Consider the following 55,840-nt stretch of genomic DNA (forward strand, 5'->3'; position numbering starts at 1 on the left):
TCAATTGGCAGAGCATTCGACTGTTAATCGAAGGGTTGCTGGTTCAAGTCCAGCAGGAGGAGCAACCCAAAAAATCCCCGTTCCTTCCCTTGGAAGGAGCGGGGATTTTTCTTTCAGACAAAGTCCATCTCCACCTGCAGGAAGCGCTCTGCCTCCGCGATCGCGGCCAGGAACGCCTCCTTTTCGGTGGGTGACTTGCGCGGCTGGCGCGGGTTCCATTCGTGCGGTGCGGAATGGACACGTACGAATCCTGTTTCCGGCGGCGCATAGAAGATGCCGAACCTCTGCACGGGCCATTCCGGAGAGGTTTCGGGGGCCACCAGGAGCGCTGCGTTGAAGGCCGGGTTAAACCACTGGGCGATCGGCCGGCGGCGGTCTTCGGTGAATAGCCCGGCCGCATAGAGGGCCGCCGACTGCTCGCCGCTCTGGGCACACAACCGCTCCCACCACAGTGGCAGTATCCCGGTATCGCACCGTTGCCACGTGGCCGGGAGCTGCGGTTGATCCTGCCAGCTTGGCACAAACAACATTTTATCGCGGCAGGGGCGTCCAGCGGCAGACGGCGCGGTACCGGCACGCAGACGCGAAAGAAGGCCTAGGGACGGTTCCAGGGGCCGGGGTTGACCCGGTAGAGCAACGCGGAGCCAACCAGCATGCCCAGCACAATGCCCATGGCGGGATTGCCCAGGGCGCGCCCCGCGAAATAGCCCACGACGGCGCCCAGCACCGCCCCGAGGAAGAGTCCCCGGCGGTTCCGGTGCGGCTTGCGCCTGGCAGGATTCTTTGGCATCAGGAGGGCATCGGCAGTCAGTGGATGGATGGGACGGTCCGCGGCCGGACCACGAGCCACAAAGCCGCGATGGCCAGCAGGATGCAGGCGGCCTGGACGGCGCCCATCGGGGTGGCGCTGGTGATGCCCAGCCAGCCGACCACCGGCGAGATGAGGCCGGCGGTCAGGAAGGTCGCGGCACCCAGCAGCGAGGCGGCAGTGCCGGCCTGGCCCGCATGGCCGGCCAGGGCGAGGACCTGGACGCAGGGGAACATAAAGCCCGTGCCCATGATGTAGAACCACAGGGGAACCATAACGCCCCACAGTCCCAGCCCGAGCTGGTCGAACACCACGATCAGCAGTGCCATCAGGAAAGTCCAGGCGGTGGCTCCGGCAAGGATCCACTGCGGCGGCACCCGGCGGATGAGGCGGGAGCTGGTCTGGATGCCGGCCACGATGCCCAGTGAATTGATGCCGAAAAGCAGGCCGTACTCCTGTGCTGAGAAGCCAAACACGTCCTGGAACAGGAAGGGGGAGGCCGAAAGGTAAGTGAACAGCCCGCCGAAGTTCAGGCCGGCCACCATCAGCAGGCCAACAAAGATCCTGTCGCTGAACAGGATGCCGTAGCGCTGGCGCATCGTCATGCCGCTCTGCCGGCGTTTTTCCGGGGGCAACGTCTCGCGGACCAGGAACAGGGCGGCGACAATGACCAGGGTGCCGTATGAGGCAAGGAACACAAAGATCCCAGGCCACGCCATCACCAGGAGCAGCTGTGAACCGATCACGGGAGCCAGGATCGGTGCCAGCCCATTGACCAGGGACATACGCGAAAACATCTTGACCATGGCGTAACCGGAGAAGAGGTCCCGCACCATGGCCATGGCCACCACACCTCCGCCGGCTGCTCCCACACCCATCAAAACGCGAAAGATGCCCAGGGTAGTGATGTCGGTGGACAGCGCGGCGCCAAGCGAGGCCGCAATATGCAGTGCCGTCGCCAGGATCAACGGCATCCGCCGGCCCGCCTTGTCGCTGAATGGCCCCACCACGAGCTGGCCGAAGGCAAAACCCACCGTGGTCCCGGCCAGGGTCAGCTGGACCTGGGCTTCGGTGACGCCCAGGCTCGCCTCGAGGGCGGGAAAGGCTGGAAGGTAAAGGTCGATCGTGAACGGACCCAGGGCAGTGAGGGCGCCGAGCAGGACGATGTACAGGAGTTTGCGGCGGCGGCTCAACAGATCGCCCGGATTGCTGGGAGTGGTCACGATGATCAATCCTAGGCCCGGGATAACAGATTTTTGCAGCGTTGTAGGCCGCGCCGTCCGGCAAGCCCCGGAGTCCGCCATTGAACTGAATGATACTTTTGGGGGCGGGGACGGTGCAGCTGCACTCTCCCGCAGCACATGGAAGCCGAATCCACCATGAAACAGTAAGGCGGGACCGATGAGCGGACGTCACAGCGGGCGGACCAGCCAGGGAGTGCGCATCGCCGCGCTGCCCGGGACGCTTAAACTCCTTTTCCGGTTGGCGCCCCGCCAGCTCAACGACGAGATCGCCTTCGCAAAGATTGAGCTGAAGCGTAAAGGTGTCCAGGTTGGAGTTGCTTCCGCTTTCCTCGCTGTGGCCCTGGTCTTTGTCCTCTTCCTCGTGGTGGCACTGATCGTTGCCGCCATCATGGGACTGGCCACCATCATGCCCGCCTGGCTGGCCGCACTGCTGGTTTCCGCGGCGTTCCTGCTGATTGCACTCATTGGCGGACTGATCGGCGTCAGCAGGTTCAAGAAGGCCATGCCGCTGCTGCCGGAGGAGACCATCCGCGGCATCAAGCACGATATTGGCGTTGCCAGGGAGGGATCTGCCTTCAACCCTGCGGTCCTGGACCCCCAGAGTCCCGAGGCAAAAGCTGCCAAGGCAGCCAAGGCGGAAGCCGCTGCGAAGGCCAAGGCTGAAAAGGAAGCCAAGGCCGCAGAGCATAACAAGGAATTCCCGCAGGCCTCCGAGCCGGAAATCGCCCGCCGCCTCGGCCAGCGCCGCCACCACCTCGCCGAAGTCCGCGACGACCTCGGCGATGAACTCGATGTCAAAACCCAGGCCCGGTTCCTTTTGGCTGCTGCGCAGGTCAAGATGCGTGAGGGCCAGGTTCTGGCCGTCCGGGGCAAAGACCTCGCCGCGAGCCGGCTGGCCGGTCTCTCGGAATCCACCGGAGGCCTGGGTGCGCGGTGGAAACCTCTGACTGCCCTTGCGGCCGCCGGGACCGTGTTGGTTGTGCTGGTCCGAAAGCTCCTCCGGACGTACTAGCCCCGGCCACACTCAGGCTGCTCCGGCAGCCCGGCAAGACAAAGGCAGTGGCAGTGAACAGGGACACGAATCGTTAGTACGCGCCGCAGGGCAGCAGGAAGGAAAGGGGACGGGATGAAGTTCATCGGTGCCGGCTCCCGTCCCGGCCGCCCCCAGGTCGACCACGACCGCGTCTTCACCATCCCCAACCTGCTCACCGTTGTGCGGTTTATGGGCGTGCCGCTGTTCATTTGGCTGGTCTTGGCACAAAAGCAATACGCCGCAGGCGTGGTGGTTTTGGCGGTTATGGCCGGAACGGACTGGATCGACGGGTACGTAGCCCGCCGCTTCGACCAGGCCTCGAAGCTCGGACGGGTCCTGGATCCCATCGCCGACCGCCTGGCTCTGATCGCCGTCGCCGTCACGCTGGTGATTGCCGGCGTCGTCCACTGGCTCTACCTTGCCGCGCTGGTAGTCCCGGACGCCATCCTGCTGGCCCTGACGCTGTCCTTCTTCCGCGGCCACCCGGATCTTCCGGTCAGCATTGTGGGAAAGGTCCGCACCGGCCTGCTGCTTCTGGGCACTCCGCTGCTGGTCCTCTCGCGACTGGATACGAAATTCTCTGATGAGCTGTTCGTGGCAGCGTGGATTGTGCTGGGCCTGGGCCTGATCGGCCACTGGATAGCCGCCTACAACTATTTCTGGGCCATTCTGCGCAAGGGCAGAAGGCTGCATCACGACGGCGGGACCGCCTGATGGTCTGGCTCGCCGTGGTACTCGCGGTGCTGGGTGCGTTCTGCCTGGCTTTGGGTGCGCAGCGCCAGGGCAGTGCGGTCAAGGCCGACACCGGGGGATTGGCCCTGAGCTCGAACGGGTTCCTCCGCCTGTTGAGGAACCCGCGCTGGGTGTTCGGCCTCCTCCTGCTGGGTGCCGGAATGGCGATGAACGCTGTTGCCCTTGTCTCGGCCCCGCTGACCGTCGTCCAGCCCATCGGGGCCATCGCGCTCGTCATCACCACCATCATCAATGCCAAGGACCAGGACCTGACGATCAACCGGGCAACGGTGGTTGCCATCTCAGCCTGTGTGACAGGCTCGGCACTCTTTGTCATCCTCGCGGTCAACGTCACCCAGGAAAACCACCACGTAAGCTTCGCCGACGAACTGACGATCGTCCTGCTGCTGGCCCTCGCCGTCGGACTCTTCGGCACTTTGGCAGTCATGTTCAAGCACCGGATCAACGCCTTCGTCTACATCCTGGGGGCCGGGGTGCTCTTTGGATTCGTAGCCGTACTCACCCGGATCATCGGCAAGCACCTGCTCGATCCCAACGGGCTCTTCCTGCTGAACGTGCAGTGGTACTCAGTGGTGGCCCTCATCGCCGCAGGTGGACTGGGGTCATGGTTTGTCCAAAACGCCTACTCCTCAGGGCCGCCGGACCTGGTCATCGCAGGACTCACCGTGATTGATCCCTTAGTGGGAATCGCCATCGGGATTGTCATCCTCGGCGAACTCCGTCCGGATGTGCACGCCGTAATGGCCATTGCCATGGGAACTGCCGCATCCCTTGCTATCGTGGGGGTAATCGCCCTTTCCAGGCACCACCCCGAGGTCACCAAGCGCAAGAAGGACGCGCCGCGGGCCGCGGGCAAGCCAACCCTGTAGTCCTGTCCGCCCTTCCTGTCCATCCAGTCCCTTCCAGCCAGCAAATACACGAGGCCCCGGCGCCAGCCGCGGCCGGCCGTGCTGTCAGTACACGCTGTCCGCACCGTGACCATCAGGAGCCCTCCACGTGACCACGCCCGCAGACCAGCGACCCCTGACCATCCTGATAGCTGCCGACACCTACCCGCCGCACATCAACGGCGCAGCCCAGTTCGGCTACCGCCTGGCGAAGGGAATGTCCGGCCGCGGCCACAACGTGCACGTGCTGGCCTGCCGTGCGGACAACGGCAAGAGCTTCACCGAGTTCCGCTCGGAGGCAACCGTCCACCGGCTCCGCTCGCACGGGGTCCCCACGCACGAGTACTTCCGGATCTGCTTCCCCTGGGAAATCAAGAAGGAAATCAGCCTCCTCTTCGACCGCGTCCAGCCCGATGTGGTGCACATCCAGAGCCACTACATGATCGGCGAGCACGTCCTCTATGAAGCTGTCCGGCGCGGCATCCGCATCGTTGCCACCAACCACTTCATGCCGGAAAACCTCAACCCGTTCCTTCCCTTTCCCCAGTGGTTCAAGAACATTATCGGGCGCATCTCCTGGAAGGACATGGGCAAGGTCATGGGCCAGGCCGATGTGGTGACCACCCCCACCCCGCTGGCGGCCAAAGCCATGCACCAGCATGCCTTCCTGCGCAAAGTCCTTCCGCTGTCCAACGGCATCGACTCCGCCGCCTACGAACTGCAGCCCGGCGAACAGATCGAACCGCACGCCCACCCCACCGTGTTGTTCGTGGGCCGCCTGGCGGAGGAAAAGCATGTGGATGTGCTGATCGAGGCCATCGGCAAGACGCCCGCAGAGCTGAAGGTTCACTTGGAGATCGTGGGCGGCGGCGAGGTGCGGTCCAACCTCGAAAACCTCGTCCAGCGGCTCGGGCTGGGGGACCGGGTGAAGTTCCTGGGCCTGGCCAGTGACGAGGAGCTGCGGAAGGCCTACATCCGGGCGGACCTGTTCTGCATGCCCGGCACAGCAGAGCTTCAGTCGCTGGTCACCCTGGAGGCGATGTCGGCGTCCACCCCGGTGGTATTGGCAGACGCCATGGCCCTGCCGCACCTGGTCCGCGACGGCGAGAACGGATACCTGTTCACCCCCGGTGACAGCGACGACCTGGCCAAAAAGATCACCCTGATCCTGGAGCTGCCCGCGGACCAGCGCGCAGCCATGGGCCAGGTCAGCCGGCAGATGGTGGAACCGCACAGCATCCAGGGAACCCTGCAGACCTTCGAGGACCTCTACCGCGGCGCCGGATTCGAAGACAAGGTGGTCTAAACGCCTTCCGGGGTTTGCTAGAGTGTTTTTGCCCTGCTGCCGACCACTGTTGGTGGAAGGTTCGGGGCATCAAGGGGCTATAGCTCAGCTGGTTAGAGCGCGGGACTCATAATCCTAAGGTCCTCGGTTCAAGTCCGAGTAGCCCTACTTTCAACACCGCGGAAACCGCGGCCGGTGCACATCGCCGGCCGCGGTTTTTCTTTCTTGCGGCCAAAACAGGGACGCCCATCACGTCCCGCACTGTTCCTGGTAACGCCCCATCACCTCCCGCAACATTCCGGCGAACGCCCCATTAGTGTTTCGAGCTTCCCTCGGTCGGTCCGAACACGTGCCTGGCGCAGCCGCCGTTGAGCCCTCTCTCCCAAGTGATAGAGCCATGCTCCAAAACCTGCAGGAGGTGATGGGGCGTTTGGGGGAGGAGGCATGTCCTTATACAGGCCTTTCGAAAGAGCCCCGGATGCGGTATGTTACTGACCAGTAACATACCGTGCTCATTCCGCGAGCCCCGGTCACCGCTGATCACTTGCGAGGTAACCATGTCCACGTCCGATTCCAACCTCAGCCTGCCCTACGCCGACGGCGACTTCTATGCCTTTGAACAGATGCTGAGCGCCAAAGAGCAGGACCGGCTGGCGGAGGTCAGGGACTTCCTGGCCCGCGAGGTCAAGCCCATCGCCGTGGACTGCTGGAACCGTGGCGAATTCCCCATGGAGCTGATTCCGAAGCTCGCCGGAATCGACCTGGTCAGCCCGGTCCGGCGGCAAGGGCACTCCAACCTCTTCGCCGGCCTGATGCACGCCGAGGTGACCCGTGCCGACGCTTCCATCTCCACTTTTATGGGTGTGCACGACGGACTCTTTACCGGTTCCATCGAAGCCCTGGCCTCCCAGGAGCAAAAGGACGCCTGGCTTCCCGACATCTATTCACTTCGGAAAATCGGGGCTTTCGGCCTGACCGAACCGCTGGGCGGATCGGATGTGGCCGGCGGGACCCGCACCACTGCCAAGCGCGAGGGGGACTCCTGGATCCTCAACGGCGCCAAGCGCTGGATTGGTAACGCCACCTTCTCTGACTGGGTGGTCATTTACGCACGCGACGTCGACGACAACCAGGTCAAAGGGTTCCTGGTGGACACCACGCTGGAGGGCTTCAGCGCGGCGAAGATCGAGAACAAGATCGCCCTCCGGACCGTCCAGAACGCCGACATCACCCTGGAAAACGTGGTAGTCCCGGACTTTTACAAGCTGGCGCACGCCAACAGCTTCCGGGACGTCAACAAAGTCCTCAAGGTCACCCGCCTTGGGGTCGCCTGGCAGGCTGTGGGCCAGCAGCTGGCAGCCTTCGACGTGGCGCGCCGCTACGCAGTGGAGCGCCACCAGTTCGGCCGGCCCCTTGCCTCCTTCCAGCTGGTCCAGAGCCAGCTCGTACAGATCCTGGGCAATGCCGTCAGCTCCATGGGCATGATGGTCCGGCTCTCCCAGCTTGAGGATGCCGGCGAGGCGAAGGACGAGCAGTCCGCCTTGGCGAAGGCCTTCACCACGGCCAGGATGCGTGAAAGCGTGGCCATCGGCCGGAACATCCTGGGCGGCAACGGCATCGTGACTGACTTTGAGATGGCAAAGATCTTCGCCGACGCCGAAGCCATCTACTCGTACGAGGGAACCCACGAGATCAACACCCTGGTGACAGGCCGGGCGATCACGGGAATATCCGCCATCGTCTGACCAGGCATGTCACCAGGTGGCTGGCCTCCGGCTGAGGTACGTCGCTGCCTGCTAGCCCAGCGGCAGCAGGATGGACGGCCGCAGGTCCATGACGAACTGCAGCGGATTGACGTAGTCGTCGCCGCGCCGGACGCCCCAGTGCACACAGGACGCGGCGGCGCAGTGGCCTGGCTTGAGCGTCCCGAGCACCTCCCCGGTGGCTACCATGCTGCCGGCGGTCAAGGTACTCTCCACGGGTTCGAAGCTGCTGCGTAATCCGTTGCCGTGGTCTATGGTGATCACCGGCCGGTCCACCACCACGCCCACGAAGCTGACGGTGCCCGCCGCCGGCGAAGTGACCTCTGCGCCGTCGGACACCGCCCCCAGGTCTACACCGCGGTGACCGCTGAGCCAGGGCTTGGGCGGCGGATCAAAATCCCGCAGCACGTTGGGGCGCGGGGCGAGCGGCCACCTCCACGACGGCGCTGCGACGGTGGCGGAAACTTCCGTCTGATGCGCCGCAGTGGAGGGTGCCGGGCCGAACGCCAGTACCTCTTCGGCCGGGGCCAAGGGGGCGGGCAGCAGGAGCAGGGCCGCAAGCAGTGCCGATGGTTTCATGAATCCAGCGTGCGCGGGTTGAAAAGCTGCCGGCAGGGCCAGGTTCCCGTATGTGGAAAAAGCACGTCGACGCCGTCGTCCAAACCTTTCTGCATGTCCTCCGCGTGCGGGGGCCTGTAGTACACTTGATGGAGCAGTTTGCTGCGCCCTCAACGCTTTCCGTCCAGCGTCTATCCCAAAGGTTCTTCCTACGGTATATGCCCCTGTCCGGCCTGCGTCGGCACATCTCATTCAGGAGTGTGGGGGAGCGGCGGCTGACTACGCGCGTCCAGCCCTTTTCGGAGGATCGGACTTCCTGCGGTCAGGACCACGGTCCTGATGGGAAGCACGATGGACGCCAGGAGCACGGCCCGCCCGGGCCACGCTAATCAACCGTCAACTATTGGCAGGGTAAGAAGCCCCAGGGGTTTCTCATGAATGACCTGCCGGAAGGAGCGTCGGCATGCCCGTCGTAACTATGCGCCAGCTGCTTGACAGCGGCGTCCACTTTGGACACCAGACCCGCCGTTGGAACCCGAAGATGAAGCGCTTCATCTTCACCGAGCGCAACGGCATCTACATCATTGACCTGCAGCAGTCGCTGTCCTACATCGACCGCGCCTACGAGTTCGTGAAGGCCACCGTTGCACACGGCGGCACCGTGCTCTTCGTCGGTACCAAGAAGCAGGCCCAGGAAGCAATTGCCGAGCAGGCAACCCGCGTGGGCCAGCCGTACGTGAACCAGCGTTGGCTCGGCGGTATGCTGACCAACTTCCAGACCGTCGCCAAGCGCATCCAGCGCATGAAGGAACTCGAAGAGATCGACTTCGACGACGTCGCCGGCTCCGCTTACACCAAGAAGGAGCTCCTGCTCCTCAAGCGTGAACTCACCAAGCTCGAGTCCAACCTCGGCGGTATCCGCAACCTGACCAAGGCACCCTCCGTGCTCTGGATCGTGGACACCAAGAAGGAACACCTCGCCGTTGATGAGGCCAAGAAGCTGAACATCCCGGTTGTGGCCATCCTGGACACCAACTGCGATCCGGACGAGGTCGACTTCCCGATCCCGGGCAACGACGACGCCATCCGCTCCGTGAACCTCCTGACCCGCGTTGTTGCCGACGCCGTTGCCGAGGGCCTCATCGCCCGCAACAACCGCGGCACCGGCGCCACGGAAGCTCCGGAAGAGCCGCTGGCCGAGTGGGAGCGCGAACTCCTCGAAGGCAGCAAGGCTGAAGAGGCTGCCGCTCCCGCTGCCGAGGAAGCCCCGGCTGCTGCCGAGGCTCCCGCCGCAGAGGCAGCTCCGGTTGCCGAAGCTCCGGCTGAAGACGCCAAGTAACACAAGTACATCCGGATTTCCCGGTGCCGCGTGCGGCGCCGGAGCAGCTGACAGGATGGCGGCCCACTTTCGTGGGCTGCCGTCCTGTCGGTCCGTACACCACAACACATTTCTAGACAGAGGGGTTCACATGGCGAACTACACTGCCGCGGACATCAAGGCCCTGCGCGAGCGCACCGGCGCCGGCATGATGGACGTCAAGAAGGCTCTTGACGAAGCCAACGGTGACGCCGAGAAGGCCATCGAAATCATCCGCATCAAGGGCCTCAAAGGCGCTACCAAGCGCGAAGGCCGCTCCACTGCTGAAGGCCTGGTGGCCGCAAAGGTCAGCAACGGCGTCGGCGTGATGATCGAAGTCAACTGCGAGACCGACTTCGTGGCCAAGGCCGACAAGTTCATCCAGCTGGCCGACAAGGTCCTGGCCGTTGCCGTCGAGTCCGGCGCAGCCGATCTCGAGACCCTGCTGGCCACCGAAGTTGACGGCAAGCCGCTCTCCGAGGTCGTCGTCGAAGAAGGCGCCGTCCTGGGCGAAAAGGTTGTTGTCCGCCGCATCTCCCGCGTTGAGGGTGCAACGGTTGACGCCTACCTGCACAAGACCTCCAAGGACCTCCCGGCCCAGGTTGGCGTGCTGTTCGCCGTCGACGGTGAAGGCGAAGCCGCTGCCACCGCCGCCCACGATGTTGCAGTCCACATCGCTGCCATGGCCCCGAACTACCTGACCCGCGAGGATGTTCCGTCCGACCTGGTTGAGTCCGAGCGCCGCATCGCCGAAGAGACCGCAAAGGCCGAGGGCAAGCCCGAAGCCGCACTCACCAAGATTGTGGAAGGCCGCGTGACCGGCTTCTACAAGGGTGAGGTGCTGGTTGACCAGGCATTCGCCAAGGACGCCAAGAAGTCCGTGGCACAGGTCCTCGAAGAGGCCGGTGTCAAGGGAACCGCGTTCACGCGTTTCCGCGTCGGCTCCTAGCCGGTACTGCAAGGGGGTGGCCACTTCGGTGGCCGCCCCTTTTGCATGCAACGGGCCAGTTCCGAGCATCGGCCCAAGCAGGATAATCTTTTTTCAGACCCCCAACCGGAAGGCATCATGGAAGCCGTCAACACTGTATTGCAGCCAGAGAAAAGTCGACGCCGGGTCCTCCTGAAGCTCTCCGGCGAGGTTTTCGGCGGCGGGAAGCTGGGCGTTGACCCGGAGACCGTCCGCGACGTCGCCAAGCAGATCGCCGCCGCAGTTCCCGAGGTGGAAGTGGCCATCGTGGTGGGCGGCGGCAACTTCTTCCGCGGCGCCGAGCTGTCCCAGAGCGGCATGGACCGTTCCCGGGCCGACTACATGGGCATGCTCGGAACTGTGATGAACTGCCTGGCACTGCAGGACTTCCTGGAGCAGGCCGGCGTCGAAACCCGGGTCCAGAGCGCCATCACCATGGGCCAGGTGGCTGAAGCGTACATTCCCCGCCGCGCCATCCGGCACATGGAAAAAGGCCGTGTGGTCATCTTCGGTGCAGGCGCCGGGCTCCCGTACTTCTCCACGGATACTGTTGCCGCCCAGCGTGCCCTCGAAGTCCATGCCGACGTCGTCCTGATGGCCAAGAGTGGCGTGGACGCCGTTTACACGGCCGATCCAAAGAAGGACCCGTCAGCAGAGCGGCTCGAAACGCTCAGCTACGACGACGCCCTGCGCCGCGACATCCGTGTGATGGACCAGACTGCCATGACCATGTGCAAGGACAACAACCTCTCCATGGTGGTCTTTGGCATGGAGGGTGAGGGCAATGTCACCCGCGCCATCCTGGGTGAAAAGCTCGGCACGCTGGTCACCGCCTAGCTACGGCTAGGATGTTTTCAGGACAGTTCCGCCCCCGTCTTTCGCGACCGGGGGCGGAAAACAGCAACCGAGAACCACGTGCACGGAGCAGGCGCCCCGGACTGCACCAGAACCGTCAGGAGAGACCGTGATAGAAGAAACCTTGCTCGAAGCCGAAGACAAGATGGACAAGGCCGTTGAGGTAGCCAAGGAAGACTTCGCTTCCATCCGCACCGGCCGGGCCAACCCGGGGCTCTACAACAAGGTCCTGGTGGACTACTACGGTTCCCCCACACCGCTGCAGCAGCTCGCATCCTTTGCTATCCCGGATGCACGCACCATCCTCATCACCCCGTTCGATAAGACGGCACTGCGCGACATCGAACGCGCGCTGAGCGACTCCGAGGTGGGCGCCAACCCGTCCAACGACGGCAACGTCATCCGGATCACCATTCCGGAACTGACCAAGGAACGCCGCAAGGAATACGTCAAGATCGTCAAGACCAAGGGCGAGGACGCCAAGATCTCCATCCGCAACATCCGCCGCAAGGCGAAAGAAACCCTGGACCGCCTGGTCAAGGACGGGGAAGCCGGCGAGGACGAGGGCACCCGCGCCGAAAAGGAACTGGACGGCATCACCAAGGCCCACGTGGACGGCATCGACGAGCTGCTCAAGCGCAAGGAAGCAGAGCTGCTCGAAGTCTGATGGGCCAGGCAGAACAGGCCCCGGCACAACGGGCGCGCACACGGGGGAAGCAGCCCAGGAGCAATCCAACACCAAAGGCCGGGCGTAACCTGCCGGCCGCGGTGGTGGTGGGCCTGGCCATGCTGTTCGCGGTGCTGGGCGGCCTGCTTTTCCTTCCGCTTGGGTTTGTGGCGGTGACCACCACGTTTGCCGTCTTCGGTGTCTGGGAAATCTACCGGGCATTGGAAGCGAACGGCACCCGGATGCCGATCGTTCCAGTGATGACGGGCACAGTGGCCATGCCGTTCTGCGCCTACCTCGGCGGCATTGAGAGCCTGCTCTTCGCCATGCTGCTCAGCTCGGTGGCCGTCCTGCTGTGGCGGTCGGTGGAAAGCGCTGCGGGCTCCGCCAACAGCATCTTCGCCGGTGTGTTCACCCTGGGCTGGGTGCCGTTTTTTATCAGTTTCGCCGCCCTTCCGCTGCATGCCGCAGGAGGCGCCACCCCGCTGGGTCTCTGGCCGGGCGGGACCATTCCCGACGGCGCGTGGCAGGTGGCGGTGATGCTGCTGCTGGTGGTATCCAACGACACCTTCGGCTACCTGGTGGGAGCCTCCCTGGGAAAGCATCCCATGGCCCCGAAGATCAGCCCGAAGAAGTCCTGGGAAGGATTCGCCGGTTCCATCGCCGGTGCCATGCTGATCGGCGTCCTTGCCTGCCTCTTCGTGCTGGATAAACCCTGGTGGGTGGGCATCATCCTGGCGGTAGGAACCGTGGCGGCTTCCACCGCCGGCGACCTCGCCGAATCCATGGTCAAGCGCGAACTCGGCGTCAAGGACATGAGCAGCATCCTGCCTGGACACGGCGGCGTGATGGACCGGCTCGACTCCATCGTCTTCGCCTCCCCGGTGGTGTTTATCCTGTACGGGCTGGTTGCCGGAGCCTGACGCGGACTTAGCCTGACACAAACCCTTGCCGGATCCGGCCGCCCCTAGACTGGGCGGAAGCGATACGGCGGAAGAGCATTGAAGGAATCACAGTGGCATTGGACATTCATCGGCAGATCCCTGCGTCCTTTGAGCGCGTGCAGCGCAGCGAATATGGCTACAACGCCAAGCAGGTGGACCAGTTCCTGCAGCGGGCGCGGGTTTCCCTCGAAACCCCGGAGGCCGCGGCGCACCCCGTCAACAGCTCGGATGTCCGGGCGGTCTCTTTTGATCCGGTGAAGGGCGGTTATTCCGCCGCGGTAGTGGACGCGGCCCTGGACCGCCTTGAGGACGCCTTTGCCCGCCGCGAACGGGACGAGCTGATTGCCGCGCAGGGCGAGGAGGCGTGGCTGCGCGAAATCGGAAATCTGTCCGGCATCCTTCGTGGCCGCCTGCACCGCCCTGACGGTGAGCGGTTCCGCCGGCCCGCCAAGAAGAAGGCCCGCAGCTACAACACCGCCGACGTGGACAGGCTGTGCCATGAGCTCATCGCGTACCTTGAACAGGACAAGCCGCTGAGCGTGGACAACGTCCGCCGGGCAGTTTTCCGTCCCGCGTCAGGCAAGGACGGCTACGAGGAAACCCAGGTGGACGCTTTCCTGGACCGGGTGGTTGAACTGATGGCGGCCATCGACTGAGGCGTTCAGCCCTTATCCGGGGGCGTGGGGGAGAGCGGCGTGAAGCGGCGCCACAGATTGCGGTAGCGTCGGCCCCCGCGCAGGACGGACACGGCGAGGAAACCCGCTCCGCACACGGCGCCTGTCACCGTGGCCACTGCCGTACCGGCGCCTGCCAGCGTCACCAGCAGTCCCGCCAGGATGGCAATCAAGGTAGCGTTCGCCGTGGTCATGAAGATCATGCTGCTGCCAGCCACTTGGCTGAAGCTTCCCCTGGCGCCGAAGAAGTAGTAGGTCTGCCTGGAACCGGCCTCGTCGTCGTGGTGTGCCGCCATGAGGTACGGTGCCACCCCGGGATCCAGGTCCACGTAGGCCGCGCGCAGCCTGTTCATGGCGGTGACGTACATCAGGTCCTCGTAGGCGACGTTCATTACCCGGAGCTGGGTCAGGAGCCCAATCGCCGAGTCGATGAACAGGACAACCACGGCCAGCAGGACAAAGGCATCGGAAAAACCCGTGGCCTGCCCTACCAGCGCAACACTCACCACACTCGCGGACGTAAAGGTGAGGAACATGCTGATCCGGGTCAGCACCTCGCTCTGGGTGGTGCTGCGGGAGGCAAGCAGGCCCCAATGCTCAGTGGCCAGCAGCTGCGCCCGCACGGACGGGGGGACTTCGGCCGGTGCGCCGGACGGGCTTTCGCCCTCGATGGACATGGCGCAATTCTCTCCCATCACTGGCATCAGCGCGAGGAAAAGGGAGTGTCGGGAAATGTAAGGGCTGCCGACGGCGGAATCAGCGTTCCGTGGCCAGCGGCCTTTCCGGAGTGTGCAGCCGCGTCATGACCCGGGCCATTGTTGCAGGGATTCTGTGCGCAGTGGCCCGCGAGACGACCACCATCACGGCGAAGGCCGTGGGCACGGTCCACGCCGCCGGCTGCGCCAGCCAGGGCGCGAGGTTCGCAGCTCCCGCCAGGGCACCGGCAATCATCGCCCCGCCGCACAGAAGCCCGCCCGTCACCATCCCGGCGATCGCGCCGGCGTCGGTAAGACCCCGCCACCAGATCCCCAGCAGGAGCACCGGGCACACCGTGGAGGCGGTGAACGCAAACACCAGGCCCACGCTGCCGGCCAGGGCCATCGAATCGGTCATAAAGGCGAAGCCCAGCGGCACGACGGCGGAGACCACCGCCGCGAGCCGGAAGCCGCCTACTTCGCCGCCCAGGACGTCCTGGCTGATGACGCCGGCCAGCGAGACCACCAGGCCGGAGGTAGTGGACAGGAAGGCGGCAAAAGCGCCTGCCACCACAAGGGCCGAGAGCAGGTCTCCGGCGGTGCCGCCCACCAGTTCGCCTGGCAGGAGCAGGACCAGGGCGTCGGCCTGGTTGGTGCGGGCCAGGCCGGGGGCAAACATCCTGGCCACCAGCCCGTACGCGGTGGGAAACAGGTAGAACACGGACAACAGGCCAAGGACGATCACGGTGGTGCGCCGGGCCGACTGCCCGTCCGGGTTCGTGTAGAAGCGGACCAGGACGTGCGGCAAACCCAGGGTGCCGAAGAGCAGGGCCACCAGCAGCGACACGTTCTGGTACGCCCCCGAAGAGGCCAGCCCGGTGGGGTTCACGGCAGGAGCTGACAGTGCCGGTGTTCCCGTACCGGCCAGCACAAAAATAATGAACAGGATGGGGACGGCCAGGGCCGTGAGCTTGAGCCAGTACTGGAAAGCCTGCACAAAGGTGATGGAACGCATGCCGCCTGCCACCACCGTCAGGCACACCACGATCACCACCGCCACCGATCCCACCCAGGAGGGCAAGCCGGTGGTGATGCGGATGGTCAGGGCGGCGCCATGGAGCTGCGGCACAATGTAGAGCCAGCCCACTACTACCACCACGAGGCTGGTGACTTTCCGGACAACCCGTGAGTCCAGCCTGGCTTCGGTGAAGTCGGGAATGGTGTACGCCCCGGACCGGCGCAGCGGGGCAGCAACAAACAGCAGCAGCATCAGGTATCCGGCGGTGTAGCCCACGGGAAACCACAATGCGTCCGTTCCGGAGAGCAGGATGAGCCCGGCAACGCCCAGGAAGCTTGCGGCGGAGAGGTATTCGCCGCCGATCGCCGAGGCATTCCACCAGGGCCGGACGGTCCGGGAAGCGACGTAGAAATCACCTGTGGTGCGGGAGATCCGCAGGCCGTAGAAGCCAATCACCGCCGTGGCCACGGAGACCACTGCGAGCGCGGCGATGGCGACGCCTGGATTCATGCTGCCGTCACTGGTCCCTGCTCGACGGTGCCCTGCCCGGGTTCACTGCGGATTGCCGGGTTCCCTTTCACTGGTCACCGGCCAGGTCCCGGTAGCGTGCTTCGTTGCGGGCTGCGGTGCGGACGTAGAACCAGGCACTCAGCCCGATCAGCGGATAGATGCCCGCCCCGAGGAGAAGCCAATTAAAGGGGATCCCCACGATGCGGGTCTCCGACAAGCCCGGTACCACGGCGAGCAGCAGCGGGAAGGCGGCGAGGATCAGCAGGAACCCGCCGGCCACCACCAGGGCAAGCCGCAGCTGGGAGCGGATCAGGGACCTGACGAACACCTGCCCCACCTCGGAGGCCTGCGCCGCTTCCCGGCTTTCCACCGCAGGGAGTGCCGCTGAGCGCGGAGCCGTCACACGGACCCTGGTCATGCGTGCGGCCTGATCCGGGTGGCGCCCAGCTTCTCCCGGACGGTCGGCAGGTGGCGGCGGCTGATGGGCAGTCCGGCCCCGGCGACGGTGACGCTGGGCCCGTCCGCTGCCAGCTTCATGGAGGTCACATGCTTCAGGGCGACGAGGTAGGAGCGGTGGGTCCGGATGAACCCGGCGTCCGCCCACTGCTGTTCAAGATCGGCCAGCGGAACCCTGATCAGGTAGCTCGCGTCAGCGGTGTGAAGCCGCGCATAATCACCCTGCGCCTGGACGTACGTGACATCATCACGGCGGATCATCCTGGTGGTCCCGCCCTGGTCCACCGTGATCATCTCCGGTGCGGCACCGCCGTCGCGCAGTTCACTGATGCGGCCCACTGACCGTGCCAGCCGTTCGGCACGGACCGGCTTGAGCAGGTAGTCCACGGCGGCGAGTTCGAAGGCCTTCAGCGCATGGTCCTCGTCCGCGGTGACAAACACCACCGCCGGGGGATTCCTGCTTCCGCTGATGGCGCGGGCAATATCCAGGCCGGACACGGCCGGCATGTGGATGTCCAGGAAAACAGCGTCAATCTGGCCCGTGGCCAGCGCCCGGAGGGCCTCGCTGCCGGAGGTGGCCCGCTGGACGGTGCCGATACGGTCGTCGCGGCCCAGCAGGAACGCCAGTTCCTCGACGGCGGGCAGCTCATCATCGACGACGAGGACGTTAATCATCTTCCTAGATTAGCTTTCCGCGGCCCCACCGGTTGATTCAGGCATCGTGGCCGGGCTGGGACTTGGGCACGCGCATGGTGATCATCGTTCCCTCTCCGGGCGCCGTCTCGATGACCAGCCCGTGGTCGTTGCCGTAGACCTGGCGGAGGCGGGCATCCACGTTCCGCAGCCCTACATGGACACCATCGGTATGGCCGGCCAGGGTGGACTGCAGCTGGGCAGGATCCATGCCCACGCCGTCGTCCTCGATGGTCACTTCGGCGTACGCTCCGGCGTCGTTGGCGGTGATGCTGATGTGCCCCGGACCCTCTTTGGCCTCCAGCCCGTGCCGCACCGCGTTCTCCACGAGCGGCTGCAGGCTGAGGAAGGGGATGACCGTGCTCAGGACTTCGGGCGCCACCCGCAGGCTGACCTGCACACGCTCGCCGAACCGGGCACGCTCCAGGAGCAGGTACCGGTCGATGCAGCGAAGTTCCTCAGCGAGGGTGGTGAAGTCGCCGTGGCGCCGGAAGGAGTAGCGGGTGAAATCGGCGAACTCCACCACCAGTTCCCGGGCGCGGGCGGGGTCGGTGTTGATGAAGGATGCGATGGCGTTCAATGAGTTGTAGATGAAGTGGGGACTGATCTGCGCACGCAGGGCCCGGACCTCGGCCTCCATGAGCAGGGTGCGGGATGCGTCCAGCTCGGCCAGCTCCACCTGGACGGCCACCCAGTCCGCCACCTCGCTGGTGGCCCGGACCAGTCCAGCACCCGCCGACGGCGCAAAAGCCGCCACCGCCCCCACCACGCCAGTTCCCGCACGCACCGGCGCAATCACCGCAGCAAGTGGCCCACCCGTCCCCTCAGTCGGTGCGCCGTCCGCCGACGTCGGGCTCCCGGCGGGCAACACCACTGTCCGGCCGCCGGCAAGCACCCCTTCCGCGAGGCGCATCACGTGCGGCTTCAGTTCCTCGGCTGCGCCATCCCATGCCAGGACCCCGGTGGTGTCAGTGATGGCCAGGGCCTCGCAGCCCAGCAGCGTCCGCAGGTGCCGGCTGGCTTTGGCCGCGCCGGCCGGGTTCAGGCCGCGGCGCAGGTGCTGCCCCGCCTGCGATGCCGCATGCAGGGTGTGGTAGGTGGCGCGCTCCGCATCGGTGCCCAGGTCCCGGAAGGAGCGGAGCACCTTGAGCCCCACGCCGACGACGACGGCCACGGCCATGGCGATGACCGCCACCGCCGCGGCGGTCAGAAGGGGGGAGTCCAGCATGGTGCCCAGCGTAGCGGCGGGTGCCGTTTGGCGCAGCATCCCGACCGTTGAGCGACGCCGGCGGGGCCAGGTATGGAATCTGGGGCATCCCGGAAAGCAAAGTGATTGCAGTCACACTTGTGGTTTCCCTGTCCGGGATGGGGTGTGTCAAGGCAAGTCTCAATGAGGAGGAACGATGGGAAACGAGGCCCACACTCCGGACGCAGCGGCGTCCGTGGACTTTGAACAGGTCCAGTCGACCGGGCAGTTCCAGGAACTGCGCAAGCGTCACCGCAGCTTTGTCTTCCCCATGGCAGTGGCATTCCTGCTGTGGTATTTCGCCTACGTCCTGCTGGCGGACTACGCCGTGGGCTTTATGTCCACCAAAGTCTGGGGCAACATCAACATCGGCCTGATCTTCGGCCTGCTCCAGTTCGTCTCCACGTTTGCGATCACCGGCTGGTATGTCCACTACTCCAACAAGCGCCTTGACCCCATCGCCAAGGAGATCCGGGACGAAATCGAGGGGCACGAATTCGATAAGCACGGCAAGCGAGTGGGCGGAGCGAACAAATGATCAACGTACTTGCAGCGGTTGATGTCGCCGCACTGAAGGACACCACCCTGCTGAACATGGGCATTTTCGGCCTGTTCGTCGCCGTGACCATGGTGATTGTGTTCCGCGCCAGCCGCAACAACAAGACGGCCGCCGACTACTATGCGGCCGGCCGCTCCTTCACCGGCTCCCAGAACGGAACCGCCATCGCGGGCGACTACCTCTCGGCCGCCTCGTTCCTGGGCATCACCGGCGCCATCGCCATCAACGGCTACGACGGTTTTATGTACTCCATCGGCTTCCTGGTGGCCTGGCTGGTGGCGCTGCTGCTGGTTGCCGAACTCCTGCGAAACACGGGCAAGTTCACCATGGCGGACGTCCTGTCCTTCCGGCTCAGGCAGCGGCCGGTCCGCATCGCCGCCGCCATCTCCACCCTCGCCGTCTGCTTCTTCTACCTGCTGGCCCAGATGGCCGGCGCCGGAAGCCTGATCTCCCTGCTCCTGGGTATCAGCGACTGGGGCGGACAGGCGCTGGTGATCATCGTCGTCGGCGCCCTGATGATCATGTACGTACTCATCGGCGGCATGAAGGGCACCACGTGGGTGCAGATCATCAAAGCCATCCTGCTGATCGCGGGCGCCGCGGTGATGACCTTCTGGGTCCTGGCCATCTATGGCTTCAACCTCTCCGCCCTGCTGGGTGGTGCGGTGGAGACGGCCAACAACCCGGCCGTCCTGAATCCCGGACTGCAGTACGGCAAGACCGAGACGTCCAAGCTGGACTTTATGTCCCTGGGCCTGGCGCTGGTCCTGGGCACTGCTGCCCTGCCGCACGTGCTGATGCGCTTCTACACGGTCCCCACCGCCAAGGAAGCCCGCAAGTCCGTCGTGTGGTCCATCTGGCTGATCGGGCTCTTCTACCTCTTCACCCTGGTGCTCGGTTACGGTGCGGCCGCGCTGGTGGGTGCGGACACCATCAAGACCGCGCCGGGCGGCGTGAACGCTGCGGCACCCCTGCTGGCCTTCCATCTGGGCGGCCCGTTGCTGCTGGGCTTCATTTCGGCGGTGGCCTTCGCCACCATCCTCGCCGTTGTGGCCGGCCTGACCATCACCGCCGCGGCGTCCTTCGCGCATGACATCTACGCCAACGTCATCGCCAAGGGCAAGGCCGACGCCGACACTGAGGTCCGGGTGGCCCGGCGCACCGTGGTGGTCATCGGCATCCTTGCCATCCTGGGCGGCATCCTCGCCAACGGGCAGAATGTGGCGTTCCTGGTGGCCCTGGCGTTCGCCGTTGCTGCTTCGGCCAACCTGCCCACCATCATCTACTCACTGTTCTGGCGGAGGTTCACCACCCAGGGTGCGGTGTGGAGCATGTATGGCGGGCTGGGTGCGGCGATTGTGCTGATCATTTTCTCGCCGGTGGTTTCCGGCGGGGCGACGTCCATGATCAAGGACGCCCACTTCGCCCTGTTCCCGCTGAGCAACCCGGGCATTGTGTCCATCCCGCTGGCATTCCTGCTCGGCTGGCTCGGAACCGTCCTGGACAAGAAGCGCGAAGACACTGCCAAGCAGGCCGAGATGGAGGTCCGGTCCCTCACCGGTGTGGGTGCCGAGAAGGCGGTCAACCACTGATCCCGGGACGCTCCGGTCTCCGGACCTGACCCCTCCTCACGGGCAACAAAAGAGCCTCCGCGCTACCTGGCGCGGAGGCTCTTTTGTGTTCCTGGTCCTGGCTGGGGGCTAGGCCTTGGGCCGGAGTTTGATGTTGGTCATCTTCAGCTGGTCCGTGCCTTCGAACCGGTAGGCAAGATCCACTTCCTTGCCGTCACAGGTGATGACGCCGGCCACGTCCGCCGCCTTGACACCGTTCTCGGTGCTGACCTTCAGGTCGTTGTAGGACGGCCTGCAGGAGCCGTCCATGTCCAGGCTTTCGACGCCGGTGATGAAGGCTTCCTTGGACAGCTGTTCCTGCAGGGCGGGGTCGAGATAATCGTCATAGGCTTTGGAATTTTCGCCTTCGATGACGAGTTTGGTGAAACCGTCGGCAAGGCCCCGTGCGTGGTTGGTGGCGCTGCCCACCACATTCACCAGGATAACGATCCCCAGGATCACGAGCAGCAGGACGCCACCGATGCTGCCGAGGATGACCCAAAGCTTCCGCCTGCCCTTGGCCGGAGGCTGCTGGCCCGGCAGGCCGAACGGAGTGGCTTCAGGGTATCCGGCGGCGGAATTGCGGTAAGCACCGGCGGGGGCCTCGTCAGCACTGGAGGGGGTCCCGTAGGCCTGTCCGCTGCGCACCGGCGACTGCTGTGCGGGTACAGGCTGCTGCTGCGGCGCGAACCCGGGTTCTCCCGGCTGGTACGGTTCCTGAGGATTGCCCAAGATAAGGCCTTTCCGGCGGGGTGCAAAACATCGCCTGGTCGCGGGGCCACTGAACGGCACCCGTGGATAACTCGCAACAGCCTATAGCGGGCGGGCGTAGCGTCGTACTTTATGGCGGGGCATCCCTAGCCGACGTGAGTGCGTGCCGGACGCCCGTCCCTGCCCGTCCCTGGCGGCAGGGGCCTGCTTCGGCAACAGCGGGTGGGCTGCTAAGCGCCCTGCGAACCCCGCTCGAGCAGGGGCTGGACCCGGAACGGGATGAGTTCCCCCATGGCCAGGGCCGTGTCCGTGCGGTCCACGCCGTCGCAGGCGAGGATCTTTCCGTTAATCCTGAAAAGGTCCTCCGCGTCCAGCGCCACCACACGAAGCAGCAGGTCGGCGGAGCCCGTGAGGCCGTAGCCTTCCAGGATTTCCGGCACGTCGGCCAGGTCCTTCGCCAGCTGCGCCAGCTTTTGCTGCTGGACATGGACAGAAATAAACGCCATCAGCGGGTAGCCCAGGGACGCAGGATTGATCCGGCGTTCGAAGGACAGGAACACGTGCTTTTTCTCCAGCTGGGCCATCCGGGCCTGCACCGTGTTCCTGGACAGTCCCAGCTTCTGGGCAAGGGCCACAACCGTCCGCCGCGGGTCCTGGGCCAGGGCCGAGAGCAGCCGGGTATCAGTGCCATCCAAAGCTTGCATAATGCGCAACGTTAGCACCGTCCCGAGCGTCCAGACAGAGCATTCTGCTCAGCGACGGGCGCGGTGGTTGTACCCAATGAGCATTGTGAGTAGGGTCACAATTATCCGGGGCAACGGCGCCCGGAAGGCCGGCGGCGGCGGGACCACAAGTCCATCGAATCCGCAGGTCAACGACGTGAGAGGTTGCGGCTATCGTGTCTACAGACGGAATGGGCCAACGCAGCGCAAGTGCCCCCATCGCTGCTGATTTCACCGGCGCGGGCGGTCGCGCTGAAGCCCCCGGGCGGGCAGGCGGACTCGTCCAGCTGATCACCCCTTCCGGGGAACGGGTCAGCCACCCGGAATTCGATCCCTGGTTGCAGGACATCACCGACGACCACCTGTGCTCGCTCTTCGAGGACATGACCGTCATCCGGCGCATCGACGTCGAAGCCACAGCCCTGCAGCGGCAGGGTGAGCTTGCCTTGTGGCCCCCGCTGCTGGGCCAGGAAGCCGCTCAGATCGGCTCCGGACGGGCCCTTCGCGAGGACGACTTTGTGTTCTCCAGCTACCGTGAAAACGGCGTTGCCTACTGCCGGGGCGTAGACCTCACTGACATCGTGAGGGTGTGGCGCGGAAACGCCTCCTCCGGCTGGGATCCGTACTCCATCAACATGGCCACGCCGCAGATCATCATCGGTGCCCAGACCCTCCACGCCACCGGCTATGCCATGGGAATCCAGAACGATGGCGCGGATTCAGCCGCCGTCACCTACTTCGGCGACGGCGCCACCAGCGAAGGCGACGTCAACGAGGCGATGGTTTTTGCCGCGAGCTTCCAGGTGCCGGTGGTGTTTTTCTGCACCAACAATCACTGGGCCATTTCCGAACCGGTCCGGCTTCAGTCGCACATCCAGCTGGCGGACAGGGCCGCAGGCTTCGGCATCCCCAGCCTCCGGGTGGACGGCAACGACGTCCTGGCCGTGATGGCCGCCACCAGGGTTGCGCTGGACCGCGCCCGGCGCGGCGGCGGTCCCACCTTCATCGAGGCAGTCAGCTACCGGATGGGTCCGCACACCACAGCGGACGACCCCACCCGCTACCGCGATGCCAACGAACTGGAGGACTGGGCGGCAAAGGATCCGATCAGCCGTGTTGCGGCGCTCCTGGACCGCAAAGGCCTGCTCACGGCAGAACTGCAGCAGCAGGTCCGGGACAAGGCCGACGCCGTGGCCCGGGAAATGCGCACGGGCTGCACCACCATGCCGGACCCGCAGCCGCTGGACGTGTTCAAACACGTTTACAGCACGCCCAACTCCTGGCTGGACCGGCAGCAGGACCATTACGCCCGTTACCTGGCTTCTTTCGGTGATCCCGCTGAAGCCGTGTCAGAAGAAGGTGCACGCTGATGACCCAGATGACCTTTGCCCGCGCCATTAACGCCGGCCTGCGCAAGTCTTTGGAAAACGATCCCAAAGTGGTCCTCCTCGGCGAGGACATCGGCGCACTGGGCGGTGTGTTCAGGGTCACCGACGGGCTGCAGAAGGATTTCGGCACGCACCGTGTTGTGGACACGCCCCTGGCTGAATCGGCCATTGTGGGGACGGCCGTGGGGCTGGCCTACCGCGGCTACCGTCCCGTGGTGGAGATCCAGTTCGATGGCTTTATCTACCCTGCGTTTGACCAGATCGTCAGCCAGGTGGCCAAGCTGCACTACCGCACCCGGGGCGCCGTCAAGATGCCCATCACCATCAGGGTTCCGTTCGGCGGCGGGATCGGCTCCCCGGAGCACCACTCCGAGTCGCCGGAAGCCTACTTCACCCACACGTCCGGGCTGCGAGTGGTGACCGTGTCCAACCCGCAGGACGCCCACACAGTGATCCAGCAGGCCATCTCCTGCGACGACCCCGTGCTGTACTTCGAGCCCAAGCGCCGCTACCACGATAAGGGTGAGGTGGACGAGGCGCTTGATCCGCGGACAGCTGTTCCGATGGACCAGGCCCGGGTTGTCACAGACGGCACCGACGTTACCCTGGTGGCCTACGGCCCGCTGGTCAAGACTGCCCGTGACGCCGCTACGGCCGCTGCCGATGAAGGGATTTCCATCGAGGTCATCGACCTGCGCTCGCTGGCCCCGGTGGACTACGGCACCGTTGTTGCCTCGGTCCGCAAGACCGGCCGCCTGGTGGTGACGCATGAAGCGGGCCAGTCGGGCGGCGTCGGTGCGGAGGTGGCAGCCAGCATCACCGAACGCTGCTTCTACTACCTGGAAGCGGCGCCGGTGCGGGTCACCGGCTTCGACATCCCGTACCCGTACTCCAAGCTGGAAATGCACCACCTGCCGGGCCTGGACCGGATCCTCGATGGGGTGGACCGTGCCCTGGGCCGGCCGAATTCCCTCAGCGGGCTGGAAGGATGAGCGGCATCATGATCAAGGAATTCCGGCTCCCGGACCTGGGCGAGGGACTTACCGAATCGGAAATCCTCAGCTGGAAAGTCGGCGTGGGGGATACCGTGAGCCTGAACCAGGTGATCGCCGAGGTGGAAACTGCCAAGGCCGTGGTGGAGCTTCCGTCCCCTTTTGCCGGCGTCATCAAGGAACTGTACGAGCAGCCCGGCACCATCGTGGAAGTGGGCAAGCCTATCGTGTCGTTTGAAGTGGCCGACGACGCCGGGACCTCCTCCTCAGCGCCCTTCACCGCCGTGTCGTCCCCCGCGACGTCCCCCGCAGGGCAGAAGCCGGATCCGGAGCAGGAGCCGGCCGCGGCCAAAAGGGAACCGAACCTGGTGGGGTACGGAGCCGTCGTCGAAAGCTCGGGCCGCCCGGTGCGTCGGCCGCGCAACCTGGCCCCGGTGGTTGAGCCTGTCAAAACCGGGCCTGCAGGAACCAAGTCTTCGGTGGTTGAGCCTGTCGAAACCAAGTCTTCGGTGGTTGAGCCTGTCGAAACCGTGCCTGTCGAAACCGTGCCTGTCGAAACCGGGCATGCCGATACCCGGCCGCGTTCCACACCGCCGGTGCGGAAGTTGGCCCGCGACCTTGGTGTGGACCTGCAAGTTGTCGCCGGAACGGGACCACAGGGGCTCATCACCCGCGAGGACGTCCAGCACTTTGTGGAGGAGCAATCGGCAAACGACGGCTCCCGCGAACCGGAGCCGGCTGCCCCGGCAGCCGCCCTGTCCCAAGGGGAGCGGGAAACCCGGACGCCCATCAAGGGAGTCCGCAAGTTCACGGCGGCGGCCATGGTGGAGAGCGCCTTCACCGCGCCGCACGTCACGGAGTTCCTGACCGTGGACGTCACTCCCGCCATGGAGCTGCTGGCAAGGCTCAAAGGAAGCCGCGAGTTCACCGGCCACAAACTGACGCCGCTCACCCTCGCAGCGAAGGCCGTCCTCATCGCCCTGCGGCGAAACCCGGCGCTCAATGCGCGGTGGGAGGAGGCGAACCAGGAGATCGTGACCTTCAGCTACGTGAACCTGGGCATCGCAGCCGCCACGCCCCGGGGACTGACCGTTCCCAACATCAAGGAAGCGCATTCGCTGTCACTCCTTCAGCTGGCGGACGCGCTCACTGAATTGACGGAAACCGCGCGGGCCGGCAAAACCACACCGGCCGACCTGTCCGGCGGAACCATCTCCATCACCAACATTGGCGTTTTCGGGATTGACGCCGGCACACCCATCCTGAACCCGGGGGAGGCAGCCATCCTCGCCCTCGGAGCCGTGCGGAACATGCCATGGGAGTACCAGGGGCAAGTGGCCCTGCGCCAGGTCCTCACGCTGAGCCTGTCCTTCGACCACCGCTTGGTGGACGGGGAGCAGGGCTCGCGCTTCCTGGCGGATGTCGGTGCCATCCTGGCCGACCCGGGAATGGTCCTCGCCATGGTGTAGGGGGCTTGCAGACGAAGCCGCGGCCCTGGACCGCATAAGCGTTGCCGGTCAGCAACGCTTGAGCGGCCCAGGGCCGTCCCCGTGTAAAGGTGGTTGGGATTCCCCAAGAGGGAATCCCACGCGCGGGTGTCCTAGTCCTGCGGGGCGTCCACCAGCAGCGCGGCCAGCGCCATGTTTTCCAGGAGGGGCCGGGCGGAACGGGCGGCCATTTTGCGGCCGTGGCTGCGCACGGAGTGCGGCGTGGAGTTAATCAGCCCGAACGTGGCATGCGCCCGCATCCGGAGTTCGGCGATATCCGTGTCCGGGTGCAGCTTGGCGAGGACGTCCACCCAGACCTCGACATAGCTCAGTTGGAGTGCCCGTACTGCTGCCTGGTCCTGCTCGGAAAGGTTGCTGAAATCCCTGTCCTGGACGCGGATGACGTCCGGCTTGCCCAGGGCGAAGTCCACCTGGAATTCCACCAGGCACCGCAGGGCGGAGGCAGGGTCGGCGTTGCGGGCCGCGACCTGGCGGCCGCCGTCGAGCAGCTCCTGGCTAACGGTGACCAGAAGGTCCGCGAGGACTGCCTGTTTGCCAGGGAAGTGCCGGTAGACGGCAGGCCCGCTGACCCCGGCGGCCGCCCCCAGGTCCTCCAGGGAAACACGGTTGAACCCGTTGACCGCAAACAGCGACGCCGCAGCCGACAGCAGTGCCTGCCTGCGGCTTTCCTTCGCCTGCCCGCGCTGTGTTGATGGGGCCGATGATGGGGACGGCGTTGACGGCCCCTGTGTTGATGAACCCTGCGTTGACGGGCGGGTCCGGGCAGCGCCGGTCTGCGTGGCGTCGGTACTGCGCACATTTCCTCCTCGGATCCCGCAGATTCTAGCAAGAGCGGCTATGTGGTGGACTTCACAGTTAATCCAGACTAACCTGAATTTCAGTTATTGAGCACTAACCGAGTTGCCCAAGCAGTCCTCGGATCGGAACAGGAACGGACCGTCAATGGAGACCCTTGCCACCCGGCTCGATGAGGCTGCAGAGGCGTTTGCGGCCAACCGCGCCGCCCAGCGTGAGCTTGCCGAAGAGTTGCGGAAGAAACTCGCCGACGCCGCCCTGGGCGGACCGGAGAAATCCCGGCAGCGCCATGTGGCCCGGGGGAAGCTGTTGCCGCGTGAGCGCATCGACCAGCTGCTGGATGACGGCAGCCCGTTCCTCGAAATTGCCCCCCTCGCGGCCAACAGGATGTACAACGACGAGGCTCCCGGCGCAGGAGTGATCGCCGGGATAGGCCTGGTCCACGGCCGCCACGTGCTGGTCATCTCCAATGACGCCACGGTCAAGGGCGGAACCTACTACCCGATGACCGTCAAGAAGCACCTCCGGGCCCAGGAGATTGCGCTGGAAAACCGGCTGCCGTGCATCTACCTGGTGGACTCCGGCGGCGCCTTCCTGCCCAAACAGGATGAGGTTTTCCCGGACCGGGACCACTTCGGCCGGATCTTCTACAACCAGGCCCGGCTCTCCGCGGCCAAGATTCCGCAGATTGCCTCCGTGATGGGCTCGTGCACGGCCGGTGGCGCCTACGTTCCCGCGATGAGCGATGAAACCGTGATCGTCCGTAACCAGGGCACCATCTTCCTGGGCGGACCGCCGCTGGTGAAGGCGGCGATCGGTGAAATCGTCAGCCCCGAGGAGCTCGGTGGCGGGGACGTCCACTCCAGGATCTCCGGCGTGACGGACCACCTTGCAGAGAACGATGAACACGCCCTGCAGATCATCCGCGACATCGTGGCCACCCTGCCGCCTCCCGCGCCACCGGCGTGGGACGTGAGTGCCGCCGTCGAACCCGTCACAGAACCTGAAGGGCTTTATGGTGCCGTGCCCACGGACGTCAACGCCGCCTACGACGTCCATGAGGTCATCGCGCGGCTGGTGGACGGCAGCAGGTTCCACGAATTCAAAAAGGAGTACGGCACCACCCTGGTGACGGGTTTCGCCCGCCTGCACGGGCACCCGGTGGGCATCGTAGCCAACAACGGTGTGCTGTTCAGCGAGTCCTCGCTCAAGGGCGCGCACTTCATCGAACTGTGCGACCAGCGCGGGATCCCTCTGCTGTTCCTGCAGAATATCTCCGGTTTTATGGTGGGCAGGGACGCCGAGCAAGGCGGCATCGCCAAAAACGGCGCCAAGATGGTGACGGCCGTCGCCACCGCCCGGGTGCCTAAGCTGACAGTGGTCATCGGCGGCTCGTTCGGCGCAGGAAACTACTCCATGTGCGGCCGCGCGTACTCGCCGCGGTTCCTCTGGATGTGGCCGGCGGCGCGCATCTCGGTGATGGGCGGCAACCAGGCGTCCAGCGTCCTGGCCACCGTCAAGCGTGAGCAGTACGAGGCAGCCGGCCAGGAGTGGTCCGCCGAGGACGAGGAAGCCTTCAAGGCGCCCATCCGCCGGCAATACGAGGACCAGAGCAGCCCGTACTACTCCACCGCCCGGTTATGGGATGACGGCGTGATTGATCCCGCCGACACCCGCATGGTCCTGGGCCTGGCGCTGGACGTGGTGTCCCGAACCCCGCTGCCGGAAACCTCCTTCGGCCTCTTCAGGATGTGAGCCCCATGACCACGCCTTCCCTTGCCACCACGCCCATAGCCCGGAAACCTCTCTTCGGCACAGTCCTGGTGGCCAACCGCGGCGAGATCGCCTGCCGGGTCATCCGTACCCTTCGCGCCCTCGGCATCCGTTCGGTCGCCGTATACAGCGATGCCGACGCCGGCGCCCGGCACGTGCGCGAGGCTGACACCGCCGTTCGGATCGGCCCCGCCGCGGCAGCAGAGAGCTACCTGAAGATCGCCGCCATCCTTGAAGCCTGCCGTAAGACCGGGGCCGAAGCGGTGCACCCGGGCTACGGCTTCCTGAGCGAAAACGCCGACTTTGCCCGCGCCCTGGACCAGGCCGGCATCACGTTCATCGGCCCCGGCATCGAGGCGCTGAACATGATGGGGGACAAGATCCGCTCCAAAAACCACGTTGCCGGCTACGGTGTCCCCGTGGTTCCGGGGATAGCGAAGCCCGGCATGGCCGATGAGCAGTTGATCCAGGCCGCCGGCGCTGTCGGGTTTCCGCTCCTGATCAAGCCCTCCGCGGGCGGAGGCGGCAAGGGCATGCACGTGGTGGAACGCCCCGAGGACCTCCCGGCCACCCTGGCCACCGCCCGGCGCGTGGCGGCCAGCGCTTTCGGCGATGACACCCTTTTCCTCGAGCGCCTGGTATCCACGCCGCGGCACATCGAAGTGCAGGTGCTCGCTGACAATCATGGCAACGTCATCCACCTGGGCGAGCGTGAATGCTCCCTGCAGCGGCGGCACCAAAAAGTCATCGAGGAGGCCCCGTCGCCGTTGCTGGAAGCCCTGCCCGACGGCGGCGCCATCCGCGCCCGCATTGGCGAGGCCGCCTGCAACGCTGCGCGCAGCGTCAATTACAGTGGCGCCGGAACCGTCGAGTTCCTGGTCTCGGACGAGGCGCCGGATGAGTTCTACTTCATGGAGATGAACACCCGCCTGCAGGTGGAGCATCCGGTTACCGAGATGGTCACCGGGGTGGACTTGGTGGAGTGGCAGGTGCGGATCGCCGCCGGCGAGGAACTCACTGTCCGGCAGGCCGACGTCGAACTTAACGGACACGCCGTGGAAGCGCGCGTTTACGCCGAAGTCCCGGAGAGGAACTTCCTGCCGTCCACCGGGACAGTTCTGCTGCTGGACGAACTGCCCGCTCCCGGACAGTGGCCGGGAAGCACCCCCGGCGTGGAGACGGCTGCCGGGAAGGGCCGGATCAGGGTGGATTCCTCCCTGGCGGAGGGGCTGGAGCTGTCCTCCAGCTACGACCCCATGATGTCCAAAGTCATCGCCTGGGGTGAGGACCGGGCCGCAGCCCTGGAAACGCTGGATACTGCGCTCGCGGGCTACACGGCCCTGGGCCTGGACACCAACGTCGAATACCTGCGACTGCTGATCAACGATCCCGATGTCCGTGCCGGCCACCTGGACACCGGCCTGATCGAGCGCAAACTGCCGGATCTGGCCTTCCGCCGCGTGGGTGGCGCGGAACTGGTGGTGGCGGCGCTCTTCGCAATTGCGGCGGAGGAAACAGAGGGCGGGGAGTTACCGGCCGGCCCGTGGCACGCCCGCAACGGCTGGCGGCTGGGAGCGCCCGCGCCCCGCCGGATCAGCCTGGGAACGCCCGACGGCGGTGTGGCAACAGTGCAGGTGCTTGAATCCGCACGGCAGGGGACTGCGACCGTTGCCGTGGATGGTGGCGCGCGGCGTGAGGCCACACTGAGTTTCCCCGGTGCCGGCCAGGCTGAGATCATCCTTGACGGTGAGTCCGCAAAGTACTCGCTGGCCAGGGTGCAGCCCGGACCGCATACGCCCGGCCCTGACAACCCTCTGCCTGCCGAAATTTTCCTCGGCAACGGGGGCTGGTCCTGCCGGCTGCAAGTCCTGACCCGGGAGTCCCGGCTTGAACGGGTGCTTGCGGCCATCCAGCGGGAGGAGGGCGCCGCCGATCCAGCCGTGCGTTCGCCCATGCCGGGAACGGTGGTGTCCGTTCCGGTCAGTGACGGTGACGCCGTCACCACCGGGCAGGTACTCGTTTCGGTGGAGGCCATGAAGATGGAGCACCAGCTGCTGGCTCCGCTGGACGGAACAGTGCACCTCACCACCCGTCCCGGAGACCTCGTGAAGGCGGACCAGGTGCTGGCCACCATTCATCCGCACCCCGCTGCTGAGAGCACCAACCCCACGGACACAACAGCAAACAGAGATGCAGCCCCAGACACAGATGCAACAGGCAAAGGAGCCTAGCCATGGCAGGTTTTGAACTCAGCGAGGAATACCAGGACCTCAGCAACACCGTCCGGGAATTCGCCGACGAAGTAGTGGCCCCGGTATCGGCCAAGCACGACGAGGAGCACAGCTTCCCCTACGAGGTGGTCAAGCAGATGGCGGAGATGGGCCTGTTCGGGCTGCCCTTCCCCGAGGAATTCGGCGGGATGGGCGGGGACTACTTCGCCCTGGCCCTCGCGCTGGAGCAGCTGGGCCGCGTGGACCAGTCGGTGGCGATCACCCTCGAAGCCGGGGTGTCCCTGGGAGCCATGCCCGTCTACCGTTTCGGCACTGAGGAGCAGAAGCAGGAGTGGCTGCCCATGCTCGCGTCCGGCCAGGCGCTCGCCGGCTTTGGCCTGACCGAGCCGGAAGCAGGATCGGATGCCGGCGGCACCAAGACCCACGCCCGGCGGGAGGGCGGCGAGTGGGTGATCAACGGCAACAAGGAGTTCATCACCAACTCCGGCACGGACATCACCCGCCTGGTCACCGTCACCGCGGTCACCGGGCAGAAGGAACGCGCGGACGGCTCCATCCAGAAGGAAATCTCGACCATCCTGGTTCCCACTGACACACCCGGCTTCAAAGCCGAGAAGCCCTACAACAAGGTGGGCTGGAACGCCTCGGACACCCACCCGCTGACCCTGAAGGACGTCCGGGTACCGGAAGAAAACCTGCTGGGTGAGGAAGGCCGCGGATACGCCAACTTCCTGTCCATCCTGGACGAGGGCCGCATCGCCATCGCAGCCCTGGCCACGGGTGCGGCCCAGGGCTGCGTGGACCTCTCGGTCAAATACGCCAAGGAACGCAGCGCCTTTGGACACCAGATCGGCAAGTACCAGGCCATCTCGTTCAAGATCGCACGCATGGAGGCAAGGGCCCACACCGCCCGCCTGGCCTACTACGATGCGGCCTCCCGCATGCTTGCGGGGAAGCCGTTCAAGACCCAGGCGGCCATCGCTAAGATGGTCGCAGGCGAGGCGGCCATGGACAATGCGCGGGATGCCACCCAGGTGTTCGGCGGCTATGGCTTCATCAACGAGTTCACCGTGGCGCGCCACTACCGCGACTCCAAGATCCTTGAAGTGGGGGAGGGCACCACGGAGGTCCAGCTGATGCTGATCGCCCGCGAACTTGGTTTGTAGCCACCGGGTTTGTATGGACAGGGACTGTAGCCGGCCTGAAAGGATCACCGATGATTAACAAGGTTGTTGCCTCCGCGGAGGAAGCCGTGGCGGACATCCCGGACGGCGCTTCCCTGGCCGTGGGCGGTTTCGGTTTGTGCGGAATCCCGGTCACCCTCATTGACGCGCTGCACAAGGCCGGAACCTCGGAACTGGAAACGGTGAGCAACAACTGCGGCGTGGACGACTGGGGCCTGGGCATCCTGCTGCGCGACGGCCGGATCCGCCGCACCATCAGCTCCTATGTGGGCGAGAACAAGGAGTTCGCCCGGCAATACCTCGCCGGCGAACTCGAGGTGGTTCTGACGCCGCAGGGAACGCTGGCCGAAAAACTCCGCGCCGGCGGCGCCGGCATACCGGCTTTCTACACCAAAGCCGGGGTGGGCACCCAGGTGTCCGAGGGCGGCCTGCCGCAAAAGTACGACGCCGAAGGCCGGGTAGCGATCGCGTCCGCACCAAAGGAGGTGCGCTCCTTCGCCGGGGTTGACTACGTGCTGGAAGAGGCGCTGGCGCCGGACTTCGGGCTGGTCCATGCATGGAAGGGCGACCGGCACGGAAACCTGGTGTTCCATGCCACGGCCATGAACTTCAACCCGCTCTGTGCGATGGCCGGCCGTATCACCATTGCCGAGGTGGAGGAACTCGTGGAGCCGGGCGAGCTGGATCCCGAACACATCCACACCCCCGGAATCTTCGTCCAGCGGGTAGTCCTGGCCGCGAATGCCGAGAAGCGCATCGAGAAACGGACAGTTGCCCTGGCTCCGCCGGCCGGGAACGGCAGCCACGCCCACGTGTCCACCCGGAACAGCAGCAACCCGCAGGCAGGAGCGTAGCCATGGACCCGAACAGCCCCTATGCACCGCGGCCCGAAGGCGTCCGCCCCGAGTACCGCCGGGCCGCCCAGCAGCATGAGATGGCAGCAGACGGGAGCGGCGCCAATGGCTGGACCAGGAATGAACTGGCCGCCCGGGTGGCCCGCGAACTGAGCAACGGCCAGTACGTCAATCTGGGCATTGGCATGCCCACGCTGATCCCCAACTACATCCCTGACGGCGTTGAAGTGGTGCTGCACTCCGAAAACGGAATCCTCGGCGTCGGCCCCTATCCCGCGGAGGATGCTGTTGACCCGGACCTGATCAACGCGGGCAAGGAAACTGTCACGGTCAACAAGGGGGCTGCGTTCTTCGATTCCGCCACCTCCTTTGGCATGATCCGCGGCGGCCACGTGGATGTGGCCGTCCTGGGCGCCATGGAGGTGGCCCAGAACGGCGACCTCGCAAACTGGATGATTCCGGGAAAGATGGTCAAGGGAATGGGTGGGGCCATGGACCTGGTGTTCGGCGCCAAGAAGGTCATTGTGATGATGGAACACGTTGACCGGAACGGGAACCCCAAAATCGTCAAGCAGTGCTCGCTGCCAGTGACCGGCAAGGGCTGTGTGGACCGGATCATTACAGACCTGGCAGTCATCGATGTTGTAACGGATGATTCAGGCTCCCGGCTGGTGCTGAGGGAACTGGCGCCCAACGTTTCGGTGGAGGAAGTGGCCGCAGCCACCGGCGCGGAGCTTTTCGAAGAAGACCGGGAACTGACCGTATGACGGACGGTAGAGACCCAGTGGGCTCCGGTTCCAGCGCGGGGGAGCAGCGCGTCATCGAGCAGCGCGGCCTGTACTTCGATGAGCTGGAAGAAGGGGTGCTGTACGCCCACCGGCCAGGCCGCACCGTTACGGAAGCGGACAACGTCCTGTTCACCACCCTCACCATGAACACCCAGGCCCTGCACCTGGACGCGGCCTGGAGCGCCGGGCAGCCGTTCGGCCAACGGTTGGTCAACTCCATGTTCACGCTGGCCACGGTGGTGGGCCAGTCTGTGTCGCAGCTGACCCAGGGGACCATCATCGCCCAGCTTGGCCTTGCCGACGTCTCCTTCCCGCATCCGCTGTACCACGGCGACACCCTCTATACCGAGACAGTCATCAGCGGGAAGCGGCTCTCCGCATCGCGGCCGGGCCAGGGCATCGTCACCATGGAACACACCGGCCGCAACCAGGACGGCACCGTGGTGGCCCTGGCCACGCGCAGCTGCCTGATGTGGACCCGGGACGCGCACCGGCAGCAGCTTGGCGGCGAAGGGGGCACAATACCGGTATGACCTTTGTGATGGGCCCCGCCCTGCTTTTTTGCCCCGCTGACCGGCCGGAGCGCTACCAGAAAGCCGCCACCCGCGCGGACGCTGTGATCCTCGACCTCGAGGATGCCGTGGCTCCGGCGGACAAGCAACGTGCACGTGGTGCCATCCTGGCCCAGCTCGGAGCCGCCGGTGACGCGCCCGAGCTGGATCCCAGCCGGACCATTATCCGGGTCAACCCTGCAGGCACCGAGGAGTTCGAGAAGGACCTGCACTGCCTGGCCCACACGCCGTACCGCACGGTGATGCTCGCCAAGGCTGAGAGCGCCGCACAGCTGGAAGCTCTGGCCGGGTACCAGGTCATCGCCCTGTGCGAAACGGCGGCCGGTGTCCTGAACGCTCCCGCAATTGCAGCCGCCCCGAACGTGGTGGCGCTGATGTGGGGCGCCGAGGACCTGCTGGCGTCTTTGGGCGGGACCTCCAGCAGGATGGATGACGGCGGCTACCGGGCTGTTGCGCTGCACGCACGTTCCTCAGTCCTCATCGCTGCCAGGGCGTTTGGCAAGGAGGCCGTGGACGCCGTCTACACCAACATTCCGGACCTTGCCGGACTGGCCGTGGAAGCGGCCGACGCCGTCGCCTCCGGATTCAGTTCAAAGGCCTGCATCCACCCCAGCCAGGCCGCCGGGGTCCGGGAAGCGTACGCACCATCCGAAGCCGAAGTCTCCGCTGCAACAGAATTGCTGCAGGCCGCGGAAGCTGCGGGACAAGGCGTCTTCCAATACAAGGGCCAGATGGTCGACGGGCCTATCCTCAAGCACGCCGAATCCATCCTTCGGCGTAAAGGCGAGCGCGTCTAGCGCCTCCGCCCGCTGGACCCCCGCAGCGATACGGGCGGGATCGGTTCGTGGACCAGCGTCCGGACCCAACGGTTCCCCGTTTCGCGGAACTCCTTCCGGGTGGAGAACCGGTAGTGGTAGCTGCGCACGCGCACCAGGTGCGGGGCCTCGCCGTCGAACGGGTCATCCCGGAGCAGCCGCAGCGTCTGCCGGTCCGCCTCCAGCAGCTTGCCCAGCAAGGCGTAAAACCACTCCTCGTGGACTGTCCGCAACGGAAGGAACCACATCAGCCAGTCCAGCCGCAGGTGGTAGGGCGCCCACTGCCGGGGCACCCGCCTGAGGTCCCCGGGTTTGCCCTTGAAGCCGTACTCGCGCCAGTCCGAGGAGTCGTCCGGAGCGTTGTCCAGCGTTCCCTCCACCACGATCTCAATGCGCTGCTTCGTCACTGACCCGAACGCACCGTAGGTGTTGACCAGCTGCCACCGGTTGAAACTGGCGTTCATCAACTGGCGCTTCGAGAACAGGTTGCGCAGCGGCCAGTAGCTGAGGACCAGCAGCAGCAAGGTGGCGGCCAGCGTGATGGCCAGCCACCAGAGCGGGGTCTCCCGGTCCGCACCGCCGTGCCAGTCCAGTGGGATCACCGGGAACACCGCGTGGGCCACAGGATCGCTGACCGCGGCGAAGGCCAGCACTATGGCGATCCAGTTCAGCCAGGCGAAGTTTCCGCTGGCCACCAGCCATAGTTGGGTGAGGATGACGACCGCTGCTGCCACGCCGGCTACGGGCTGGGGCGCGAACAGGAAGAAGGGCACCACCAGCTGGGCGAAATGGTTGCCCAGGACTTCCACCTTGTGGAGGGGCTTGGGCAGCAGGTGCGCCTGCCGGCTCAGGGGGCCGGGCATCGGTTGTGTCTCGTGGCGGTAGTAGAGCGCGGTGAGGTCCCGCCATTCCCTGCCGCCGCGGATCTTAATCATGCCCGCGCCGAATTCGAGCCGGAACACGAGCCACACGATCAGGATCAGGATGGTGCGCGGCGGGTCAGTCTGGTCTGAACCCAGGAACGCCACCGTGAATCCCGCCTCCAGCAGGAGCATCTCCCAGCCGAAGCCGTAGAACGTCTGGCCCACATTCACGATGGACATGTAGAGCAGCCACAGCGCCAGGAAAGCAATCAACGGGACCCACGGCGGCCCCACCTGGGGGATGCCGGCCACCAGCAGGGCGGATATTGCAAGACCTGCCGCGCATACCCAGCGCAGCAGCCGGTCCGAGTAACGCCAGCGGAAAAGGGTGGGCCGGCGCAGGCGGCTGAAACCTGCCAGGTACTCCGGTACCGGCAGAAGCCCCCGCTCACCCAGCAAGGCCGGGAACTGGTTCAGGGAGGACAGGAACGCAACAAAATACAGTGCTGCCACCCCGCGCTGCAGCACTTGCCGGGCGAACTCGTATTCCGGGGCGTCAAACCAGGAGAGCCAGTCCACGCAATCCACGTTACGCCGGGCCCTCCTGTGGTCAAGGAGCATTGGGCCACGGACGGCGGGGTCAAAGAGCATGAGCCAAGGGGCGGCGGGCCAGGTTTGGTGCGCGATACTTAACGGATGCAGCCACGCAAGATCGCCCTCCTCGGATCCACCGGCTCCATCGGCACCCAGGCGATTGACGTCGTCGACGGCGCCCCGCACCTTTTCGAGGTGGTGGCGCTCAGCGCCGGGGGAGGCAACCTCGAGCTCCTGGCCCGCCAGGCTGTGCACACCGGTGCCGCGGCTGTTGGGATTGCGACCGGTGATCCCCGCCGGTTGGCTGCCTTGATCGATGAGGCGGCCGCCGCAGCGGGGAAGCGTGGTTACCGGCCGGAGATCATTGCCGGGCCGGACGCGTCCACCAGGATCGCGGAGGTGGAAGCTGACGTTGTGCTCAACGGCATCACGGGATCAATCGGACTCGCGCCCACGCTCGCGGCGCTGAAATCCGGTGCCACACTCGCCCTGGCCAACAAGGAATCCCTGATCGTCGGCGGGGAACTGGTCAAGGCAGCGGCCCGCGAAGGCCAGATCGTCCCGGTGGACTCCGAGCATTCGGCCATAGCCCAATGCCTGCGTTCCGGCTCGGCAGCTGAAGTGGACAAACTGATCCTGACAGCGTCCGGCGGCCCGTTCCGCGGCCGGAACCGGGACGAACTCCACGACGTCACGCCGCAGGAGGCGCTGGCCCACCCCACGTGGGACATGGGGGTCATGGTCACCACCAACTCCGCCACCCTCGTCAACAAAGGGCTGGAAGTCATCGAGGCCCACCTGCTGTTCGACGTTCCGCTGGACCGCATCGACGTGGTGGTCCATGCCCAGTCCGTGGTGCATTCCATGGTGCAGTTCGTCGATGGATCCATCATTGCCCAGGCCTCGCCGCCGGACATGTGCCTTCCCATAGCCCTGGGCCTGGGCTGGCCGGACAGGGTTCCCCAAGCGGCCTCGGCCTGCGACTGGACCCAGGCAGCCACCTGGACCTTCGAGCCCTTGGATGTTGCGGCCTTCCCTGCGGTGGACCTTGCCAAGGACGCCGCGAAACAGGGCAGCACGTTCCCGGCGGTCTTCAACGCCGCAAACGAGGAAGCCGTCACGGCGTTCCATGCGGGCCGCATCCGGTTCACGGACATCGTGGACACCATCGCAGCCGTTCTCAGCGAACACCCAGGATCCTCCGGGCTGACAGTGGAATCCGTACTGGATGCTGAGAGCTGGGCACGTGCGCGCGCCAATGAACGTTTAGCAGTCAGCAGTCTCTAGGAAGCAGTAAGCACCTCCATGACCCCCGTTCTCCTCTTTGTCCTCGGTGTCGTTTTTGTAGCCATCGGCATCGCGGCCTCCATCGCGCTCCACGAAGTGGGCCACCTCCTGCCCGCCAAGTTGTTCAAGGTCCGGGTCACCAAGTACATGATCGGCTTTGGCCCCACGCTTTGGTCACGGCGGAAAGGCGAAACCGAGTACGGCGTGAAGGCCATCCCGCTGGGTGGCTACGTGTCCATGATCGGCATGTACCCGCCCAACAAAGAGGACGGGACGGTCCGTCCTTCCAGCACCGGAATGTTCCAGACCCTGGCCACGGAAGCCCGCTCCATGGCGCACGAGGAAGTTGGCCCGGGCGACGGGAACCGGGTTTTCTACCGGCTCCCGGTGTGGAAAAAGATCATTGTGATGCTGGGCGGTCCTGCCATGAACATCGTCCTCGGCGTCATCCTGACAGCCGTACTGCTGATGGGATTCGGCTTCGCCACGGCCACCACCACCATCTCCGATGTCTCCAAGTGCCAGGTGGCAGCCGGTGAAACAGTGGACCCGGATTCGGCCGACTGCCAGCTCACCCCGGCCGCCGCTGCCGGCCTGAAACCGAACGATACCGTCACCTCCTTCGACGGCAAGACCGTCACCAGTTGGGACCAGCTGACCGAATGGATTCGTGCCTCGGCAGGCCGCGAAGTGGCCATCACCGTTGAACGGGACGGCTCGCCGGTGTCCACCACCGTGACCCCCGTGCTGTCCGCCCGGCCCATCATCGGAGTGGACGGCCGGCAGGCAACGGACGACGCCGGCAACCTCCTGTACCAGGACGTCGGCTTCCTGGGCATTGGTGCGCAGACGGAACTGGTGCCGCAGCCGGCGTCGTCCGTCCTGCCCATGGCGGGGGAGAACATCAAGCAGGTGGCAGGCGTGATCTTCAACCTCCCGGCGCGGGTGGTGGGCGTGGCCAAAGCTGCCTTCAGTGAGGAACCGCGCGACCCCAACGGCCCCATCAGCGTGGTGGGCGTGGGCAGGGTGGCCGGCGAAGTGGCCGCGATGGAGGAAATCCCCGTCCAGTCGCGCGTTGCCACGCTGACCGGACTGCTGGCCGGACTCAACTTTGCGCTGGCGGTCTTCAACCTGGTTCCGCTGTTGCCTCTCGACGGCGGCCACGTGGCGGGAGCGCTGTACGAAGGTGCCCGGCGCCAGGTGGCGAAACTGTTCGGCAAGCCTGACCCCGGAGCCTTTGATATCGCCAAACTCCTCCCGGTGACTTATGTGGTGGCAGCGTTGCTGATGGGCATGAGCGCACTCCTCATTTATGCGGACATCGTGAAGCCGGTAAACCTCTTCGGCTGATCTTCGTGGCAAGGTAAACGCCCCACGACTGACTTCTCCATATCAGCCAATATTGGCTGATATCAAATAATCAGCTATTTGTGATTGATTATTGCGGATCAGCTGCATACGGTTAGGACATGTACGTTCTGACCATTGACCAGCGGGGGAGCACTTCGGACGTCGACCGCGTACCGGAGCTGATAGCCGAGCTGCGGAGGCTCACCCCCGCACGGTTTGAGCGTTCCGTGGGCGACGAACTCCAGGGCGTGGTGGACCGGCCCGATGAGGTGGTGGACGTGGCCCTGCATGCCCTCCGGTCCGGGTACTGGTACGTGGGGATTGGCATCGGTATGGTGCAGGTCGCTCCGGGAGGCAGCCCCCGCGAAGGGTCCGGAAGCGGATTTGTGGCCGCGCGAAAAGCCGTGGAACTGGCGAAGACTGCTGCAGGCCAGGTGCCGCTGTCAGTGGTGGCGGGGATGATGGGCCGTGGCAAGGAAATCCCGGACCACACCAAGGAAGGTGCCATGGCAGGTGCCAACGCCCAGGCAGTACTCCGGTTGATCGGACGCCTTGTGCAGGAACGTACGGAGGCCCAGTGGCGCGTCGTGGACCGCCTCCGCGCCGTGCAGGCCGGCGATGGCAAGCACGGCAGCCAGAAACAGGTTGCCAAGGAGCTGGGGATAACGGAGCAATCGGTGAGCCGTGCCGTCCTCCGCTCCGGCTGGCAGGAAGAATGGGCAGCCAGGCCGGCAGCAGCCATGCTCCTGGAATACGCGCGGAGCCGGATTGCCGATGCCACGGCTGCTCCGCCTGAAACTGCACTGCCTGAAACTGCACCGCCTGAAACTGCACCGCCTGTAACTGCACCGCCCGGAACGACCCCGCCCCGGAACGAAGGAGACACGTGACCGCCGTCTGGATAACCGCCGCCCTGCTGGTGGCAGGCTTCGCCGGCTGGCCTGTGACGGCCCTGGTGTTCAGGCTCGCCCGGACCATCGATGATAAGGCGGATGCCGCCAAAGCGGCAGAGGAAGCCCGGAGGGCAGCGGAGGATCCTGCTGCAGACGTCACTGTTGATCCCAGCCACGCCGAAAACCAAAGTGTGGACGGTGAGCTGACGGCGCCACCGGACGTCCCGCCGTCGGCCGGCTCTGCTTCCGGGCCGCCGGCGCCAACCCAGCGCATCCTGCGTGGCGGCGCGATCATCGGAATCCTGGAAAGGCTCGGGGTTTGCCTGGCAATCCTGACCGGGCAGCCGGTGGCCATCGCCTACATTGTGGCCATCAAGGGCCTGGGCAGGTTTGCGGAGCTCAAGGAAACGCCGGTCGCGGCAGAGCGCTTCATCATTGGAACCCTAACCTCCATGCTCTGGGCGGCCGGAACAGCAGCAGCCGTCAAAGTCCTGTTCCTGTCCTAGGATCCCGTCGCCCGGGACACGTGTACTGGTGAGACATGTCCTGGGAACACTTGTCTTGTGATCCAGGCTGGTGCGGAGGTGGGACGGCAACCATCCGGCTGTCCGGATACGTGCAACGGCAGGCAGGGCGATAGGGTAGCCGTATGACAGTTTTTGCCGTTGAGTACGTTTACGCCGCCGATTCCACCGAAGCCCGCAGTGAAGCCCGTCCGGCGCACCGCGAATGGACCGCCGGCCTGGCGCAGGACGGTGCCATCCTGGCAAGCGGGCCTTACGGTGACGGGGCGGGAGCGCTGCTGATCTTCAAGGCCGCCGACGAGGCCGCCCTGAACTCGATCCTCAAGCAGGACCCCTTTGCGGCCGCCGGAGTTATCGCCGGAACGCGCATCACCGAATGGTCTCCCATCACCGGCATGCTGGCCGGCCTCACCGCCTAGCCGCCCACTTTTCAAACTTTTAGGAGTCCACGTGACCTCGGTCAGCCTGGGAATGCCTGCGGCACCGCCGCCCGTCCTTGCCCCCCGCCGGAAGACCCGCCAGATCAAGGTCGGTTCTGTGGGGGTGGGTTCTGATTTCCCCATCAGCGTGCAGTCCATGACCACCACGCCCACCACCGACATCAACGCCACCCTGCAGCAGATCGCGGAACTCACCGCCTCCGGTTGCGACATCGTGCGCGTCGCCTGCCCCTCAGCCGATGACGCCGAAGCGCTGCCCATCATCGCCAAGAAGTCCCAGATCCCGGTGATCGCGGACATCCACTTCCAGCCGAAATATGTCTTCGCTGCCATCGAAGCGGGCTGCGCCGCGGTGCGTGTGAACCCCGGGAATATCCGTAAGTTTGATGACCAGGTCAAGGAGATCGCGGCGGCCGCCCGCGATCACGGCACCTCCATCCGTATCGGGGTGAACGCAGGCTCGCTGGAGCCCGGCATCCTGAAGAAATACGGCAAGGCCACGCCTGAAGCGCTGGTGGAGTCCGCTGTGTGGGAAGCATCCCTGTTCGAGGAGCACGGCTTCCACGACTTCAAGATCTCCGTAAAGCACAACGACCCCGTGATTATGGTGGCGGCGTACGAGATGCTGGCGGAGAAGGGCGACTGGCCGCTTCACCTCGGCGTGACCGAGGCCGGGCCAGCGTTCCAGGGAACCATCAAATCGGCCACGGCCTTCGGGGCGCTCCTGTCCCGCGGCATCGGCGACACCATCCGGGTTTCGCTCTCCGCCCCGCCAGTGGAGGAAATCAAGGTGGGGAACCAGATTCTCCAGTCCCTCAACCTGCGCCCCCGGAAACTGGAGATTGTCTCCTGTCCGTCCTGCGGCCGCGCGCAGGTGGACGTGTACACGCTTGCCGAGCAGGTGACTGCAGGCCTGGAAGGCATGGAGATCCCGCTGCGCGTGGCCGTGATGGGCTGCGTGGTAAACGGTCCCGGTGAAGCCCGCGAGGCAGATCTTGGCGTTGCTTCCGGCAACGGCAAGGGCCAGATCTTTGTGAAGGGTGAAGTCATCAAGACTGTGCCCGAGAGTCAAATTGTTGAGACACTGATCGAAGAGGCCATGCGTATCGCGGAAGAGATGGGGGAGGCCGATGGCGAAGATGCTGTCAAGGGTAGCCCCGTGGTTAGCGTCTCGTAAGGACGTCCCCGACCCCCCGGGACTTTCCGTCCGCACCCTGGACGGCACGGATACTGCTGCGCTCCGGATGCTGGCGCAGCAGGATCCGGTCACCAACGTCTTTATCCTCGCGCATTTGCGTGCCGCCGGCACTGCCGCACCCACCAGCGGCGGCGCCGGCGTGATCGGTGTTTTCGACGACGGCATCCTGGTGGGTGCGTGCTGGGCAGGGGCAAACCTGGTTCCGGTCCAGCTGGACCCGGAGTTGGCAGGGGTGGTCGCGGAAGTGGCCAACACATCCGGCCGCCGCTATGCCTCGGCCTTTGGCCCGGCCGAGGCGGTCCTGGCGCTGCACGCGGAACTCCTCGCACGCGGCCACCGGGCCCACGAAGTCCGCGCGGAACAGCCCCTCATGACCATCGAGGGGCCGCCGGCGATCAAGCCAAATCCCGGCCTTGAACCGGGAAACCTTGCGGACTTTGACCGCATCCTGCCTGCCTGCGCCGCAATGTTCGAGGAAGAAGTGGGATATTCGCCCTTCCTGGGCGGCCGGGAGTTCTATAGCCGGCGGGTGGAAGGGCTCATCCGCCAAGGGCATTCCCTGGTCCACCTGAACCACGCCCGCGAGGTGGTGTTCAAGGCCGAACTGGGCGCCGTCACGGCCGAGGTCACCCAGATCCAAGGCGTCTGGATGAACCCGCTGTACCGCGGCCAGGGCTTGAGCGCCGGGTACATGGCCGCCGTCGTTGAGCACGCGCGGAGAGTCGCACCCATTACCAGCCTCTACGTCAATGGCTTCAACCTGCGGGCACGAGCCACCTACGAGCGGGTCGGCTTCCGCCAGGTGGGCACATTCGCTACTGTTCTTTTCTAGCGGGCGGTTGCTTGCAGATAAGTCATTGGGGGAACACATGAAGACATCCGTGCTGCGCGCGTTCGGGGCTGCCATCATTCTCGGCACGGCAATCTCAGCCTGCGCCGGCCCTGCCGAACCCCAGGCCAGCGCACCGCCGTCCAGTGCACCGCCCGCATCGGAAAGCCTGAAAACCGGCAGCACGCCACCTGCCACAACGCCCGCAGCCACGCCTACTCCCGCCGCCAAGGCCTACACGTCCACGGAGCTCGCCGGAATCCTCCAGCAGCTCGAGGACTCCGAAGGCCGGAAACTTTCAGTCCTGGCGGGCAGCGACCTTACCGACATCCTGGACCAGACCAGGGCTTTGATCGCCGCCATCGAAGTCTCCCCGGCCGAATGCAAGGAGTTGGCCGTGTCCAGCACTGTGCCCCAGATGGGCAATGCTGCAATGGCGCTGGGTCAAAGCACGGATCCGGCCACCGGCGCGGCCACCGCGGTGTCTCTTACCTCAGGCCTGGATGAGGCCGCTCTCGCAGGGGTCGCCAATCAACCGGTTCAGCTGGGACAGTGCGCCAACATGACCATGAAAGCGTCAGGGGTGGACGTCGCGGTTTCCATCACGCCCATGGATGGCGTGGGAGGAATGTCCAATACCGTCGCCTACAGGACTGACACCCAGCTTCCCGATGGCCGCGTGCAGTCCATGATCACCGCCCTGGCCGTTGAGCGCGGGGTGCTGCTCAGCGCCGTCGCGTCAGGCGGTGAAAGCGAGGCCGATGCTGCGTGGCGTGCCGGCGCTCTGCTGGATACCGCTGCCGCACTTGTCGAATAAGCCTGCCGAAGTAAGTTGGCCCGTTAAGTGAGTTCGCCCGTCAGGTACCGCTGCACGTTGGGGGCGACGAGCCTGACGAGGTCCTCCGGTGCGGCCGAGGCGAGGGGTTCCAGCCGCACCACGTAGCGGACCATCATGAGTCCCACCATCTGTGTGGCCACCAGATCTCCGCGCAAGGCAACTTCCTGGGGCGGTCCCGGCACCCCCGCCGTGATCCGGCCAAGGACAGTCCGCGTCACCAGCTCCCGGAGGAGAGCCGTCCGGGCCTTCGAGCCGAGTGTGCCCCGCACGAAGGCCACAAGGCTTGGCTGCGCCGGACTTTCCCAGAGGCGAAGGACGGCGCGGACGATCAACTCGGCGCGCTGTTCGGGGCGGGCGGAGGAAACTCCGGCCAGTACCTCTTCCGGATCGGCCGGGAGTTCCACACTCAGGGCGAACAGCTCATCCTTGCCGGTGAAGAAATGGTGCACCATAGCAGGATCCACACCCGCCGCACGGGCCACCTGCCGCAGGCTGGTGCCTTCGAAACCGTGTTCTGCGAACAGCCGACGGGCACTGTCCAGAATCCGTTCCCTGGACGCCGTTGATCCGCCGCGCCGCCCCCGCCTTGCCGGCGGGGGATCACCGGGAGTGCCTTGCCGCACGGAATGACCGTCCGGCCGGGCGTTCCCCCCGGACAAGGCGTTCCCCTCAGGTTCGGCGTTCCCCTCAGGCAGGGTCATGCAGTCCGCCTCCGCAGCGTCAGGGAGGCCAGCACCAGCACTCCCAGCACGATGGCTCCCATGATGGCCGCGTCCTGCCACATCTGTTCGGTGGCCTCGGGATTGGCGGCAATCTCCTGCAGGGCGTCCACGGAGAACGTGAGGGGAAGAACATTCGAGATCGACTCGAGGGCATCGTTCATGCGGTCCCGCGCCACGAACAGTCCGCACAGGAGGATTTGCGGTACCACCACCACCGGCATGAACTGGACGGCCTGGAACTCGGTCCGGGCAAACGCCGAACACAGCAGGCCAAGGGCCACGCCCAGGACGGCGTTGATCACGGCGATGAGGACCACGAAGCCGGGCGGGCCCTCGATATCGAGATCGAATACCCAGTACGCCACCGCAGTAGCCACCAATGACTGCAGGGCGGCCATGATGGAAAACGCCAGGCCGTAGCCAAAGAGCAGGTCCGCCTTATGGACAGGAGTGGTGAGCAGCCGCTCCAGCGTTCCCGAGGTCCGCTCACGCAGCATGGTGATGGAGGTGACCAGGAACATCACCACAAACGGGAAAATGGCGAGCATCATCAGCCCCACGCGGTCGAAAGTGCGCGGCGCCCCGGGCGGCAGGGCCTCATTCTCGAAGAGGAAGTAGACGGCCGTGAGCAGCAATGCCGGGACCACCAGGATCAAGGCGATGCTGCGGCGGTCATGCCGCAGCTGCTCCAGCACCCGGCGGGTAGTTGCGAGCATCATCAGGATGTCCATTACCGTACGCTCCCGTCCTGTGCTGCCCGGTCCAGTGCTGTCCGGTCTTGTGCTGCCCCGTCCTCGGCAGCGGGACCGGCATCTTCCCCCGCTTCCTGGATGATGTGCAGGAACGCCTTTTCAAGGTCAGCGCTGTGCCCGCGCCGGCTCAGTTCCGCCGGCGTCAGCTGGGCAAGGAGCCGGCCTTCCCGCAGGAGGAGCAGGGACTCGCAGTGGCTGGCTTCCTCCATGACATGGCTTGATACAAGCAAGGTGGTCCCTTGGGCGGCCATGGCGCGGAACCGGCCCCAGAGGTCCGCGCGGAGCACTGGGTCCAGTCCAACGGTCGGCTCGTCCAGCACCAGGAGGCGCGGACGGGCCACCAGTGCGCAGGCGAGGGATACCCGGCTGAGCTGGCCGCCGGACAGGTCCGCGGTCTTCTGCCGCGCCTGGCGTTCAAGTCCGACGGCGGCAATCGCCTCCGCTGCCTCGGCCGCCCCTTGGCGGTGCATGGCACCGAAGTAGCGTACGTTGCCTTCCACGGTGAGGTCAGGGTAGACGCTGGGGGACTGGGTCACGTACCCCACCTGGTGCCGCAGGGCACTGCTGCCGGGCGGCAGCCCCAGGACCCGCACCGACCCGGACGTGATGCGCTGCACCCCGACGATGGCGCGCATCAGCGTGGTTTTTCCGCTTCCGGAGGGACCCAGCAGGCCGGTGATTTGTCCGGCCGGAATGGCGAAGTCCAGTTCCCGAAGGACGGGAACACTTCGGCGCACAACCGTCAGGCCGCCGGCCGCCACCGCCTCGCCGTCGTCCGCATCCGCATCCGCCAAATTGTGTACTGCCGAACGTGACATGTCCGCCTCCGCTGAAGGGCAGGTGCCGGGCCGGAAGGCCAATAATTCATCACCTGATGAATTAAATCTAAGCCCGGCTTTGCGGGTAATCAACAGCCTTGAATGGAAAAGCACTTGATAAATGTGGGCGCCATCACTTAGGTTCGAACTAGCTGCGCTGGAGTGGCGTGGGCGGTCTCACCAGTCCTCACCAGTACTTAGGCGATAACGGCGTTGAGCCACGCCCGGATGCAATGACCAGCCTCGAGGGGGGCCAGGGGCTTTGTATTTCCGGGCGTGGCTCTACTGTCTCCGCCGTGGCCAGGTCTTCGGCCAGGGCACAGGGTCTGCCGGGGGAGTCGGGGCCAGGTGTCCAGTGCCGGTAGATTAGTACCCAGACGAATTTGTCCGGCCCCTGCTGATCCAGCACTTCCCCAGAAACGGATATCCACCCGTGGTTACAAGACTGTCCCAGCTTTTCCTGCGCACGCTGCGTGAAGATCCCGTCGACGCCGAGGTGGCCAGCCACCGGCTCCTGGTCCGTGCGGGCTACATCCGCCGTGCCGCTCCCGGGATCTACACCTGGCTCCCGCTGGGGCTCAGCGTCCTGCGCAAAGTCGAGGCCATCATCCGGGAGGAAATGGCGAACATCGGCGCCCAGGAAGTCCACTTCCCTGCGCTCCTGCCGCGTGAACCCTATGAGGCCACCAACCGCTGGACCGAATACGGTGAAGGACTGTTCCGCCTCCAGGACCGCAAGGGCGCGGACTACCTGCTGGCCCCCACGCATGAGGAAATGTTCACGCTGCTGGTCAAGGACCTCTACTCCTCGTACAAGGACCTCCCGCTGAGCCTGTACCAGATCCAGAACAAGTACCGCGATGAGGCGCGCCCCCGGGCAGGCCTGCTGCGCGGCCGCGAATTCATCATGAAGGACTCCTACTCCTTCGATGTGGACGACGCCGGCCTGGACGCCAGCTACGCCGCCCACCGCGGCGCCTACCTGCGGATCTTCGAGCGCCTCGGCCTGGAAGTCATCCCGGTCACGGCCACTGCCGGTGCCATGGGCGGGTCCAAGAGCGAAGAGTTCCTGCACCCCACGGATATCGGCGAGGACACCTTCGTCCGGTCCGCCGGCGGCTACGCTGCCAACGTTGAGGCCGTGACCACCGTGGTCCCGGCGGACATCGACTACACCGGCGCCCCGGCTGCCGAGGTGCTGGACACCCCTGACACTCCCACCATCGAAACGCTGGTGGCCGCCGCCAATCAGATAGCCCCCCGCTCGGAGGCTGACGGCGGCGCCTGGACCGGTGCGGACACGCTCAAGAATGTTGTCCTCGCCGTGACCCTGCCCACCGGGGAACGCCAGCTCGTGGTGATCGGCCTGCCCGGCGACCGCGGGGTGGACCTGAAGCGCGTCGAAGCGAACATCGGATCCTTCCTGCCCATCGCCGGCGAGATCGGACTGGAGGCCGCGAACGACGATGACCTCAAGAAGCAGCCGCTGATCGTCAAGGGCTACCTTGGGCCCGGCCTGACGCTCGAGGAACCTCTGCTGGGCACCGAAAGCGCCACGAAGCTGCTGTACCTGGTGGATCCCCGCGTCGTCAGCGGCACCGCCTGGATCACCGGCGCCAATGAAGCCGGCAAGCACGTATTCGGGCTCGTTGCCGGCCGGGACTTCACCTGGGACGGCGTCATCGAATGCACCGACGTCCGCGAAGGCGATCCCGCCCCGGACGGTTCCGGTCCGCTGGAAACGGCCCGCGGCATCGAAATGGGCCACATTTTCCAGCTGGGCCGGAAGTACGCCGAAGCCCTGGAACTGAAGGTCCTGGACCAGAACGGCAAGCAGGTCACCGTGACCATGGGTTCCTATGGTGTGGGCGTCACCCGCGCCGTGGCGGCCTTGGCCGAATCCAACCATGACGCCAAAGGCCTGGTCTGGCCACGGGCCGTGGCACCCGCTGACGTCCACGTGGTGGCCGTGGGCAAGGGCGAGGACATCTTCACCACCGCAGAGCAGCTGGCAGCGGACCTGGAAGCCGCAGGCCTCGATGTCCTGCTTGACGACCGGCCCAAGGTCTCGCCGGGCGTCAAGTTCGGCGACGCCGAACTTGTGGGCGTCCCCACGATCCTCGCCGTCGGCCGCGGCCTGGTGGACGGCGTGGTGGAGATCAAGGACCGCCGCAGCGGCGAAGCCGAGAACATAGCCGTGGACAAGGCCGTTGACTACGTGGTCAACGCCGTCCGCGCCTCCTGATCCCCGGGCGTGCTCCCCGGGCTTGAATCCATCGAGCTGACAACGCTGGTCCTGATCGTAGTGGCCGGTTTCGCTGCCGGCTGGGTGGATGCCGTGGTGGGCGGGGGCGGGCTGATCCAGCTCCCGGCCCTGCTGCTGGTGCCGGGCATTACGCCCGTCCAGGCGCTGGCAACAAACAAGATGGGGTCCATCTTTGGTACTGCCACCAGCGCCGTTACGTACTATCGGCGGGTGGGTCCGGACCTCCGGACGGCCTTGCCGATGGCCGCTATTGCCCTGGCGGGAAGCTTCGGCGGCGCTGTGCTGGCCGCCAACCTGCCGTCCAGCGTGTTCAAACCCATCATTGTTGCCGCGCTTGTGGCGGTGGCACTCTTCACGGCGTTGAAACCGGATGCCGGCCACATCACGGCGCTGCGGCACGACGGCCATAAACACTACGTGGTGGCCTGCCTGATCGGTGCCGTGATCGGCTTCTACGACGGCCTGATCGGTCCGGGTACCGGATCCTTCCTGGTCATCGCCCTGGTCTCGGCGATGGGGTACGCGTTCCTGGAAGCCAGTGCCAAGGCCAAGATCGTGAACATGGCAACCAACGCGGGGGCATTGCTGTTCTTCCTGCCGCACGGGTCCATCCTGTGGGCGCTGGGCCTGCTGCTGGGCGCTGCCAATATGGCGGGCGGGTATCTTGGGGCACGGACGGCGGTGGCGCAGGGCAGCAAATTTGTCCGCGTGGTCTTCCTGGTGGTGGTGGCTGCGCTGATCGTTAAGCTCGGCTACGACGTCTGGCAGGAAAACTTCGCCGGACAAGGGTAGGACAAGGCTCTCGTGGCTGTCGGGAGCCGGGCGTAGCATGCAGATATGCCCCATGGTGACGATGAGTACTCCAGTGCTTTATCCGCAGCGGCGGGCCATGCCGCGGCATGGCTTCGAAGCCTTCCAGACCGTCACGTCGGCCCCCTCCTACCGGCCCACGACCTCACCGGGGCGTTCGGCGGACCGTTGCCAACCTCGGGCATGCCCGCAGCCGACGTCGTGGACCTCCTTGCCCGGACAGCCGAACCCGGGCTCATGGCCATGCCCTCAGGCCGCTTCTTCGGCTGGGTCATCGGCGGAACCCTGCCCTCTGCGCTTGCTGCAGACTGGCTGGTCAGCGCCTGGGACCAGAATGCCGGCCTCCGTTACGCCACCCCCGCAATGGCAGCCATTGAGGAAAGTGCCGGCACCTGGCTGCTGGAGCTGCTGGGGCTTCCGGCAGGGTCCGACGTCGGATTTGTCACCGGCGCCACGATGGCCAACTTCACCGGGATGGCAGCGGGGCGCTGGCGGCTCCTCGCCAATGCCGGCTGGGACCTGGACCGCGACGGACTCAGCGGTGCACCCCGGATCCGATGTTTCGTTGGCAGGGAGCGGCACGACACCGTGGACCTCGGCCTCCGGTACCTGGGGCTCGGCAGGCCGGTGGTGGTGGACGCAGACCCCCAGGGACGGTTGATCCCGGCAGCATTGGAAGCTGCGCTGTCTGAAGGGACCGGGCCGGCTCTTGTGTGCCTGCAGGCAGGGAACCTCCATTCCGGCGCTTTTGACCCCTTCCCCGAAGCCATCCGCATTGCCAGGCAGCACGGGGCCTGGGTCCACGTCGACGGCGCTTTCGGCCTATGGGCGGCGGCAGCGCCGGAGCTTCGCCATCTGACCCGCGGGTACGAGGACGCCGATTCGTGGGGGACTGATGCGCACAAGACCCTCAACGTGCCGTACGACTGCGGCATCGCCGTCGTCCGGGACGCGTCAGCCCTTCGGTCCGCGATGGGCCTGCACACGAGCTACCTGATCCATGACGCTGAAGGGCCCGGCGACCCGTTCGAGAAGGTCCCGGAGTTGTCCCGCCGCGCCCGTGGCGTGCCGGTGTGGGCGGCACTGAAGAGCCTTGGCCGCGACGGCGTGGCAGCCCAGGTGCAGGGGCTGGCGGCTGCCGCGTCGGAGATCGCGGCGGGGCTGGGAGCCCTGGACGGCGTGGAGGTGCTGAACGACGTCGAGTACACCCAGGTGAGCGTGGCGTTCGGCGATGATGCCACCACCCGTGCGGTGACGGCGCGCATTATCGAGGACGGAAAAGTGTGGATGTCCGGCTCCCGCTGGCGGGACCGGGACATCCTGCGTGTTTCCGTGAGCAACTGGCAGACGGCGGAAGAAGAGGTGGCCACTGCCGTTGCGGCGGTCGGGTCCGCCGTTGCCGCAGTCCGCAGTGTCTGATCACCGGCACGCTTGAACACGGTACTTCTTCAGCGCGCGCCCGCCACTTCTTTACCGGGCGCCTACCGCTTCGCCGGGCTCCGGCAGGCGGTGGGCCGGTGGCAGCCCGTCCAGGGTCCTGCCGGCTAGTGTGCTGGCCACCCAGAGGGAGCGGGCCAGATCCCCGCGATGATCCGGTTTGCCTGCATACCCCAGGGCATTGGCCACCTCCCGGGCAATTCCCCACTGCCTGGCTGCCTCGGGGTCCAGGCCCGCCGCGGAGCTGAACCTGGCGCAACGGCGTCGCAGGCCTGCCGCAGGGTTGTCCAACGGCAAATCCGACAGGCGGTTCCACAACAGCGGTGCCACGGCGAACTCGGGATCGCCGATCATCGGCTGGGGGTCGATGGCGGCGTAACCGGCCGCAGGAGGCACCTGCCGGCCAGGGTCAGCCGGGCGGGCCAGGATGTTGAGGTAATGCAGGTCGGTATGGACGAGGACGTCGCGGGCGGACCGCCGTCCCACCGCACCCCGGGTCTGGCACACCTCCAGGGCGGCCTCGAGGAGCCACCGGGGGAACGGCCGTCCCAGCTGTTCCCAGTCCGCGGGCAGGTCATCGCTCCACTGCTCCGCGCGGGCAGCGATGTGCTCGAATTCAAACCACTGCGGCCGGTCGTCGGGGGTGACGCTCAGCTGCCGCACCAGGCCGGCCCATACCGCCACCGCGTCTTCCATGGGCACGGTGGCGAGCGAGCGTTCGCCGTCGAGCCGTTCCAGGAGCATGGCGCAGGTGCCGGCATGGGAGGCGAGCAGTGTTACCGCGCCGTGGCCCTGCCAGAGGGCCAGGGCGTGCCGCTCAACCCGTGCTTCGTCGTGCGGGAAGGCGATCTTGAGGGCTGCCGGGCTGCCGTCCTGCTGCCGCACCGGGATCACGATGCCGCCATGGCCGTTCCAGGGCAGGGCACCGGGACGCAGGTCCGGGGTCAGCTCCCAGTTGTCCAGGCGGCCCTGGATGAGGTCCGGCAGGGAAGCGAGCCAGGCGCGTCCGGCACTGCTGCGGGTGTAGCGGGCAGTGAGGTCCGGAGGGATGGGTACTACCGCTGGCTGGCTCATCAGTTCCAGCCTAAGTCCACTGGTGCGGCACGTACCGCAGATACCCTTCAGACCACGCCCGTGGCCCCCAGGAGGTTGCCGACGGTGAAGGTGGCGGCGAGGGCGAGTGCGCCCCCGGCCACTACCCGCACTGCGGCGCGGAGCCTGGAGCCGCCGCCGATCCACGCCCCGAGTGCGCCCGTCAGTGCCAATGCCAGGAGCACGGCGAGGAACGTGACCGGAACCCGGACGTCCTGCGGCGGAAGCAGGATCGCCAGCATGGGCAGGGCCGCCCCGATCACGAAGGACACCGCCGAGGCAAAAGCGGCATGCCAGGGGCTGACGATGTCGTCCTCGTCAATGTTCAGCTCCGCGGACAGGTGCGCGGCGAGGGCATCGTGTGCTGTCAATTCCGCCGCCACCCGTCCTGCCGTCTCCTCGCTCAGGCCCTTGGCCTGGTAGATCGCCGTGAGTTCGGCGAGCTCCACTTCCGGTTCTTCGGCCAGCTCGCGGCGTTCCTTCTCGATCAGGGCCTTTTGGCTGTCGCTTTGGCTGCTCACGGAGACGTACTCTCCCAGCGCCATGGATACGGCGCCGCCCACCAGGCCGGCCGCGCCTGCGGCAAGGATCGGGCCGGAGGCAGCGGTTGCGCCGGCGACTCCCACCACGATCGCTGCCACGGAGACAATCCCGTCATTGGCGCCCAGGACACCGGCGCGCAGCCAGTTGAGGCGCTGGGCCAGGTCATTGCTGTGCGGTTCATTGTCATGGAAGGAGGATGCACCGGCTGTGTCCATCCCTACAGCAAACCATCCGGCGCCCCGGCCTGCCAGCACGGCCTGCAGCGGAGGAGGAGCCCTGTGATCACTGCGGCAGCGGCGGAAGCTGCCCTTCATCCAGCACCAGGCCCGGCAAAGGGCTTGTGTCCGCACCCCAGTGCTGCGCCCTCCGCGCGGCATCCTGCAGGGCCGCCAGTGCCCAGGCGCGTGTGGCCCCGTCGGCCAGCGCCACAACGTCGCCGTACAGCGGCAGCGTGTCCGCTTCCAGGCCGGCAAGTCCGGCCGCCGGGGCGTCAAGGAACCCCTGGTCCAGGACATATCCCGGCGGCTGCGGGAGCAGTGTCGCGCAATGCGTTCGCCCGTATTCCTCGGCATGGACGGCAAGCTCCTGGTGCTGCGCCAGGAATTCCGACGCCGGGCGGACGGCTTCAGGCGGAAGGCGCGTGAGGGCTGCCTGGTAGCCGTACGCCGTCTCCAGTTCGGCGCCGGCGGCCGCGACGAGGGCGGTTCCCAGGCTGGCCCCCGTGGGAGGGGACGTGGAGGCGGAGCCAGCAGCGGAGGGCGTGGCAGGGCACGCAGGGGCCGGCACCGTGGCGTCGTGAAATTCGGTCCCTTGCGCTTCTGCCTCAAGGGAGCCTGCCGCGCCGAGCCGTTCGGCGGCGAGGAGTTGCGCTGTGCCGGCGCCGGCGAGCAAACGTGCCATGCCGCCGTCGGCCGTTTCCGCATCCTTGAGGCGTTGCCGGCCACTGGCGGCGAGACTTGCGGCAAAGTCCGCAACGGTCACCACTGGAGGACTGGAGGGTGGGGGAGCGGCGGTTGGCGGGACCCAGGCCGCTGAAGCCGGCGCAGAGGTTGGCCCGGGTGCCTCCGCGGAAGCCTGGCTTCCAGGCAGCAGCAGTGCCCGGGCCTGGATGGTCAGCAACGTCACAACCTGGGTCATCGACTCCTCCGCCGGAGCGCCGGCATTGCTGCCGGCCTCTGCTTCGCCCAGCTCCAACGCTGCGGACCGCAGCTCGAGCGCCTCGTTCAGCGCGGCTTCGCGGGCCTGCTCCGAGAAAGGCGGTTCCGCAGGAGCGGGCGGTTCAGCGGGGGAAAAAGCGAAGCCCAGGCTGACCACCAGAAGGGCTGCGAGGGAAAAAACGGCGTACCGGAAATAGCGCATCCGCGGGCGGTTTTCCTGGTTGTCGTCTTTCACAACAGACCATGGTGCCACGTCGAGGGGGAATCCCCGTGCTCCAATGAACCGGTAAAATAGCTACGCTAGTACACACAACATCATCTATAGGGAGGCGGCCGGCATCGTGAGCAATGCAGAAGCCACAGCTTCATCAGACCATACCGGAACGGGTAAGGCTGAGGCCGCGCACAATCCGGAAGCTGCACGGCTCAGGGCGCTCCTTGAACCCTCCGTCCAGGCCAACCGCCTGTACTTGGAGGACGTGGCTATCATCCCCGGATCCCACCGCGTGGTCCACGTAGTGGTGGATCTGCCGCAGGAGGAGACCGGCGGAGTCAGCCTTGATGTCATCGCCGACATTTCCAAGGTGCTCTCCGATGTTTTGGACAACGATCCCGCAGATGACGGCCGCCCCTACGACCTCGAAGTCTCTTCGCCCGGCGTCGGACGGCCGCTGACGGAGCCGCGCCACTGGCACCGCGCCAAGGGGCGAATGGCGAAAGTCAACGTCCTCCAAGGCGACAACGTCACGGGCCGCATCCAGGCGGTGGACGCCTCAGGCGTGACCATCGTCCCCGAGATCGCGGTCAAAAAGGGAATGAAGCCCAGGCAGGGCGATCCCATCAAGCTTCCTTTCGACAGGATCCGCAACGGAAAAGTCGAGATCGAATTCAGCCACCTCCACGAGGACGGTCTGGAACCTGAACACAATGGACCTTCTGAGGAGGCCTGATGGATATTGACATGAGCGCACTGAGACTTCTGGAGCGTGAGCGTGAAATCCCGCTGGACCTCCTGATCCCCACCATCGAGCAGGCGCTTCTGGTGGCCTACCACAAATCGCCCGGCGCCTTCGAGAAGGCCCGCGCGGAGCTTGACCGCAAGAGCGGCCACGTGACCATCTGGGCCGTGGAGATTGACGACGACGGCGCCCCCATCGGCGAGTTCGAGCACACCCCGGAGGGCTTCGGCCGTATCGCCGCCAGCACCGCCCGCCAGATTATCCTGCAGCGTCTGCGCGACGTTGAGGACGACAACGTCCTGGGTGAGTTCAAGGGCCGTGAGGGCGAACTTGTGGCCGGCACCATCCAGCAGGGCCACAACCCGCACATGGTCCAGGTCAACCTGGGCACGGTGGAAGCGCTCCTGCCGCCGCCCGAGCAGGTGCCGGGGGAGAAGTACCTCCACGGGAACAGGCTGCGTGCCCTGGTGATCGATGTGCACCGCGGCTCCAAGGGCCCGTCCGTCACGCTGTCCCGGTCCCACCCCGGCCTCGTCCGGAAGCTCTTCGAACTGGAAGTTCCCGAGATCGCCGACCGCTCCGTGGAGATCGTTGCGCTGGCCAGGGAAGCCGGCCACCGCACCAAGATCGCGGTTAAGGCCAACACCCCCGGCATCAACGCCAAGGGTGCCTGCATCGGTGAAATGGGCTCCCGCGTGCGGGCTGTGATGACGGAACTGAACGACGAGAAGATCGACATCGTTGACTTCAGCGAGAACCCGGCCACCTTCATTGCCAGCGCATTGTCGCCGTCGCGGGTGAATTCGGTCACCATCACCGACGAGGCTACGCGTTCCGCCCGCGTGGTGGTTCCCGATTACCAGCTTTCCCTGGCCATCGGCAAGGAGGGCCAGAACGCCCGCCTGGCGGCCAAGCTGACCGGCTGGCGCATCGATATCGTGTCCGACGCAGCGGCTCCGCGCGAAAACTGAACCAACCCTCTCCGGGGTGGCCACGCCGGGACTGCTCTGCGGTTTCGGGCAGAACGGCCCGGAGGGGCTAGAATAGAAAAGGCCGCGCCCAACGGCCGGCAGCCGTGTGCCTCGAGCATGCCCCTTCCGCTGACTCAGCGGAAGGCCAGGCATTCCCGGGGCCAGCAGATATACATGTCAGGAAGATGACCGTGGCAGAGCTTTCCACCGGGAATCAACCCGAACGTACCTGCATCGGATGCCGGAAGAAGGGCCTGCGGTCTGAATTGCTCCGGCTCGTCGCCGAAGGCAACGGCTCTGCCGCTGTCCTGGTGGATGAACGACGCCGGCTGGCTGGCCGGGGTGCTTGGCTGCACCCCAGCGAATCGTGCCTGGCTCTGGCGATCAAACGGCGGGCTTTCGGACGTGCCCTTGCGGGCGCAACGGAAACTGCCGCCGTCGAACACTGGATCAAGCCGGAAACGAACGTTGCAGGCACCACGGCAACTGCAACACCAACCGTCCAACCTGAAAGCGGGTCAGAAATCTGATGGAAACCCGATGAGTTCCCAGCGATGAGTGCGTAACGATGACAACAACTTT

Annotated in this window: 56 protein-coding genes and 2 tRNA genes; 39 read left to right on the plus strand and 19 right to left on the minus strand. The window is 65.6% G+C overall.

Annotated elements, in window-relative coordinates; genetic code table 11:
- Positions 1-59: transfer RNA gene (locus tag FNL14_RS18240), tRNA-Asn, on the plus strand.
- Positions 60-113: 54 nt separating this feature from the next.
- Here FNL14_RS18240 and FNL14_RS18245 read toward each other — a convergent pair.
- The 3 genes from FNL14_RS18245 to FNL14_RS18255 all read right to left on the minus strand — a co-directional run bounded on the left by FNL14_RS18245 (position 114) and on the right by FNL14_RS18255 (position 2,037).
- Complete coding sequence (locus FNL14_RS18245; protein WP_142062916.1) at positions 114-521, minus strand: hypothetical protein; 408 nt, start codon at positions 519-521, stop codon at positions 114-116.
- 74 nt (positions 522-595) lie between these two features.
- Positions 596-790: a hypothetical protein gene (locus tag FNL14_RS18250; protein ID WP_142062918.1), complete on the minus strand. Its 195-nt coding sequence runs from the start codon at positions 788-790 to the stop codon at positions 596-598.
- 17 nt (positions 791-807) lie between these two features.
- A complete protein-coding gene (locus FNL14_RS18255) occupies positions 808-2,037 on the minus strand; it encodes a multidrug effflux MFS transporter (RefSeq protein ID WP_142063016.1) in 1,230 nt (409 codons plus the stop codon).
- A gap of 172 nt (positions 2,038-2,209) precedes the next feature.
- Here FNL14_RS18255 and FNL14_RS18260 point away from each other — a divergent pair, with 172 nt between their 5' ends.
- The 6 genes from FNL14_RS18260 (at position 2,210) to FNL14_RS18285 (ending at position 7,755) form a co-directional block, all read left to right on the plus strand.
- Positions 2,210-3,064 (plus strand): phage holin family protein, encoded by an 855-nt coding sequence (locus tag FNL14_RS18260; RefSeq protein ID WP_142062921.1) that lies wholly within the window; start codon positions 2,210-2,212, stop codon positions 3,062-3,064.
- A gap of 114 nt (positions 3,065-3,178) precedes the next feature.
- Positions 3,179-3,799 (plus strand): CDP-alcohol phosphatidyltransferase family protein, encoded by a 621-nt coding sequence (locus tag FNL14_RS18265; RefSeq protein WP_091418237.1) that lies wholly within the window; start codon positions 3,179-3,181, stop codon positions 3,797-3,799.
- Positions 3,799-4,707 (plus strand): DMT family transporter, encoded by a 909-nt coding sequence (locus tag FNL14_RS18270; protein ID WP_091418235.1) that lies wholly within the window; start codon positions 3,799-3,801, stop codon positions 4,705-4,707. The genes FNL14_RS18265 and FNL14_RS18270 overlap by 1 nt, the downstream gene beginning before the upstream one ends.
- A gap of 127 nt (positions 4,708-4,834) precedes the next feature.
- The gene (locus tag FNL14_RS18275) at positions 4,835-6,031 is read left to right on the plus strand and encodes a glycosyltransferase (protein WP_142062923.1); all 1,197 of its coding nucleotides are present in this window, start codon (positions 4,835-4,837) and stop codon (positions 6,029-6,031) included.
- A gap of 73 nt (positions 6,032-6,104) precedes the next feature.
- Positions 6,105-6,178, plus strand: a tRNA-Ile gene (locus tag FNL14_RS18280).
- Between the two features lie 389 nt (positions 6,179-6,567).
- Positions 6,568-7,755, plus strand: coding sequence for an acyl-CoA dehydrogenase family protein (locus FNL14_RS18285; RefSeq protein WP_142062925.1), 1,188 nt, complete (start codon positions 6,568-6,570; stop codon positions 7,753-7,755).
- Positions 7,756-7,806: 51 nt separating this feature from the next.
- On the opposite strand, the gene FNL14_RS18290 is transcribed toward FNL14_RS18285, so the two are convergent.
- On the minus strand, positions 7,807-8,352 hold the full coding sequence (locus FNL14_RS18290) for a M23 family metallopeptidase (RefSeq protein WP_142062928.1): 546 nt from the start codon (positions 8,350-8,352) through the stop codon (positions 7,807-7,809).
- A 442-nt stretch (positions 8,353-8,794) separates the two neighbouring features.
- Here FNL14_RS18290 and rpsB point away from each other — a divergent pair, with 442 nt between their 5' ends.
- The 6 genes from rpsB to FNL14_RS18320 all read left to right on the plus strand — a co-directional run bounded on the left by rpsB (position 8,795) and on the right by FNL14_RS18320 (position 13,777).
- Positions 8,795-9,670 (plus strand): 30S ribosomal protein S2, encoded by an 876-nt coding sequence (gene rpsB, locus FNL14_RS18295; RefSeq protein ID WP_091418229.1) that lies wholly within the window; start codon positions 8,795-8,797, stop codon positions 9,668-9,670.
- 130 nt (positions 9,671-9,800) lie between these two features.
- On the plus strand, positions 9,801-10,637 hold the full coding sequence (gene tsf / locus FNL14_RS18300) for a translation elongation factor Ts (RefSeq protein WP_009357886.1): 837 nt from the start codon (positions 9,801-9,803) through the stop codon (positions 10,635-10,637).
- A gap of 117 nt (positions 10,638-10,754) precedes the next feature.
- The gene (gene pyrH, locus FNL14_RS18305) at positions 10,755-11,492 is read left to right on the plus strand and encodes a UMP kinase (protein ID WP_091418227.1); all 738 of its coding nucleotides are present in this window, start codon (positions 10,755-10,757) and stop codon (positions 11,490-11,492) included.
- Positions 11,493-11,619: 127 nt separating this feature from the next.
- The gene (gene frr, locus FNL14_RS18310; protein ID WP_091418226.1) at positions 11,620-12,177 is read left to right on the plus strand and encodes a ribosome recycling factor; all 558 of its coding nucleotides are present in this window, start codon (positions 11,620-11,622) and stop codon (positions 12,175-12,177) included.
- Entirely contained in the window at positions 12,177-13,100 is a 924-nt protein-coding gene (locus FNL14_RS18315; protein WP_142062931.1) for a phosphatidate cytidylyltransferase, read from the plus strand. The genes frr and FNL14_RS18315 overlap by 1 nt, the downstream gene beginning before the upstream one ends.
- Before the next feature lie 92 nt (positions 13,101-13,192).
- Positions 13,193-13,777 (plus strand): DivIVA domain-containing protein, encoded by a 585-nt coding sequence (locus FNL14_RS18320; protein ID WP_142062934.1) that lies wholly within the window; start codon positions 13,193-13,195, stop codon positions 13,775-13,777.
- Positions 13,778-13,782: 5 nt separating this feature from the next.
- Here FNL14_RS18320 and FNL14_RS18325 read toward each other — a convergent pair whose 3' ends face one another.
- From FNL14_RS18325 to FNL14_RS18345, 5 genes are all read right to left on the minus strand, one after another.
- The gene (locus FNL14_RS18325; RefSeq protein WP_142062938.1) at positions 13,783-14,472 is read right to left on the minus strand and encodes a hypothetical protein; all 690 of its coding nucleotides are present in this window, start codon (positions 14,470-14,472) and stop codon (positions 13,783-13,785) included.
- A gap of 79 nt (positions 14,473-14,551) precedes the next feature.
- Positions 14,552-16,018, minus strand: coding sequence for a cation acetate symporter (locus FNL14_RS18330; RefSeq protein WP_091418219.1), 1,467 nt, complete (start codon positions 16,016-16,018; stop codon positions 14,552-14,554).
- A gap of 67 nt (positions 16,019-16,085) precedes the next feature.
- A complete protein-coding gene (locus FNL14_RS18335) occupies positions 16,086-16,436 on the minus strand; it encodes a DUF485 domain-containing protein (RefSeq protein ID WP_091418217.1) in 351 nt (116 codons plus the stop codon).
- Positions 16,433-17,149, minus strand: a complete 717-nt coding sequence (locus FNL14_RS18340; protein ID WP_142062941.1) for a LytTR family DNA-binding domain-containing protein — start codon at positions 17,147-17,149, stop codon at positions 16,433-16,435. The genes FNL14_RS18335 and FNL14_RS18340 overlap by 4 nt, the downstream gene beginning before the upstream one ends.
- A gap of 37 nt (positions 17,150-17,186) precedes the next feature.
- Positions 17,187-18,395 (minus strand): sensor histidine kinase, encoded by a 1,209-nt coding sequence (locus tag FNL14_RS18345; RefSeq protein WP_091418513.1) that lies wholly within the window; start codon positions 18,393-18,395, stop codon positions 17,187-17,189.
- A gap of 175 nt (positions 18,396-18,570) precedes the next feature.
- Between FNL14_RS18345 and FNL14_RS18350 the strand changes: the two genes are divergently transcribed.
- Positions 18,571-18,951, plus strand: a complete 381-nt coding sequence (locus FNL14_RS18350; protein ID WP_142062944.1) for a DUF485 domain-containing protein — start codon at positions 18,571-18,573, stop codon at positions 18,949-18,951.
- Positions 18,948-20,564, plus strand: a complete 1,617-nt coding sequence (locus FNL14_RS18355) for a cation acetate symporter (RefSeq protein ID WP_091418212.1) — start codon at positions 18,948-18,950, stop codon at positions 20,562-20,564. The genes FNL14_RS18350 and FNL14_RS18355 overlap by 4 nt, the downstream gene beginning before the upstream one ends.
- Before the next feature lie 108 nt (positions 20,565-20,672).
- Here FNL14_RS18355 and FNL14_RS18360 read toward each other — a convergent pair whose 3' ends face one another.
- A complete protein-coding gene (locus tag FNL14_RS18360; RefSeq protein WP_255470911.1) occupies positions 20,673-21,314 on the minus strand; it encodes a hypothetical protein in 642 nt (213 codons plus the stop codon).
- Between the two features lie 209 nt (positions 21,315-21,523).
- Positions 21,524-21,997 carry an Lrp/AsnC family transcriptional regulator gene (locus FNL14_RS18365; RefSeq protein WP_091418192.1) on the minus strand — a complete coding sequence of 158 codons (474 nt, stop codon included), beginning with the start codon at positions 21,995-21,997 and terminating at the stop codon, positions 21,524-21,526.
- Positions 21,998-22,233: 236 nt separating this feature from the next.
- On the opposite strand from FNL14_RS18365, the gene pdhA reads away from it, so the two are divergent.
- From pdhA to FNL14_RS18380, 3 genes are read left to right on the plus strand one after another with little or no spacing between them, the layout of a single operon-like run.
- Positions 22,234-23,385, plus strand: a complete 1,152-nt coding sequence (gene pdhA / locus FNL14_RS18370; RefSeq protein ID WP_370455882.1) for a pyruvate dehydrogenase (acetyl-transferring) E1 component subunit alpha — start codon at positions 22,234-22,236, stop codon at positions 23,383-23,385.
- On the plus strand, positions 23,385-24,395 hold the full coding sequence (locus tag FNL14_RS18375) for an alpha-ketoacid dehydrogenase subunit beta (protein WP_142062950.1): 1,011 nt from the start codon (positions 23,385-23,387) through the stop codon (positions 24,393-24,395). Before pdhA ends, FNL14_RS18375 begins: the two co-directional genes overlap by 1 nt.
- 8 nt (positions 24,396-24,403) lie before the next feature.
- Entirely contained in the window at positions 24,404-25,864 is a 1,461-nt protein-coding gene (locus FNL14_RS18380) for a dihydrolipoamide acetyltransferase family protein (protein ID WP_142062953.1), read from the plus strand.
- Positions 25,865-25,995: 131 nt separating this feature from the next.
- On the opposite strand, the gene FNL14_RS18385 is transcribed toward FNL14_RS18380, so the two are convergent.
- Complete coding sequence (locus tag FNL14_RS18385; RefSeq protein WP_142062956.1) at positions 25,996-26,700, minus strand: TetR/AcrR family transcriptional regulator; 705 nt, start codon at positions 26,698-26,700, stop codon at positions 25,996-25,998.
- Positions 26,701-26,845: 145 nt separating this feature from the next.
- Here FNL14_RS18385 and FNL14_RS18390 point away from each other — a divergent pair, with 145 nt between their 5' ends.
- The 7 genes from FNL14_RS18390 to FNL14_RS18420 are packed head-to-tail and all read left to right on the plus strand — an operon-like array spanning position 26,846 to position 34,897.
- A complete protein-coding gene (locus tag FNL14_RS18390; protein WP_142062959.1) occupies positions 26,846-28,453 on the plus strand; it encodes a carboxyl transferase domain-containing protein in 1,608 nt (535 codons plus the stop codon).
- A gap of 5 nt (positions 28,454-28,458) precedes the next feature.
- On the plus strand, positions 28,459-30,702 hold the full coding sequence (locus FNL14_RS18395; RefSeq protein WP_142062961.1) for a biotin carboxylase N-terminal domain-containing protein: 2,244 nt from the start codon (positions 28,459-28,461) through the stop codon (positions 30,700-30,702).
- Positions 30,703-30,704: 2 nt separating this feature from the next.
- On the plus strand, positions 30,705-31,868 hold the full coding sequence (locus FNL14_RS18400) for an acyl-CoA dehydrogenase family protein (RefSeq protein ID WP_142062963.1): 1,164 nt from the start codon (positions 30,705-30,707) through the stop codon (positions 31,866-31,868).
- A 50-nt stretch (positions 31,869-31,918) separates the two neighbouring features.
- Positions 31,919-32,740, plus strand: coding sequence for a CoA transferase subunit A (locus FNL14_RS18405; protein WP_142062965.1), 822 nt, complete (start codon positions 31,919-31,921; stop codon positions 32,738-32,740).
- Between the two features lie 2 nt (positions 32,741-32,742).
- Positions 32,743-33,507, plus strand: a complete 765-nt coding sequence (locus FNL14_RS18410; RefSeq protein WP_142062968.1) for a CoA transferase subunit B — start codon at positions 32,743-32,745, stop codon at positions 33,505-33,507.
- Complete coding sequence (locus tag FNL14_RS18415; RefSeq protein WP_142062971.1) at positions 33,504-34,061, plus strand: MaoC family dehydratase; 558 nt, start codon at positions 33,504-33,506, stop codon at positions 34,059-34,061. Before FNL14_RS18410 ends, FNL14_RS18415 begins: the two co-directional genes overlap by 4 nt.
- A complete protein-coding gene (locus FNL14_RS18420; protein ID WP_142062974.1) occupies positions 34,058-34,897 on the plus strand; it encodes a CoA ester lyase in 840 nt (279 codons plus the stop codon). The genes FNL14_RS18415 and FNL14_RS18420 overlap by 4 nt, the downstream gene beginning before the upstream one ends.
- Here the strand turns inward: FNL14_RS18420 and FNL14_RS18425 are convergent.
- Positions 34,894-36,357: a lipase maturation factor family protein gene (locus FNL14_RS18425; protein WP_142062977.1), complete on the minus strand. Its 1,464-nt coding sequence runs from the start codon at positions 36,355-36,357 to the stop codon at positions 34,894-34,896. The two genes, FNL14_RS18420 and FNL14_RS18425, sit on opposite strands and share 4 nt — an antisense overlap.
- A gap of 117 nt (positions 36,358-36,474) precedes the next feature.
- On the opposite strand from FNL14_RS18425, the gene dxr reads away from it, so the two are divergent.
- The 8 genes from dxr (at position 36,475) to FNL14_RS18465 (ending at position 43,710) form a co-directional block, all read left to right on the plus strand.
- Positions 36,475-37,659 (plus strand): 1-deoxy-D-xylulose-5-phosphate reductoisomerase, encoded by a 1,185-nt coding sequence (dxr, locus tag FNL14_RS18430; RefSeq protein ID WP_142062980.1) that lies wholly within the window; start codon positions 36,475-36,477, stop codon positions 37,657-37,659.
- Positions 37,660-37,677: 18 nt separating this feature from the next.
- Entirely contained in the window at positions 37,678-39,009 is a 1,332-nt protein-coding gene (locus FNL14_RS18435) for an RIP metalloprotease (RefSeq protein ID WP_142062983.1), read from the plus strand.
- A 119-nt stretch (positions 39,010-39,128) separates the two neighbouring features.
- A complete protein-coding gene (locus tag FNL14_RS18440) occupies positions 39,129-39,899 on the plus strand; it encodes a MarR family transcriptional regulator (protein WP_255470912.1) in 771 nt (256 codons plus the stop codon).
- The gene (locus tag FNL14_RS18445; RefSeq protein WP_142062987.1) at positions 39,896-40,408 is read left to right on the plus strand and encodes a hypothetical protein; all 513 of its coding nucleotides are present in this window, start codon (positions 39,896-39,898) and stop codon (positions 40,406-40,408) included. Before FNL14_RS18440 ends, FNL14_RS18445 begins: the two co-directional genes overlap by 4 nt.
- Positions 40,409-40,551: 143 nt before the next feature.
- Complete coding sequence (locus FNL14_RS18450) at positions 40,552-40,845, plus strand: YciI family protein (RefSeq protein ID WP_091418170.1); 294 nt, start codon at positions 40,552-40,554, stop codon at positions 40,843-40,845.
- Positions 40,846-40,876: 31 nt separating this feature from the next.
- A complete protein-coding gene (gene ispG / locus FNL14_RS18455; protein WP_091418168.1) occupies positions 40,877-42,043 on the plus strand; it encodes a flavodoxin-dependent (E)-4-hydroxy-3-methylbut-2-enyl-diphosphate synthase in 1,167 nt (388 codons plus the stop codon).
- On the plus strand, positions 42,006-42,896 hold the full coding sequence (locus FNL14_RS18460; protein ID WP_142063024.1) for a DUF4081 domain-containing GNAT family N-acetyltransferase: 891 nt from the start codon (positions 42,006-42,008) through the stop codon (positions 42,894-42,896). The genes ispG and FNL14_RS18460 overlap by 38 nt, the downstream gene beginning before the upstream one ends.
- 37 nt (positions 42,897-42,933) lie before the next feature.
- Positions 42,934-43,710, plus strand: coding sequence for a hypothetical protein (locus FNL14_RS18465; protein WP_142062990.1), 777 nt, complete (start codon positions 42,934-42,936; stop codon positions 43,708-43,710).
- Between the two features lie 23 nt (positions 43,711-43,733).
- On the opposite strand, the gene FNL14_RS18470 is transcribed toward FNL14_RS18465, so the two are convergent.
- Genes FNL14_RS18470 through FNL14_RS18480 form a run of 3 tightly spaced genes read right to left on the minus strand, consistent with a single transcriptional unit; the run spans position 43,734 to position 46,023 of the window.
- The gene (locus FNL14_RS18470; RefSeq protein ID WP_142062993.1) at positions 43,734-44,432 is read right to left on the minus strand and encodes a TetR family transcriptional regulator; all 699 of its coding nucleotides are present in this window, start codon (positions 44,430-44,432) and stop codon (positions 43,734-43,736) included.
- On the minus strand, positions 44,429-45,172 hold the full coding sequence (locus FNL14_RS18475) for an ABC transporter permease (RefSeq protein ID WP_142063027.1): 744 nt from the start codon (positions 45,170-45,172) through the stop codon (positions 44,429-44,431). Before FNL14_RS18475 ends, FNL14_RS18470 begins: the two co-directional genes overlap by 4 nt.
- Positions 45,173-45,183: 11 nt before the next feature.
- Positions 45,184-46,023 (minus strand): ABC transporter ATP-binding protein, encoded by an 840-nt coding sequence (locus tag FNL14_RS18480; RefSeq protein WP_142062996.1) that lies wholly within the window; start codon positions 46,021-46,023, stop codon positions 45,184-45,186.
- 433 nt (positions 46,024-46,456) lie between these two features.
- Here FNL14_RS18480 and FNL14_RS18485 point away from each other — a divergent pair, with 433 nt between their 5' ends.
- From FNL14_RS18485 to FNL14_RS18495, 3 genes are read left to right on the plus strand one after another with little or no spacing between them, the layout of a single operon-like run.
- Positions 46,457-48,268, plus strand: a complete 1,812-nt coding sequence (locus FNL14_RS18485) for a proline--tRNA ligase (RefSeq protein WP_142062998.1) — start codon at positions 46,457-46,459, stop codon at positions 48,266-48,268.
- Between the two features lie 9 nt (positions 48,269-48,277).
- Positions 48,278-49,081, plus strand: a complete 804-nt coding sequence (locus FNL14_RS18490) for a TSUP family transporter (RefSeq protein WP_142063001.1) — start codon at positions 48,278-48,280, stop codon at positions 49,079-49,081.
- Positions 49,082-49,126: 45 nt separating this feature from the next.
- The gene (locus FNL14_RS18495; RefSeq protein WP_142063004.1) at positions 49,127-50,518 is read left to right on the plus strand and encodes an aminotransferase class V-fold PLP-dependent enzyme; all 1,392 of its coding nucleotides are present in this window, start codon (positions 49,127-49,129) and stop codon (positions 50,516-50,518) included.
- A 51-nt stretch (positions 50,519-50,569) separates the two neighbouring features.
- Here FNL14_RS18495 and FNL14_RS18500 read toward each other — a convergent pair whose 3' ends face one another.
- The 3 genes from FNL14_RS18500 to FNL14_RS18510 all read right to left on the minus strand — a co-directional run bounded on the left by FNL14_RS18500 (position 50,570) and on the right by FNL14_RS18510 (position 53,563).
- Entirely contained in the window at positions 50,570-51,610 is a 1,041-nt protein-coding gene (locus FNL14_RS18500) for an aminoglycoside phosphotransferase family protein (protein WP_142063007.1), read from the minus strand.
- A 47-nt stretch (positions 51,611-51,657) separates the two neighbouring features.
- Entirely contained in the window at positions 51,658-52,386 is a 729-nt protein-coding gene (locus FNL14_RS18505; RefSeq protein ID WP_142063010.1) for a VIT family protein, read from the minus strand.
- A 67-nt stretch (positions 52,387-52,453) separates the two neighbouring features.
- Entirely contained in the window at positions 52,454-53,563 is a 1,110-nt protein-coding gene (locus FNL14_RS18510) for a DUF4439 domain-containing protein (protein ID WP_255470913.1), read from the minus strand.
- 106 nt (positions 53,564-53,669) lie between these two features.
- Between FNL14_RS18510 and rimP the strand changes: the two genes are divergently transcribed.
- The 3 genes from rimP (at position 53,670) to FNL14_RS18525 (ending at position 55,788) form a co-directional block, all read left to right on the plus strand.
- The gene (rimP, locus tag FNL14_RS18515) at positions 53,670-54,278 is read left to right on the plus strand and encodes a ribosome maturation factor RimP (RefSeq protein WP_091418153.1); all 609 of its coding nucleotides are present in this window, start codon (positions 53,670-53,672) and stop codon (positions 54,276-54,278) included.
- Positions 54,278-55,258, plus strand: a complete 981-nt coding sequence (gene nusA / locus FNL14_RS18520) for a transcription termination factor NusA (RefSeq protein WP_142063013.1) — start codon at positions 54,278-54,280, stop codon at positions 55,256-55,258. The genes rimP and nusA overlap by 1 nt, the downstream gene beginning before the upstream one ends.
- A gap of 185 nt (positions 55,259-55,443) precedes the next feature.
- Positions 55,444-55,788: a YlxR family protein gene (locus tag FNL14_RS18525; RefSeq protein WP_091418150.1), complete on the plus strand. Its 345-nt coding sequence runs from the start codon at positions 55,444-55,446 to the stop codon at positions 55,786-55,788.
- Positions 55,789-55,840 lie beyond the last annotated feature (52 nt).

The organism is Pseudarthrobacter sp. B4EP4b (assembly GCF_006680095.1).
Classification (GTDB): Bacteria; Actinomycetota; Actinomycetes; order Actinomycetales; family Micrococcaceae; genus Arthrobacter.

Coding starts and splice junctions, on each gene's coding strand:
- rpsB (WP_091418229.1), top strand. CDS start 8,795: ATGCCCGTCGTAACTATGCGCCAGCTGCTTGACAGCGGCGTCCACTTT.
- FNL14_RS18395 (WP_142062961.1), top strand. CDS start 28,459: ATGACCACGCCTTCCCTTGCCACCACGCCCATAGCCCGGAAACCTCTC.
- FNL14_RS18380 (WP_142062953.1), top strand. CDS start 24,404: ATGATCAAGGAATTCCGGCTCCCGGACCTGGGCGAGGGACTTACCGAA.
- FNL14_RS18350 (WP_142062944.1), top strand. CDS start 18,571: ATGGGAAACGAGGCCCACACTCCGGACGCAGCGGCGTCCGTGGACTTT.
- FNL14_RS18470 (WP_142062993.1), bottom strand. CDS start 44,432: ATGACCCTGCCTGAGGGGAACGCCGAACCTGAGGGGAACGCCTTGTCC.
- FNL14_RS18290 (WP_142062928.1), bottom strand. CDS start 8,352: ATGAAACCATCGGCACTGCTTGCGGCCCTGCTCCTGCTGCCCGCCCCC.
- FNL14_RS18325 (WP_142062938.1), bottom strand. CDS start 14,472: ATGTCCATCGAGGGCGAAAGCCCGTCCGGCGCACCGGCCGAAGTCCCC.
- FNL14_RS18440 (WP_255470912.1), top strand. CDS start 39,129: ATGTACGTTCTGACCATTGACCAGCGGGGGAGCACTTCGGACGTCGAC.
- FNL14_RS18525 (WP_091418150.1), top strand. CDS start 55,444: ATGACCGTGGCAGAGCTTTCCACCGGGAATCAACCCGAACGTACCTGC.
- FNL14_RS18500 (WP_142063007.1), bottom strand. CDS start 51,610: ATGAGCCAGCCAGCGGTAGTACCCATCCCTCCGGACCTCACTGCCCGC.
- FNL14_RS18365 (WP_091418192.1), bottom strand. CDS start 21,997: ATGCAAGCTTTGGATGGCACTGATACCCGGCTGCTCTCGGCCCTGGCC.
- FNL14_RS18475 (WP_142063027.1), bottom strand. CDS start 45,172: ATGATGCTCGCAACTACCCGCCGGGTGCTGGAGCAGCTGCGGCATGAC.
- tsf (WP_009357886.1), top strand. CDS start 9,801: ATGGCGAACTACACTGCCGCGGACATCAAGGCCCTGCGCGAGCGCACC.
- FNL14_RS18315 (WP_142062931.1), top strand. CDS start 12,177: ATGGGCCAGGCAGAACAGGCCCCGGCACAACGGGCGCGCACACGGGGG.
- FNL14_RS18375 (WP_142062950.1), top strand. CDS start 23,385: ATGACCCAGATGACCTTTGCCCGCGCCATTAACGCCGGCCTGCGCAAG.
- FNL14_RS18340 (WP_142062941.1), bottom strand. CDS start 17,149: ATGATTAACGTCCTCGTCGTCGATGATGAGCTGCCCGCCGTCGAGGAA.
- FNL14_RS18260 (WP_142062921.1), top strand. CDS start 2,210: ATGAGCGGACGTCACAGCGGGCGGACCAGCCAGGGAGTGCGCATCGCC.
- FNL14_RS18480 (WP_142062996.1), bottom strand. CDS start 46,023: ATGTCACGTTCGGCAGTACACAATTTGGCGGATGCGGATGCGGACGAC.
- FNL14_RS18265 (WP_091418237.1), top strand. CDS start 3,179: ATGAAGTTCATCGGTGCCGGCTCCCGTCCCGGCCGCCCCCAGGTCGAC.
- FNL14_RS18410 (WP_142062968.1), top strand. CDS start 32,743: ATGGACCCGAACAGCCCCTATGCACCGCGGCCCGAAGGCGTCCGCCCC.
- FNL14_RS18415 (WP_142062971.1), top strand. CDS start 33,504: ATGACGGACGGTAGAGACCCAGTGGGCTCCGGTTCCAGCGCGGGGGAG.
- FNL14_RS18460 (WP_142063024.1), top strand. CDS start 42,006: ATGCTGTCAAGGGTAGCCCCGTGGTTAGCGTCTCGTAAGGACGTCCCC.
- FNL14_RS18405 (WP_142062965.1), top strand. CDS start 31,919: ATGATTAACAAGGTTGTTGCCTCCGCGGAGGAAGCCGTGGCGGACATC.
- FNL14_RS18495 (WP_142063004.1), top strand. CDS start 49,127: ATGCCCCATGGTGACGATGAGTACTCCAGTGCTTTATCCGCAGCGGCG.
- FNL14_RS18465 (WP_142062990.1), top strand. CDS start 42,934: ATGAAGACATCCGTGCTGCGCGCGTTCGGGGCTGCCATCATTCTCGGC.
- FNL14_RS18335 (WP_091418217.1), bottom strand. CDS start 16,436: ATGACCAGGGTCCGTGTGACGGCTCCGCGCTCAGCGGCACTCCCTGCG.
- FNL14_RS18355 (WP_091418212.1), top strand. CDS start 18,948: ATGATCAACGTACTTGCAGCGGTTGATGTCGCCGCACTGAAGGACACC.
- FNL14_RS18390 (WP_142062959.1), top strand. CDS start 26,846: ATGGAGACCCTTGCCACCCGGCTCGATGAGGCTGCAGAGGCGTTTGCG.
- FNL14_RS18450 (WP_091418170.1), top strand. CDS start 40,552: ATGACAGTTTTTGCCGTTGAGTACGTTTACGCCGCCGATTCCACCGAA.
- FNL14_RS18420 (WP_142062974.1), top strand. CDS start 34,058: ATGACCTTTGTGATGGGCCCCGCCCTGCTTTTTTGCCCCGCTGACCGG.
- FNL14_RS18435 (WP_142062983.1), top strand. CDS start 37,678: ATGACCCCCGTTCTCCTCTTTGTCCTCGGTGTCGTTTTTGTAGCCATC.
- FNL14_RS18285 (WP_142062925.1), top strand. CDS start 6,568: ATGTCCACGTCCGATTCCAACCTCAGCCTGCCCTACGCCGACGGCGAC.
- FNL14_RS18270 (WP_091418235.1), top strand. CDS start 3,799: ATGGTCTGGCTCGCCGTGGTACTCGCGGTGCTGGGTGCGTTCTGCCTG.
- FNL14_RS18345 (WP_091418513.1), bottom strand. CDS start 18,395: ATGCTGGACTCCCCCCTTCTGACCGCCGCGGCGGTGGCGGTCATCGCC.
- FNL14_RS18505 (WP_142063010.1), bottom strand. CDS start 52,386: ATGGACACAGCCGGTGCATCCTCCTTCCATGACAATGAACCGCACAGC.
- pyrH (WP_091418227.1), top strand. CDS start 10,755: ATGGAAGCCGTCAACACTGTATTGCAGCCAGAGAAAAGTCGACGCCGG.
- FNL14_RS18400 (WP_142062963.1), top strand. CDS start 30,705: ATGGCAGGTTTTGAACTCAGCGAGGAATACCAGGACCTCAGCAACACC.
- dxr (WP_142062980.1), top strand. CDS start 36,475: ATGCAGCCACGCAAGATCGCCCTCCTCGGATCCACCGGCTCCATCGGC.
- FNL14_RS18330 (WP_091418219.1), bottom strand. CDS start 16,018: ATGAATCCAGGCGTCGCCATCGCCGCGCTCGCAGTGGTCTCCGTGGCC.
- FNL14_RS18250 (WP_142062918.1), bottom strand. CDS start 790: ATGCCAAAGAATCCTGCCAGGCGCAAGCCGCACCGGAACCGCCGGGGA.
- nusA (WP_142063013.1), top strand. CDS start 54,278: ATGGATATTGACATGAGCGCACTGAGACTTCTGGAGCGTGAGCGTGAA.